Origin of the sequence: Vibrio sp. 10N.286.51.E5, assembly GCF_041469125.1 — a bacterium.
Taxonomy (GTDB): domain Bacteria; phylum Pseudomonadota; class Gammaproteobacteria; order Enterobacterales; family Vibrionaceae; genus Vibrio; species Vibrio crassostreae_C.
The window spans coordinates 1-56,998 of the sequence record NZ_JBFRJZ010000034.1 but is presented as its reverse complement, the minus strand read 5'-3'; the positions used below and the strand labels follow the sequence as shown (position 1 = coordinate 56,998).

Here is a 56,998-nt window from a genome sequence, read left to right as displayed (position 1 = left end):
AAAGTATGCTCCCGCCCTGACACCCACACTCGCTAATACTTGCTCGGAGTTATAGAAATCGATATTAGAATCTATGCTTCTTAAACCCAGTAAAGTAATGAACGCCCAATCTTTATAGCCCATCAAACCACCAAACTCATAAGCTAAGAATGCACCGAATTCATTCTCTTCACGTACTTGCCCGTAAATTGGATTCGACTCATCATATTCACGATCACTTGCATCTAGGGTGACAACAAAACCATGACGACCGATTCTCTTCGCGTAGTTTAATTCAATACCATAACTATCGAAGCTGAGTGCTCCTCCTTCTGCGTCTGAGTGGAAATACACCATTGAAGGAACAAATAGACCTGCGTGGTTTGGTAAGATAAAGCGGTATCCTGCTTTGGCGTACACATAGGTTCTTTCCCTACCCAGCAGCACAGTATCTTCCGGAGATAAGCCTTGGCTACCAGATAGCTCTTCATCAACATCTGATTGCCCAAATGCGAGATCCGTTCGAAAACCAGTTCCACCGATATTAGTGAGCTGCAGTCGTCCTACATTACCTTTCACATCCGTTTCATTTCGATTAACGCCAACAGCATACGGATCCGTCCAAGCCTTACCCGAGATAAGCGTAGGAATAACAGAAAAATCCAATATGGTGCCACCAGAAAGTTGATATCGATAACCGATCTCAAACGCAATGGTACCTGTTGCAATATCCTCTCGTGTCGTACCCGCATACACTTGGTGAGTCAGCGATTCGCCAAAAGTATATTGAACAGTACCCAAAAAGCCGAGTAGCCCTTGGTTTTCACTCTCCCCTTCCTGGGTGTTGGTGGCTTGATTCGAATCTTGTTCAGTACTCAAATTACTACTGTCAGAGTAGAAACCGGCCAATACACTGAAGTTACCGCTGAAGCCTTCACTTGGAGCAAGGCCACTGTATGCAGGCATTGAAGCCAATGCAGAAAAGACTAATGGTAAAACAAACCTCATATTCACATCCATTACTTGAATAATCACCAAATAACTATAAGCATCAAATAACTATAAGCATCAAAATGGAATTGTAACAAGCATTTAACAATATAAGTTTATTCGCTTGACGCTGTCGATATCGCTAACCATTCACTCAAAGACACAACAAATTGATCTATCACGATTGGGCTTTCGTAATACCTCTCGAAAATAACGGACAAAACTCAAAGGAAGACAATATGTTTAATAAATTAATCAAAACCATGTCAGTGCTAGTTGCGACGCTTCTTTTTACGGCTTTTGCTCACGCTGATCACCACGGAATGAAGAAAGATATCGTTGACGTGGCGGCTGAAAACGGCTCTTTCAACACCTTGGTAGCAGCGGTAAAAGCGGCAGGCTTAGTTGAAACATTGAAAGGTGGCGGTCCCTTCACAGTGTTTGCGCCAACGGATGAAGCGTTCGCTGCGCTACCAGAAGGAACGGTTGATATGCTGTTGAAGCCAGAAAACAAAGACAAGCTGATCGCAGTACTGACCTATCATGTGGTGCCAGGGAAAATAATGGCGTCTGAAGTGATGAAGCTTGATAGTGCCGTAACAGTGCAAGGCGAAGCGGTAATGGTAGGAATTGATCACGGCAACGTGATGATCAACAAAGCGCAGGTCGTGATGGCAGATGTTGAAGCAAGCAATGGTGTTATCCATGTGATTGATGCTGTATTACTGCCTAAATAATAAAGATGAACACAAGTCAAAGGTTCTTAGAGGGTGTGACAGGTTCACACCCTTTTGACGTTTAAATACCAAGTTAAGATCGGTATCAAACTAGCCAAGCCTGCCTTGATATAAGCAAGAACCCGGATTACATAAACAAGCGCCCGAATATCAGAAAGGCCGCCATCGATACCACCTTCGTGAAGACCACTACCCAGATGCAGTCACCAATACTAGAGTGCGTCGCTTTCCCGAGTAGGTACACAAACAGAATCAACCCTAACACCCAACCTACTGTTGGAATCAATGACACCAGAGCAACGATAACAGCAATAGTAAGAAGGGATTTAAAATCTGCGACCACGAAAGACATTTTAGAGGCGATGTACATACAACATGCGGTGATTAATGCGTCCATCACAAACGCTAAAGCTTCAATACCCACTTTACTTCCTTCACTGATATTAGTTGAAGTGAATATTATCTCTAAAGAGATGATTTTTCTTGAATAAGAGAACAAAAAGCAGGTGAAAACTGTGTCAAAAATGAGATTACCGTTCGTCTGAAGGCATAGGTTTATTTGTTCGAGTCTTCTAAGCCTTTGACCAGTGCTCGCGACCGAGTCTGATTTGCTTTTTGATAGGCATCAAAGCCATCTTCGCGTTTACCTCCGAACAAACAAAGAAACGAGTTGATGACAAATGAAAAGAATGAGATGACGACAACAAAGAGAGGAAATAACCCCGACACCCCAGCATCTAAGGCAAGAACGCCAACAGCGAAGGACAACATCGACACCAATGTATATAGTTTAGATCTACTCACATGACTCATGAACAACACTCCTTGTATTCATTCAATGTTTAGATTAGACAAATTATCTTGCACACAATTTGAACTCATCGACAATATCAATAGATCAGGAAAAGTTATCCTTAAAAAGGTTCATTAATATTTCAAACTCGGTTTCTGTATCCCTACGAACACTAGCCCGCCTATTCAACTGACTTTTCTATCTTCAACTACCTTTTCCATCACGTAATTGGTCAGCTTTACACCACGCATTTCGACTTCCTGTTCATTCACCACCTTAAAACCAAGATGCTCATAGAAAGGCCTTGCGGTAATACTTACTTCAGAGAAATATCTCGATATACCACGAACTCGACCCACAGTGAAAACATGTTCCATCAACGCTTTCCCTACCCCCTTCCCTTGATATTCGTGGTGACAGAAAAAGTGATCAATCAAGCCACTTGGTTGCAGGTCAGTATAGCCAACTACGCAACCATCGAGTTCAGCCACAAAGGGTTGTAACCCATTCATACGCTTTTGCCATAACGCAAAGTCAAAGCTACTGGGTGCCCAAGCTTCGACTTGCTGTTGAGAATAATCTCGAACATTCACGTTACGTACCGTATGAAAGAAGATCTCCCACAGTGCTTTGTCATCATTCGCTTGATAGTTTCGAATTCTAATCACAACATACTCCTTTTTGTCTTAAGTCCTTTCTGAGGTGAAAATAAACAGCTGAATCAGCAAGCTTTATAACCTAACAGCCTCAGCTTTAGAGCAAGATATCAACGATAAAACACAGCGAGCCAGATCGTCACCGCATCTTTATCCGTCCTCAGCACCTTGTGTTTTTCACCTGCGGAAATATTGAGATAATCCCCTTTAGACAAGGTAACAATGCGACCATCTTCAAACTCAATCACCCCTTGCCCATCGATCACCATCACCCACTCATGCTCATCTTGATCGTACCAACCCTCTTCAGGAGAACTGTGACCATATGAGAGTATTCTCTCGATTCGAATGTTGTCGTTGGCAATCAGGTCATTGAATATTTCATTGGGTATTGATGAAGGAACATCATTGTAAATGTTTGGCATCAAGCTCTCCTAGCTAGCATTGAATTGATTAACAACTTGGGCCTTAGCTGTACTGTAAACCTAAGCAGCGGCACTCTTTTTGAAGTAAAAACGGTAATAGCCCACCAAGTTACTGCAGATAAACAGCGCCTCCATAACAACCGCTGTTGGCGAACCAACTAAATAATTGTGAACCAACCAAAAGCTGGTTCCGATGATCATCAATTCTCTTAATCGACGGTCATCTTTATTGAAGGCTGCAAAGGTCTGAAATACGGAGGCAAAGCAACTCAATATGCTGGTCAGCCCTGAGTAAGTCACTGCGGTTGCGACCACCGACATCGAAGAAAACAAATATTTAAACTTAGACGAGGTAGAAAATACGCTCGTCAAATAGCGAATCGTGGCAATCGTCATTAAGCTCGCCGCTGTCCATTGTTCAAGAAGGATAAAGTGACTCGAAATAAGAACGCCAGCAAAGAACAGACAAGTGACGATTTTCTTCCTTTCCTTGAATTGGAATGACAGAAGATCAAAACAAATGGCTATCGCGACTAATACTTGGGAAAGATAAAAGGCAGACACGGTGATTCCTTCAATAATAACATTCCGCCCTAGCCGCTTCTTTCACGGTGAATAATCGAATAAAACATACTAGGCGGTTACAACAAAACAGAGCAAACAGCGCTCTAAAGCTTCTATAAAAATCTAAAGCTTCAACACACCACTAATCACGGTGGTCGCAGAGCCGATTAACTTTATTCGCCCATTAGCCAATAATTCAGTCGACATATAGCCACCACGACGAGACGCCTGATAAGCACTGAAACTGCTTTTGTTGAGCTTTTCTGCCCAGTGTTGCGTCAATGCGCAATGTGCCGAGCCAGTCACAGGATCTTCATTAACCCCAACCCAAGGTGCAAAGTAGCGAGAAACAAAATCAAGTTCCGTATTTGCTGCCAATGCTGTCACCACTACACCTCGCCCTTGAATACCTTTTAACGCATCAAAGTTTGGTGAAAGCTCCAATAACACTTGTTCGTTGGAAACTTCGATTAACTGCTTAGAGTCAAATTCTCTGAATGAAACTACTTGATGCGGATCTAAACCTAGGTGTTCAAGCAGCGTGAGGTTGGGTTCAGAACGCAATGATAGCTGTGTACTAGGAAAATCAAGCTCGATAGACGATTCACAAACGGCGGCAGATAATTCCCCAGATAAGGTGTTAAACACGACCTTATCACCTGTCTCAAGCAGTCCTTGTTCTTTCATCACATGAACCATTGCCAGTGTGCCATGTCCACACAGCTTCACTTCGACTTCGGGAGTGAACCATTTAAGCGTCATAGTGTTAAGCGCGAGAAAAGCCGTTTCAGATACCGCCATCTCTTCAGCGATTGAAAACATTAACGACTCATCCAACGGCTCTTTGGAGATACAGACCCCGGCAGGGTTCCCTTTAAACGCTTGAGTTGTAAACGAATCTACTTGATATATCTCTAAATCCACAATGGCTCCTAAATGCACAACATTTCCCAAACCGGCAATCATGGCTCGTTGGGACATAACCTAGATATTGCTGCCCACAATAAGCACAATCACCTTGTGCTACAAGTCTTTAGCAACAACTTTATCGATACTTATTGAGAAACGAAACAAATGATAAACAAAACGTTATAGAAGTGTTTTTAGGGATAAAAGAACATTGAACATAAGAGTAAATCGCGATGGCAAAACAAAGGAATAACGACGATTAATGCGAGCGAAAACCCGAAAAAGGTAATCACCGCATCATTATTTAATGCTTAATATTTGCATAATAACTTGTAAGAATGGATATTATGATGAATATTAATTTATATAATCCATTCACGGACAATAAACTGGAATACGTACTTGTGTTGAATACGATACGACGGAGTCATCCTTGCCTCACACGATAAAGGTTCGGTATCAAGTAGGAGTAGCAAGTTGCTATTTGCTATTTGCTATTTGCTATTTGCATGAAATGCATGAAGTTGAAGTTAAATTAAGTGCCTAAATTTGAATCATGTCGCAAATTTTGGGCTACGATTTAGTTATCTCGTACGAAAGGGAATCCGTCAGTGAAAGCGTTTTGCGTATCAATACTTGCGTCAACATCCTTTTTGGCTAGCCCTGTATTTGGCCAGCAGCATGATATTTATCTCTACAATTGGGATGAATTTTTATCTGACAGCGTCGTTACCCAGTTGAGTGATACCTACGGCATCTCACTAAAGCAGCAATATTTTTCTGACGAGTCCATTCGTGATGAAGTGCTATTGAGTGAACGACGAGGTGCGTTTGAATTGGTTGTCATTGAAAGTATGAAACTGAAAGCGCTGGCTAAACAGAACTTATTCCACAACCTGAGCGACTTGCAGCAATCCCTTTCAAGCAACTTTGACTCAAGATGGGTGGATGGGTGTGGCGAATATGGAATCCCCTACGCTTGGGGGACATCCGGCATCTTATACCGAAGCGGAAAAGTTGAGACTCCCAAGTCTTGGGGCGCTCTTCTAGACCCTGAAACCAAAACCAGCGGCCGAATCAGCATGTATTATGAGCCTACGGATTTGTTGAGTGCTGCGCTTCTGATGAATCAATTTGAGCCGTTTACCAACAACGAACAAGAACTTCGAGTCGCTTACAAAACGCTACAAGCACAGAAGCCTCACCTTGAAAGTAATGAATACGTTGTCGATTATATTCGTCATCCCGAACACTTAGCCAACATCGACCTCGCCTACGGATACTCAGGTGACAGCTATGTGCTTAATGATGCCGAACCTGAGGCATCTTGGGCCTACACAGTACCTCTAGAAGGAACAACCTTATGGTTAGAGTGTATGGCTGCAATTAACAACGGAGAGCGATCTCCACAGGCAACCACGATTCTCTCCTTCTTATCGCAACCCGAAATCGCCGCTCAAAACGCAATGGATTCATGGTTTGCAACGCCAAGTTCAAAAGCAAAAGCACTCACTTCTCAGGAGTATCAAAACGATCCCGAGCTTTTCCCGAATAAAGAAGTATTAGATCGCAGCTACCTTTATCAGCCGTTAGAACCGAGTAGCATTCAAATTCGCAATCGTATTGTCGACAGTTTGAGATAACTCATGCCAGTATTGAAGAAGCTATATTTTGTACTTTTACCAACGCTGACATTTGTGCTCCTGATAGCAGGAATCGTGATGTACAACTTCGCATCAAATCATGCTAAGCACATGTATTTGGACAAGGTGCAATCTGATGTGAACACCGCTTTAGTCGCGGCGGAATACGAGCAGCTCGGCTTGTCCTTACTAGTTAAAGATATCGGTTCTTCGTTGCAGTTCCTCCGCTACATTCAAAATCCTGGCGACTACACGACTCTATCGCTATTGGAAAAACGAGTACTCCGAGTATTAAGCCAGAATCACGTCAATCAATTTGGGCAACGCAATGTTTATATCGTGGACCCTAAGTTCAAATTAACGCTTTCGACTCTCAGAGCCGATCCTTTCGAGGGGCTAAAGATCCCTGACAAGATTTACGAAAGAGTCTTCGATATATACACCTCGTTAATAAGCAAAAATGAACTCTCCTACGAAGGCTTCTCTTATATCTCGATCAGTGGAGAGCTCAGATACTCGTATGTTGCAGCAATTGACCCTTACCTCCTTCCTCAAGACAAACGTGCAAGTAACAGTTTAAATCGCTACATCTTGATTGCTGACGGGCCTCTGATGCAACTCTCTAGCCTGCTAATCAAATACAATGACGATGACAATATTCAGTTCTTAATCGAGCCATCCTCAGACGCTGCCAACATTGAAAATACCCAATTCGTTATCAAATCAATTGAGCAAACCCAAGATAATATCAATGTGCAGATGACCAGCCGAAATCTCATCGCGCAAGTAAATATTCGAGAACAAAAGTTCAACCATGAGAAAGCCATCATCGCTAAACAAACCTTGTTAGGTGGCTTTGGCACTCTATTTACGATCATGTTGATCGTGCATTTAGTGGTGCGTTACCAACTTGTGCGCCCGCTTAAAGACTTACTGCAAGAGATATCGATCGGCGGGCTCAAGCTTAGGTATTTCAAGCGTTCATCGGGGCAAAGTGAAATTGATGGTTTAAAGAACGCGTACATAGACTCATTAACAGAGTTGAAGTTCGAAGCCGAATTCGACCAACTCACCAAGCTAGCTAACCGACGCTCTTTCATCAGACACCTTGATGTACGACTAAAAAGCTCGATGAGCCCACACTGCTATGTGGTTTGTTGGGACATCATCGATTTTCGTAAAATTAACGATCTCTACGGGGCAAAAGTTGGTGATAATGTACTGATAAGCTTAGCTAAAGCACTGAAAGAGACACTACAAAACCAACAAGCCTCTTTGGGCTTTAGTTGCAGTGATTACTCTTTAGCCAGACTGGGAGGGAATCAGTTTATCGCGATCTTGGAGATGGGTAAGAACCAAGTGATAAACGAAGAAATTGAGAACATCAACAATACGCTGACCGGCACCACCTTCCTTGACTACTATGGGTTTCGATTATCACTCGCAACAGGTGTTTTACCGCTCGACACGCCAAAGTTCGATGAGATTTGGCACCGATGCATCGATGAAATGTTAGCTAATGCGAAGTCTCATAGTGATGGCGAAAGTCGTATTGTTTATGGCGAAGAGTTGTTACATACCTTGGAACGCCATGACGTTGTAGAGAAAAGACTCTTAGAGTGCTGCGAAAGTGACAACTTTGAACTTCGCTTTATGCCTATTTTTAACGCCAAGACACTTCAGATAGATGGCGCGGAGTGCCTGATTCGTTGCCCAGCCTTATTCGATATCGATGCGGGACCAGAAGAATTTATCCCAGTTGCAGAAAAGAGTAACCTTATTGCCAGGCTCGACATGTGGGTCATTGGCACCGCGATCAAAAGCTATAAAGAGCTTTCAGAACTTCATAAATACAAGGGCACTCTGTCAATTAATATCTCGGCGATGGAGCTCTACAACCGTAATTTTGCCGACAACATCCGTAAAGTACTCGAACGTTATCAAGTGCCACCTGGCAACATTATTATAGAGATTACCGAGACCAGTTACGTGAAAAGTACCAAGCTTACGGTGCAGACTATCGAGAGCCTCAGAAGCTTAGGTTTAAAGGTCTCCCTTGACGATTTTGGTACGGGCTACACAGCGTTTAACCAACTTCTCCACTACCCTGTGGATGAGCTCAAAATTGATAAGAGCTTTATCGATAACATGGTAGACGACAAGGCCGACCGCAAGAGGGTCGAATCTATGGTTAACTTAGGCCACTCTTGTGACACGCTAGTCGTCGGAGAAGGTGTTGAGTCGATAGAACAGTATCATTACCTCAGAAAAGCCAACTGTGACCTAATACAAGGCTACTTCTTCAGTCAGCCACTCACTTATCTGGAATTCATCGAGTTTGTTCGAAACCATAACCCGCAAGCAATTTTAAACCCGCAGTCTGTTAGCAGTTCGAGATCTAACGAGCGAATCGTTGCACTCACTCAAAAGCAGTAACCTTAAACCTAAACCTAAACCTAAACCTCAAAGCCTCTCTTCCTATTCAAGCGCGGAAAGCCACTATAGCTATAACTAGTAGTAGAACTATCTTCATCAGAGCAGGAGCTCTCTATTGGCTGCACATTGAATGAGGAGGCAAATAAAGAATGGCAAAAGCCATGATAGTGAAGCGGGAGAATGGTGAGCGTACAGTCAACAAAACCTAATGATCTAACTTATCGCTGATGCGGGGATTAACTCTGCATCGTCGTTAGTAGCTCCATCATATCTTTAGAGCTGATGTTCTTCTTATGCCTGACTACAGCGTCAATCATCAATTCTAAATTCCCCGCAGAGATATAATCCTTAAGCACGTCATTGAATTTTTCCTGTATCTCATCACTTGTGTACAATTGCTCAGGAATGAAGAATAGAAACTGACTGCCACTACTACGAAACGAGATAGTACTTTCCGGTACCTTTGCCGTCAGGGACTTAGCAGCTGAACTCACCACCAAGTCTCCATATTCAAGTCCATACTTTTGGTTTATCTCACTAAGGTTTCTGATTCTTACAAAGTAAAGGTCGAAATTACCGTTTGTTGGATAGCTGTTCTTAACAAACTGCATGAGCGAGACTCGATTGCGAAAGCCAGTAATGAAGTCGGTAGAATGAAGTTTTCGTTTGATTGCAAAGTCGACGTAAAAAATCGCTCCTGTCACAAGCAGTAGCAACACCAGAAATACGCTGCTTATCTGATGCATCATCACCAACTTGTCGACCATTGTGGTGTTTTCTTCAATAACCGGGCTTTGAAGTCGAAACTTTTCGTTAATAAATTCGACCAGCGTGTTGTAACAAATATCAATTTTCTTCTGCAGTGATTCCTTAGGCAAAGCGCCTTGATTCACCAACTTAATTGAGGATTCTAACGACTTAAACTTTTCAAACTCTGCGGTAAAGTACGGTTTAAAGTTTGCTGAGCGAATAAAATTGGACGATTCAGTGCTGTTGATCAGAATATCAAAACGACTCCAAGTAATGTCATATGCCAACCAAAGTTCATCATAATCAATCGTCTTTGCATGGCTAACCATCAAGAAGTTTGCATACTCTTTGACGAGTTGAAAAACAAACCAAGTGGCCTCATTTTGGCGGTTAGAAAAGCTCTTGTTGATGTCATTAATTCGAGTGACACTGTAGATATTGACGGATAGAACAACCACGGCCAAAGACAAAACAACGACTTTGATTGCGGCCATAGACAACAGCTTCTTCATAATTAGCCTCTACAGGTGAATATCACGAATCTGCCAAATCATCTTGGCATGGAAATCAGGGGTATTGGTTTCAGGGTTCGCAGAGATTGGGTAAATCAACCAAAACGGGCCTTTCTCTCTCACAGACATAAACTCCCCATTCTTTTTAATCGCAATGATGGGTTCATAGGTATCAAAATCTTCTTTGGGCACCGCAATTTTATAGTCATTCAATGCTACGAAAGTGACTTGTGATGATATCGGTAGATCCATATTTTCAAGCACCGTTTGTAACGTCACACCACTATAAACGGTCAGACCCTCGACCCAAGGCAAGGTGGTAGTAATTTCTTTTTGAGGAAGTGACAGGAGTTGCTCTCTACTAAAACCATGCTTTTGCCCGGAGTGGTCGAAAACCGTTAACTCTGAGGCTGCAAAAATCGAAAACGAGCAAAGCCAAAGCATCAACAAGAATACAGTTCTCATTCTAAACTCCATTTAAAAAGGTCACTAATTTGAGTCTAGTATAAATTGACCATTTAACTTGTACCGATACCACTCAGATTGATTGGTATCGCTTTATCCCTAATGCCCTACACCTCGCTGTTTTTCAATAACTTCGCCGTTTCTCTGTCTCTTCCATCACCGCTCTCGTTCAGCACTCCCTACCCGCTTGACGTATTCCTTCTCAACCGTCTAGTAACAAAAACTCGTATTTTACTCTGCGTAAGTAAACCAATAAGCCCTATGAATACGTATGAAACAACAAAATTAACAATAAATATGAGTAAGTCAGTAGCGAAAATGCTGGTTGCTGCATAACCTTTAATCGAACGTAAGCAGCTTTAAGAGACTTAATAACGAGTTCCAGTCGTTTCTACTTCACCAGTTGATCTCGTGTATTGATCTTAGAAAGCTTACTCATTTCATAATCAAGGGAATCGAGAATGAGTTTGAATATAAAAAAATTTAACCCCATGGCGACACTTTCTACCCTAGTAATGACGCTGGTCATGTTTCCTGTTTCTGCTGAAGTTAATCAAGAGCAATTTGAGTTAGGTAAGCAAAAAGCAAAAGTATGCATGACCTGCCATGGCGTTGACGGCATATCAACACAAGATCCCTACCCGAACCTTCGCGGTCAAAAAGTGGGTTATCTCATCTCTTCATTGAAAGATTACCAGACTCGAGAAAGAACCAGTGGCTTAGCGATTCTCATGCAACAACAAGCCGACACGCTCTCAGACCAAGACATCCGTGACATTTCCTATTTCTATTCTGTGCTCGGCAACGAAGCAGGCTCGCTCAGCGATTCAAATTAAGTCAGCGATTCAAAACCTCTAGGCAAGGAGCCTTGTTATGGAACAAGTGACAACGCAATACAGCATTAAGGTCGTGAAGTACTTCATCATTGCATCCTTAGTGTGGGCGATTGTAGGTATGATCATCGGCGTGATTCTCGCCGCGCAATTATATTGGCCAGTCTTAAACTTTGATTCTCAGTATTTCCAATTTGGTCGACTGCGCCCGCTACATACCTCAGGAGTGATTTACGGCTTCGTCGTGAATATCTTGATGGGTACGTCGTTGTATATTGCCCAGCGAACAGGCCATTGTGACTTGTTCAATAAAAGTCTTTCATGGATGGTATTTTGGGGCTGGCAATTCATCCTGTTACTTGCGGTCATTTCCTTACCCGCAGGCCACACTACCTCAAAAGAGTATGCGGAGCTTGAATGGCCAATCGACTTGATGATTGTGTTGGTTTGGGTGCTGTACGCGGTGTTGTTCTTTGGCACCCTTGCTAAACGAAAAGTCAGCCATATCTTTGTGGCTAACTGGTTCTTTGCTGCATTCATTATCGTCGTTGCAATGATTTTCATCGTGAACAACCTCGCGATGCCTGTGTTGGCGATGAAGTCCTACTCTGTGTTTGCAGGCGCTCAAGATGCGATTGTTCAATGGTGGTGGGGACATAATGCCGTCGGTTTCTTGCTGACCGCTGGTGTGATTGGCATGAACTACTATTTCATACCCAAAGCGGCGGATCGACCTATCTACTCGTACCGTTTGTCTGTGATCCATTTCTGGGGCTTGGTCGGCTTTTACACGTGGGCCGGAACGCACCATTTGGTTTACTCTTCCGTTCCTATCTGGATTCAGAACATCGGCATCGTAATGTCTTTGATCCTGTGGCTCCCTTCTTGGGCCGGTGCGTTTAATAGCGCAATGACCCTCCTACAAAACAAAGAAAAGCTGAAGTCCGACTACATTCTTTTATTCTTTTTCTCAGCGATTCTTTACTACTGCTTGGCAACATTCGAAGGTCCGCTACTCGCTATCCGCTGGTTCAACATGGTGGCACACAACACCGAATGGATCATCGGTCACGTACATTCCGCAGCTCTTGGGTGGGTTGGAATGTCAGGGATAGCGGTTTTTTACTATTTCATTCCACGCTTGTGGGGCCAAACCGATCTTTGGTCACGACGACTGATTAAATGGCACTTTTGGCTCGCTCATGCTGGCGTAGCCATCTATGCGATAGCACTTTGGATCGCAGGCATCGGCGAGGGTTATATGTGGCTCGCTCAAAATGAAAATGGCGAACTGATTTACAGTTTTGTAGAAGCGATGGACTTTAAGGCACCTTGGCTATTCATGCGTTTCTTTGGTGGTGCGCTGTTTGTACTTGGATTGTTCTTAATGGCTTTCAACTTGTACAAAACGGTTCGTATGCCCGTAACAAATGATGCTAAACACACTGTTAATGAAGGAGCTTAAATGATGAGTAAAGACTTTACACATTCAATCGTCATTTTAATTTTGACCACTGTTGTCGTGGCCTCCTTCTCTTTATTGGTCTGGGTAGTGCCAAGCATTGTCCGTGGCGATGATATTGCCAAAGGCAGCTTAGCGATGCCTCTCACACCGATTGAGTTAGCAGGCCGAGACATATACATCAGTGAAGGCTGCCATGTTTGTCACACACAAATGGTTCGCCCTCTAGAGCCAGAAGTGAAGCGTAATGGTCGCCCGAACCAAGAAGCAGACGATATCTATGAGTTTCCTAACTTGTGGGGCTCTAAACGTACTGGTCCTGACCTCACTAACTTAGGTAGAAAGTATTCTGACCAATGGCATGCTATTCACTTAATTGACCCTCGAAAAGTCGTACCGACCTCGATCATGCCCTCTTACCCGTGGCTATTTGAGCAGACTCTGACTGGCGATGATATTAGCGCCAAAATGGAAGTGTTACGTACCTTAGGTGTGCCTTATACCGATCAAGAAATTGGTGATGCCCGTTTGCAAGTAAGAGGCAAAACCAAAGGTGAAGCTCTGATTCGCTATTTACAAAGCCTGGGTAAAGATACGTCACAGGAGGTATCACAATGAGCACATTCTGGAATCTATGGGCGGTACTCTTAACCTTAATATTCTTTGTTCTGATGGTGTCTGTTGTCGTTAAATACTGGCGTAGCAATCACAAGGCCGATCACGACCACACCATTGGCACCTTTGATGGTATTGAAGAGAAAGATGCGCCTCCACCTAAGCTGTTATTTATCAGTTATGCAGTGGCATTTCTTTTGTCTGCGGGTTATTTGGTGCTCTACCCCGGGCTTGGAGAATGGGAAGGCTTAGTCGATTGGGAACAAAGCGACGATAAGCTCAGTTCACCATCCACCACTCTCAATGAGCAATTTGCACAAACCAGCGAAACCACGTTAGAGGGATTAGCTGCTGTCCCAGAGATCGTGAACAGCGGTAGGATTCTATTCCAAACTCACTGTGCCGCTTGTCACCGAGATAATGCACAAGGTCAGAAACACTTCCCTAATCTTATCGACCAAGAATGGCTATACGGCGGCAGTGATGAAGCTGTGATCCATTCGATTGCCAAAGGGCGAAATGGAGCGATGCCGGGTTGGAGTGAAATCATGCGCCCAGACGAGGTGGCAAAAGTCTCCTACTATCTAGCCTCCCTCAACCAACGTCATACCGATGTGCCGGAGATTAAAGTCGAGCTCGGTAAAACCTTGTTCGTCCAATACTGTTCGTCTTGTCATGCCGATGGTGCTGTCGCCAACCCAGCGATTGGCGTACCTGATCTTTCCGATGATATCTGGCTTCACGGAGGGAGTATTGAAGAGATTCAGCACACCATCAATTACGGTTTGAACAACCTAATGCCTGCGTTTGATGAGCAGCTCAGTGAGAACGAGATACTCGCGCTTGGGGCTTATATCCGACACGCTGGTGACGTAGAGCAACAACGGCTCGCGAGTTTGAAAGCATCATCTGTTGAGCGCGGAGAATATCTCGCTTACGCCGGTGACTGTGTGGCTTGTCATAGTGCAGAAGGTGGCGAACCCTTTGCTGGCGGCCTACCGTTTGTGACCCCTTTCGGTACCGTGTATTCAACCAACATAACGCCACACACTACCGAAGGTATTGGGACTTATGACTTCGATGATTTCCGAGCGGCGTTAGTCGCAGGTAAAGGCAAGAAAGGTTACCTGTACCCTGCAATGCCTTACACCTCCTATCAATACCTCACCGACCAAGACATGGTGGATTTATGGGAATACATGCAGTCAATCACCGCCGTGCCGCGACGCAATGATGACAACAGCATGATGTTTCCATCCAATATTCGCTTAGGTTTGCTTGGCTGGAACATCGTATTCATGGATACCGACCCTATTGATTATGAAGTGCCAGAGGAACTCAAAGGAGAAATTGAGAATGTCGATAAGTGGCAACAAGGCAAATATTGGGTCGCAGGACTTGGTCACTGTTCGGAGTGCCATACACCTCGAAATATTGCCCAAGCACTGATACCAGAACGTATTTTCCAAGGTAACTTGATCGACGGTTGGAACGCGCCTGATATTACAGCCAATGAGCTCTATATCGATGGTTGGGATGAAGCAACACTCACAGACTTTTTACACACAGGACATTCAGACAAAGGCACCGCTTTTGCGGGTATGGCTGATGTAGTGAAAAACAGCCTAAGCTTGATGACGCGTGAAGATATTGAGTCGATGTCCTATTACCTACTCAGTGGGGACATCAACAACACCATTGCCAGTGATGCCGTTCAGTTACAGCCTAAAGGGTTTGATGAAGCTGCGTATGCCAGTGAAATCTACACCACGTATCGTCAAACCTGTGGGGCCTGTCATGGTGACGATGGTAAAGGTCGCGATCCAATCGCCCCTACTCTGTTGAACAACGGTATTATCATGCACAGCGACCCATTCAATACCATTGCGGTAACGGTGCGCGGCTTGCAACCCACCTATCTCGACAAAGACAGAAATTTCATGCCAATGGCAAGTTTTGAGGATGTACTGTCGGATCAACGCTTAGCTGAGTTAATCACGTTTGTGCGTTTAAACCTTGGCGACAGAAATGAACCGGTCACGGCTGAGCATGTTCGAGAGGTAAGAGAAACACTTGAAGCAGCAGGCTATGCAGGTGGATTACACACCACACCTGAAATGTACGAAAATCGAGATAAGAACATTAACATACGATAGGCGCTGTAGCTGTGCGTAGCCGATTGGCCCAACAAGCAGCGAACAGCACGTAACTTTTATGTTTGCCTAACAAGCCAAAAGGAGACCACTGTGTCTCCTTTTCTTTTGCCCAAACCCAAGTTTTCGATACTTTGCCGTACAACACAATTGTAACTAACTGATTACACAATTAAGCAAAGCTGAACATAATGCGATCAATCTCGCAGAACAAAGATGACACCAAGTGCATAATATGCAAAATTTTCTAAAGATGTACTAAGGACAGTTATGGATACAACTACACTCATCTACGATACGTTGGAAGGCCTGTCGAGCGCAAAGCCTCAGCAACACGCTCAAATCCGCCAAAATCTATATAACCAATTAGATTTATCATTTGAGAAGCAGTTGGCTTTGTATTCATCAGTTCTTGGTCCAGCAAGTGCTGGTAGATTGACCGATTTGGATAGTGCAGTGATGTCTGCACGCAAGATTGTTGGCTTAGAAAACAGCTAAGCAATCTTCAACCTATCTCAACTTTAACGCTGCCATTGTGCAGCGTTTTTTTATGGACGCTATTTACGATAAGTAAGGTTGGTTACGATAAATGCTGTTAGTTGCGATAAACGCGGTTAAGAAGATAAGTGCAGTTGGGTCTGTTTTTCAAGTTACACGCATTCTCATTTGGTTAATCTTACGTTCCATTTTTAACAGGTGTGTAACCTCAACAATGGCGCTAATGTTAGTAGCACGTTAACCACACATCGGATGGAAGAGTCATGAGAGTACTTATTGAATATACACAGACAGGCAAATACCGTGATCATGCGTGGGAAGCATTAACGATTCGTTCAAAAGGCGAAATTCAAGCTGTGACTCCCTCTTATGCGGCTCAGCTTATCGAACAAAACCGCGCCAGCTTATCGACCACTGAAAATCAAGATATCGTCATCCAACCTTAATGGCTTCAAGGGCTACCCCTCCTAGCTCCTTAAATCGAATAGTTCGATGACATAAAAAAACGCTGCACGGATGCAGCGTTTTCTTGTTTCTGGCGTATCTTATTTCTGACGTAGATAGACTCTAAAGTAGAAAGCTTCTAACGTATTTTGCTTCTAATGCAAATAGCTTGATTACTTTGGCAGATTTTCTAACGCTTCCACCATCGTCATCAATTTATCGACAATCCTTTCGCCGTCTACTCGCAAGCCATTGTGTTCATATTCATTGGTGATCCACGCTTTCGAGTTAGGAATGTTCGCCAATGTTTCACGGCTGTAATCCAACTCAACGTACATGTCATCGGCGTAAACGGCACACGCCATTGGCACAGTATTCTTGCTCAACTGCTCTGCGTTGTACAAAGTGCCCCAGTCCGACTTTTCAGCCAACATGTTCGCGGCTTCACGCAGTGGCTTCAGCGTTTCAAGTTGGTCGAACATCCATGGGTACACCATTTCACCAGTAAACCAGAACTCACTGCCCGATTGGTAGTTGAAGTGTGGGTACTGCTCACGAACACGATGTGCAGACCAGTTAGACGCTGTACCTTGACAGTAAATCGATTCATGCAAGATTGCGTAAATTGGGTTAGTTAAGTAACCCTGCTCTTGCTGCATTTGATTTAGGAAGCTGTAGCTCAGCTGTCTGTTACCGTTCACTTCAACAAACGCACTCTCCAGTGTGAAATACATTGGAAGGTTTGCTTCGCCGCCACCAAGATTAATACCTATTAGCTGGAACTGTTCAACTGTGAACACCTGACCGTTTGGCAGTCTCACATCGTTGTTTAGCAGGTAATCAGAGATCTCGCGACACATAGCTTGTGCTTGTGGGAACTGAGCAAAGAAAGCTCTGTTTTTGTCTTCTACACGCTTGTAAGTCGCACGATAAACATCGTCAGCTTCTCGTTCAATAGAAGGAATGCCGCCCGTCACATAACAACGCTGCAAGCTCTGTGGGAACAGTGACAAATAGCTCAGTGTACAGAAGCCACCAAAGCTTTGACCAATCGTCGACCATTGCTTAATACCAAACTGTTCACGAATCGCTTCAGCGTCACGAACGATGTTATCCGCTCTGAAATGCGTTAAGTATTCGACTTGTTGTTCTGGAGACAAATGCGCCAAAGTTTCATGGCTGATAACCGTGCTGTTGCCAGTACCACGTTGGTCTAGAAGCAGAACACGGTAGTTTTGTAATGCACGCTTTAGCCAACCCGATTGACCACTCACCCGTGGAGAAGGAAAACCTGGGCCGCCTTGAAAGTAGATCAACCACGGCAGCTCTTGCTCATCTTTAGCGAGATCAACCAGCTCACGTGCGAAGACTTGGATCTGTTGTCCATCTTTGGCTTGATAATCAAGTGGCAACTCGAAAGAGTGCTGACGGTACAGGGTGGTTCCATCAATAAAGTTAGCTTGCACGCTTCATTCCTTTTTATCTGATTCTAAAGTCATTGGTACGAATAAAAATGGCACCCTTTGGCACCGTAGTTAGCAAGATACGCATACTAGCTTGTAAATGAAACCGTTTGTTGAACCTGAATGTGAAGGTACTTCATTAAATCGCCAAATTAGCTTTATACGCGTAACAACTTGTGTCAAAACAGAGAGTTTAAGATGTGATCTATTGAGAAGAAGAACAAAAGTGGGACACAAATAAAAAGAGCTTAACGAGGTGAGGATACGTTAAGCTCTTTGGTTTTATCTGTTGTAAATGAGGTTTTTAGGTTGAACAAGCTCAGGCTTTATAGGTTTAGTTTCTATAAGCCAAAGATCTATAAACTGAGCTTCTGTAACTTATAGCTCTATAAAACAAAGCTAAGAAGCCTCGAGCTCACCTGCACCTTGAATTGAACGTTGGCTGTTTTCAACAAGGATAGCCGTCGCCGTTTCTTTCAACGCGCCCCACTCTCCATCGTCAACTTCAATGCCCTCGTTCCACGCCTTCTCTTGAGTTTTAAAAAGCGCTTCCGATTCAATGTGTGTTTGGTAGCCATCTGACAAACGTTCGATATCGAAATCCTGGACGGAAAGCTCGATGGTCATATTGTGGATATGATCGTCCGATGCCAGAGGCAAATCTGATAAAAACAGTTCTGGTGCAACGCAACCACGGTTAAGCACATACAAGGTGCTCTTAGGATTTGAGCCATTATCCCAACGTGCGGTACATGCGATGCCTTTCGCTGCCAGTTTTACAAGCTCACTGTATGCTAACCAACGGTTATGGCAGTTGTTTAGCTCGATTTTCAGCGTCTTTTTACCCACCATTTTTTCAATGGCGTAATCCATCACCACAGGAAGATGACACGCTAAGCTCGCCTTGTGCAGGTCCACTTCAACTGTGTTGTCGCTTGTCACTTGGATGTCTACAGGGCAATCGTCTTCTAGCCCCATAAAGTTGCTCGCATTGTTAAAATGACGAACACCATCCAAGCCAACCATTTGTAAATCTGCCACCATGTTCGCTATCACATCGGCTTCACCACATGTACGACGCATACCCAGAAAGGCTTTATTAACGGCCGCGACCAATTCATTGTGAGAAACGATCATAGCGATTTACCTCCATGTTGAGCATTGATATGTGTAGGAACGTTATGAGAGCCAGCAAGCTCCGCTTCACTTGGTAAGACTGGGAACACCCACTCGTCTTGATGAATTTCGTCAAGCAGCGGTGCGCCTTGGAAGAAGGTCACGCGAACCCAACGATCTGAGCGAGGATCAAACTTAGTCGCTCCAAACATCGCTAGCTTACAACGCAGCAAATGCATTGGTGGCGAGTCTTGGTGCAGCACGTTCATTTGAATGTCGCCCATCGCCTTGTTACCTAACGTCCACACACGGCGCGCAATGGCACGATGCTGCGGTTGTTTAACAACGAATTCAGCCAATGAAAGCTCTGGCGCGAATTGCAATAAAGCATGGTACAGACGGTAAGCTTGACGGCCGATATCCAACGGCAGTTCGCGCTCTTCGCCGAGTTCCTCGCCTCGAACACCGAGCCTTGGCTCTTCTTTGTCCTGAGAGCGATACCAGAACCAGTAGTTATTTTCTGCTTTCGTAAAGTCAGTCGTGATCGCCCAACGGTACTTTTCTTCTAACACAACCAATAGGTCTTGGATCTTTTTGCCACTAGGAAGCGAGAGTGTTTCGCTACAATTCATTTGCTCTTGATGGGCGTCCACTAATTCTGGGTACAATTCCATCAAGCATGAGATAAGGATTTCTTGGGCTTCCATACTCATGTGCTTAGATTGTTCAACTAACTGCGCCCATGTATCGCAATGGTTTACAGAAGCTTCTAGTGACTGTTCTGCGTGTTTCAACTCATCAACAGCGGTTTTGTTCAACTCTTGCTGATTTTCATTGATGGTAACAACTTGTTCTAAATGACAAATCGCTTTTTTAACTAATGTACGTAGGGGCTCAATCAATGCCGTATCCGTGTGATTAGCTAACACGTCAGCTAATGCATGCTCACGGGTTGTCATCCATTGATCGACAATACTTGGGTGGTTAATCAGATATGGCGCCATACCTAAACCTGTGGCATTACCCACACCTAGGTAGCGTTGTAAGCCTCTGTGCAAGGTAATCGCTTGTTCACCGCCATGTTGCTCCGCTAGGTAATGAACCCAATCTAGGCTGAACTCACGCAGCATATAAACAGCACACATTTGAGCACTGAACGATTGATTAAAATCTGGATTCTTTTCCAAGATTTTAAAGTCAGCAATACCAAACTTACCATTACCATAAACCGCTGTCGTTCGTAGGATGTAGCCAACTTCCGCTAGCTCTTTTGGCGTTGGTTGAACACCTTTAGCCAAGTGACTAACAATATGTTCAAACACTCGTACACTTTTGTTGGCACGCGCTAAAACAAGCACATTGTTAGGGTTACGGCCTGCTTCTTGTAGCGGTACATTCGCACGAAGTCTCTCAAGTAGGGTGACATCAACATCACCAAGAACCAGAGCAAACGTTACGTCCCACTTTTCAGCAATTACACGGTCATTTCGTTCGTCGTCTGCAATCTCATCGCAGAAAACAACCAAATGATAAACATGATTTGGCGTCTCTAGCTTATAGATAACATGACCAAAACCTCGAGCGTCTAGTTGCCACTCATGCTTAGTCACTTTCCATTGCTGTTGCGCCATTTTACGAATCAGAGTTCTTACGAAGCTGATGCGTGTTTGGTGCATAGCACCCAGTCTTTCCGGTGCCATGACGACCGTTGCGTCACGTAGTGCTGATTCAGTGTAGGTAGAACGATGTGCATCCATTTTGCTCACCACCTTATAGTTATAGGATTTTGCTAGCCATTCAGAACCGATCGTTGCTGTCTTTTGAAGCATATATAGCGACAGTATGTTGGTTAGCTTTCACGTTTTTAATCGTTATTGATATTATCGAGGCAAGCGAACTCGCCACTTATTATTTGTCCTGACTAGATCGATTGACCTAAATACGTGCCGCCCGGTGTATCTTCACCAGTACGGTTTTTATCTTCCTTCCGGAATCTTGTATCAGCCTTCTTTCAAAGGCTCACACCTTGTTTATCTTCAGTTTTTAGAGAGCTTTATCTCTACATTTTCTTCTTTATACCGGCATTGATGTTTTATAAGCCTTGATCTTTCGCCATCTTGATTGCGATTTGAGGCGCATTCCAAAGTGATGGCAACAAGATTAAGGACACCGGTACCGCGGTGATAACAATGAAGGATTGCAGCGCTGAAATACCGCCAGAGCCTAGGGAAATCAGAATTAACGCTGTTACCCCCATCATCACACCCCAGAAGGTACGAATAATTGCATTCGGTTCTGTCTCACCACTGATCACCACACTGATGGTGTAAGTCATTGAGTCACCGGTCGTTACGATGAAGATCGTGGTTAAGATCAAGAACAGAATTGAGATAAGCATTGGCATTGGTAGCTGCTGAGTTACCGCCAGTAGCGCACCTGGTAAGTTAAAACCTTCAAACGCCTTACTTACGCTGCCTGGATCTGCGATTTCGAACGCAAGGCCAGAGCCACCAACAATTGTGAACCAGAAGCAAGTAACAAACGGTGCAATCAAGCTAATGGTTGATACCAATTGGCGAATACTACGACCGCGTGAAATACGTGCGATGAAGATTGCCATCATTGGGCCGTAACCTAAGAACCAACCCCAGAAGAATACTGTCCACCAGCTCAACCACCCCTCGTCACCACGGTATGTCGCCATTGGGATGAAGTTATCGATCATGCTGCCTACACCTTGAATGTAGCCGTTAAAGATAAAGTTTGTAGGGCCAAAGATCAGGATGTAGACCATCAATGCCATTGCCAGAATCACGTTGTAACGGCTTAGCATTTGCATTCCACGGTTAAGGCCACTTAATGCCGACAATGTGTATAGAACGATAGCGAACAGGATGATGATAAGCTGCGTCGTGAAGCCATCAGGAATATCAAACAGTGCGTTCAGTGCGTAGCTCACTTGCAAGCCTAAGAAGCCGATAGGACCAATGGTGCCCGCCGCTACTGCGACAATACAACATGCATCAATCAATGCGCCGGTGTGACCTTTCAATGCTCGCTCGCCTAAAACTGGGTAAAGCAAAATACGAGGTTTAAGCGGTAAGCCTTTGTCGTAGTGAAGGTGCATCACCACAATAGACGTTAAGCTACCGACAATGGCCCATGCTAGAAAACCCCAGTGCATGAAGGATTGCGATAAAGCATTCACCGCGCCTTGCTGTGCGTTTTCTTGTGCGCCGTACAATGGTGGTGGGCTAACGTAGTGAGCGATAGGCTCTGCTGCTGCCCAAAATACACCGCCACCTGCCAGTAGCGTACAGAAGATGATCGCCATCCAACGGAAGCCGTCCATTTCAGGTTTAGCGATGCCGCCTAGGATAACCTTGCCTGTTCGCCCTGCCGCCAGGCCAAGACCAATAAGAAAAGTCAGAAGAAGAAGCATTTGCCAGTAAGGACCGAATACTTTTACAGACCATGCAAAGCCCGTATTTACTAGGCTTGATAACAGCTCGCCATCAAATAGAGCAAGTGCCACGAACAGAGCGATAAAACCGCCGCTGTACCAAAGTGCTGGGTTGGATAGGCCTAATTTGTCTGACGTAGACTCAGACTCGTTTGTGTTGCTTTTTGCATTAATTGTTGTGTGTGCTTGACCCGCATTTAAGCTTGAAGATTTCACGCTATTGGTTAAATCAGACATACTCTGACTCCAGAGGTTTCTTTGCAGCTGTCATTTGAATGATGACTACAAGGGTGTATTTAACACCTGCCCTATTGTTTTTTGTGTTGGGCAGGCTAATCCATGTTTGGGTTACCGCGTTGCGAAATAGACCGTTGTTCCTTTTGAATAGTGAAATTGGTTTAAGCAGCACTTGCTTATTGAACGTTTGTTAGAAGGCTGCTAATTCGATGATGGCTCGCGAGAAACCGTTAACCCTTGCTTTGAGGCTCTAAGCCATCTTTCAAGAAGTTAAACCAGTTTTCTCCCAAGACTTGCCCAGCTTCAGACTCGCTGAAACCATGACGCATCAATCCGTTATATATGTTTTCCATACCCGCACTACCACAGAACCAAGGCAACGCATCTGGCCAACCTGAGTTGTTCGCAGAGCCTTCGCCGTAGTCCATTGCTTTAGACCAACGACCATTTCTCATCCATTCAAGAACGGCTTGAGGTTGGTTTAAGCATAGGTCACTGCCAATACCGAGGTGCTCTACGCCGACCATGTCAGCCGTAGTCGCAACCATCTGGCAGAAATCTTCCAAGGTACATTGGCTGCCGTTTGGTAGGTGGAATGGGTACAAGCTGAATCCGATTAAGCCGCCGCGTGCGGTTAGAGCTTTAATTACATCGTTTGATTTATTTCGTAGTGCATCATGAGCAAACGTCGGGTTCGCATGGCTGATACAAATAGGACGAGAAGACAAGTCGATAGCTTCAAGTGTTGAGCGCTCTGCACTGTGAGACATATCTATGATCATGCCCACTCGGTTCATCTCTTCGATGGCTTGTTTACCAAAGCGAGTAATACCTGTGTCGTTCTTCTCGTAGCAACCCGTCGCCAATAAGCTCTGGTTGTTGTACGTCAGTTGCATGATCAAAAGGCCTTGCTTACGCATCACTTCGATAAGACCGATCTCATCGTCGATTGGCGAACAGTTTTGAGCACCTAGAAAAATGCCGACTTTTCCCGTCGCTTTTGCAGTTTCAACGTCAGCCATTGAATGAATCGGCATAATAATGTCTGCATTTTGCTCGAATCTTAGGTTCCACTCAGCAAAGCGAGATAAGGTTTCACGAGCTGTCTCGTGGTAAACCGCGGTAGCGTGAACTGCTGTAATGCCGCTCGCCTTTAGTGTTTGGAAATATTCTCTGTTCCAATTGCAGTATTGCAATCCATCTATAACAATCCGTTGCTGGTACATAACCACTCCTATTGAAAGCTCAGTGTTCTAGCTCGGTTTTGAAAACACGCTCAAATAACATGTTTTCAAAAATGGGTTAAATCACTTACTGGGTGCTCAGTCTTTGAAATCTACATTGATTGAGCGTAATTGGGTTTGGATGTTGGCCTGACTCTGTGAATCAGGCCAATTCGATAGCTGTATAGTTAGTGTCTGTTTAGCTAATGACTCCAACTATCTCGTTCTAGTTAATAGAAATCTAATTAACAGAAAGCTGCTTAGTAAGGACGCTGGTAAGCTGTCTTCACGACTGTGTAGAACTCTTTCGCGTATTGACCTTGCTCACGAGGACCGAAGCTCGACTCTTTACGACCACCAAACGGTACGTGGTAATCGGTGCCTGCTGTTGGTAGGTTCACCATCACACAACCTGTTTGCGCTTGTTGTTTGAACATTGCGCTAGTACGTAGGCTTTGAGTAATGATGCCGCCCGTTAGACCAAAGCGAGTATCGTTTGTTGTCGCGATAGCTTCTTCTAGGTCAGCCACACGAATTACGCTTGCCATTGGTGCAAATACTTCTTCTTGGTTCACTTCCCAATCGTTCTTAGTGTTTAAGAACAGCGTTGGAGACATGTAAAAGCCTTCGTGTTTCATGCTTAGGCGTTCGCCACCGAATGCTAGCTCACCGCCGCTTTGACGTGCTTTCTCAACCCAACCTAGGTTCGCTTCAAGTTGGTTGCCGTCAACAACAGGGCCCATGAACACGCCGTCTTCTAGTGCGTGACCCACTTTCAGCTCGCTCATACGCTTGATCAGTACTTCAACGTATTGGTCGTGAATGCCATCCATAACCACTAGACGAGAAGATGCTGTACATTTTTGACCTGCGCCAGAGAATGAACCTGCAATCGTTGCATCAACGGCTGTTTGGATATCAGCATCATCAGCAACCACAAGTGCGTTCTTGCTGCCCATTTCTAGTTGGCAACGAACGAAGTTTGGCGCTGTAGCCGCCGCAACCTTACGACCCGTATCAACAGAACCAGTAAAGCTCACACCGTTCACTTCTTTAGAGTTGATCAGTGCATCACCTACTTTCGAACCACTACCCAGTACAAGGTTAAACGTACCTGCAGGCATACCTTGACGGTGGATGATTTCCGTTAATGCAACCGCACTTGCTGGCGTTAGGTTTGCTGGTTTCCAGATAACGCTGTTACCGAAAGCAAGCGCTGGAGCGATTTTCCAAGCTGCTGTTGCCGTTGGGAAGTTCCAAGGAGAGATGATGCCGATAACACCCACCGCTTCACGAGTCACTTCTACAGAAACGCCTGGGCGTACTGATTCTGCGTTGTCGCCAATTTGACGAAGTACTTCTGCTGCGAAGTATTGGAAGAACTGACCTGCACGGTAAATTTCGCCACGACCTTCAGCAAAAGGCTTACCTTCTTCACGAGAAAGCAACGTACCTAGCTCATCACAACGTGCAATCAGCTCATCACCGATTGCTTGAAGTACTGCTTGCTTACGTTCAATCGGCGTTTTTTCCCACTCTGGTTGAGCGTGCTTTGCCGCTGAAATCGCCTGTTGAACTTGGTCAGCACTTGCTTGTGCGAAGTTACCGATGTTTTCAGAAATATCTGATGGGTTAATGTTCGCTACGGTGCTTACACCCGCTTGCCATTCGCCGCCAATGTAAAGTGCGTTTTCTGCTTGAACATTCTGTAAGTGAGTCATCATTCTGTCCTTGTAACGTTAGGTTGCGGTTGAGTCTGGCAACCATCGGATTAATTAATAAATTGTTAATTCATATAGAGAATAAGTATTAATTTTGTATCTAGACGTAAAACTATTCGCTTGTATTAGTAAAGATCTGCGTAGACAAACAGCTTTGATTGGCAAATTGCCTCAATTCACAGTCCATTTATTCAGGTTGAGACGCCGATGCATAAACCACGAACTCAATCAACATCTCTTCTCTAGCTAGCCCTGCAACAACGACTGCTGCACGATTTGGATAAGGTGCGTTGAAGTATTCTCCGTATACGCTGTTTACCGTTTTCAGGTATTCACGGTCAGTCACGTAAATCAGAACCTGCAGCACAGAATCCATCGATTCGCCTGCACACTCCAAGGTATGAACAAGGTTGTTAAAAGTCTGACGCGTTTGCGCTTCAATACCGCCTTCTACTACTGCGCCCGTTTCATCGATTGGAATCTGCGCAGTGTATAGAGTGCCGTTATTAACGATTGCCCACTCTAGTGGTGCTTTTGAAGCAAAAAGAGAGGTTTTTACTGGGTGTTTTTTAGTTTGTGCGTTCACGATTTCATCCAACTTTGTAACAACTATGTTTCAAGATGGTTAAATACTGCACCTTGACGCCTGATAAATCTAACGGTAAATTTTGTGCATTTGATAAATAAAATCTATCACATTGCGAAAAGTAAGGTATAGCAAGGGCTAGAGAAGGATCGGAGTCATGAGTATTAAGCTACAACAGTTAAAACATTTCGTTTTGGTGGTCGAAGAAGGTGGATTTAGAGCGGCATCTCACCGTGCAAATCGATCGCAAGCGGCACTTTCGACTTCGATAAAAGAGTTGGAAAAAATACTCGGCCAACCTCTGTTTGAAACAGGCAACAAATCGACACTGACGCCTTTTGGAGAAATATGTTTGCCCAAGATCATTCAATTTCTGAACGTTTACAAAGCATTAGACAATGACTTACGCGCAGCGGCAGCAGGACAACAAGGAAGAGTTCGAATAGCGAGCGTGCCTTCGGTGGCCGCAAAACTCATCCCTAGTGTTTTAGGGGCATTTTGTGAGCAGTACCCGAATGTAGAAGTGAGTTTGATTGATGATAATGCGGCAGGGGTAGAAGCAAGATTACTCTCTGGCGAGGTGGATGTTGCCCTCGGTAATAGCTCCCATTTAGAAGAAGAGAGCATCGACTTCACGCCTTTGCTTTCTGATCCTATCGGTGTGGTGTGCCTCAAAGATAACCCTATCGCCTCTCAACGGGAAGGAATCGAATGGCAAACCTTGTTAAAGCAGCCCTTCATTCGTAACGGGACTTGCACCCTACTGGACCCAACACCTGCACGCATGCTCAGCGAACAAGCCCTGTACTCTGTCGAGAACATTACCTCGCTTTTTTCGGTGTTAGAGCTCGGGATAGGCGTGACCACGCTACCTAAGCTGGCTTTCCCAACCAATGAAACCCGCTTGGTGTGGATTCCGCTAATTGACCCACCCTTGCAACGACAAATCGGCATTTTCAGACTGTCTGATCGTACGATCTCGCCACAAGCACAGGCTTTCCATGACTTATGTATTCAATACCTCAGTTATGAAGAGTCATAAGAGAGCCTAGATTAAGTAAATTAGGCAGCGCTCTGCTGCCATTTACTTCCTCAAAACTCGGTGTTTCTTCTCCGCACCATGCTTCTCGCACACCCAGTCCTCCATTTCACTCCTATATCATCAACATTTAGGCGCTGAATTTTCACTCTCGCGCACGCAAATAGTGACAAGCTGACGACAATATAAAAAATATTCGCTTATTGATAAGAAGCGACGTACGTTTAATTTACCAGAAAAACCAGATCTTCCATCATTGCCTCAAACAAGCTTAACCCCTACCAAAATCACACTTCACAACTCAGCTTGTAAATGAACCTAAGTGTTTGAATAGTCTTAATTGATAAGATCATAAGTTGAAAATTTAGCTCGCTACTCCCTTCTAAAAAGACCCTCTTTTTCACAAGGATAAAGCATCTTAAATATTCATGAATAAAGTGATAGAACTATTACTTTCATAAATGAAAAACATTCATTTCAAAAATGGAATTATTGATATCAATATTTGTCGTTTTGATCACATAATTTTAGGCGTAGTTTATATTTTGTCGAAACGAGAGCGAACTAGTTTATATCGTTCTATTTCGTCAGGAGATATAAAACCAGCAAGATTATCTCTTTGTTAACAAGCAAAGTTTTATTAACAAGTAAATGCGAGTAGCAAGACATATTCAAACTGTGTTTTATATGAGCTTACACTGTTAAATATAAGGTTTTATTATGAGGCTTAATGGGATAAGTGGTGACATTCTTGTTGCTGCTAAAAGAGTTGTTCTCTGCCAAGTAGTATTAGCCGTCGGTGTAGTTTTATATGAAGTGTTTTTTGGTAATAAAGTAGATATGGAATCGTCGGCTTTGGGTATCGGAATTGCGATGCTACCTCCGCTGTTTGGTTTTATATATGCAAGCCTAAAGGTGCGCAAGAATCCTAATTATAGTTTACGTGACTTAATGCAAATGAGTCGTGTCGTGAAAATAACTTATACGTTCTTAATGTTTATCTTGGCGTTCCAGTTTTTCAAATTGGATAACCCAGTAATATTGTACGCATATATTCTCACTATGGTTGGGTACTTCTTAACACCATTTATTACTGCCTCTACAAGATCGGAGTACGTGTAGTATGGATCAAGTAACTACCGCTCACGAATACATAGAGCATCACTTAACCTTCTTAACTACAGGTGATGGTTTCTGGGCGTTCAACATCGACTCGATGTTGGTATCTTGGATTACGGGTTTACTGTTTATTGGAGCTTTTCGATACGTAGTGACTAAGGGCACCAGCGGTGTTCCAGGTCGATTTCAATGTTTTATCGAACTGATATTTGATTTTGTAAACAACCTAGTAAAAGAGATTTTTCAAGCGGAGGATAAATTAATAGGGCCACTGGCATTAACCACTTTTGTTTGGGTGTTGTTAATGAACGCGGTCGATTTATTACCAATAGATTTCATACCAGCATTAAGTCGTGCAATGGGTCTAGAACACTTTAGAGATCTACCAACGGCGGACGTAAATATTCCAATGTCGATGGCACTCGGTGTATTTATCTTACTGTTGACTTATACATTTAAAAATAAAGGATTGAAAGGCTTTATCAAAGAGCTTACTACGCAGCCATTTGATAACCCTCTTTTATACCCTGTTAACTTAGTTCTTGAATTAATAACATTAATTTCAAAACCTATATCACTAGGCTTACGATTATTTGGAAACATGTATGCAGGTGAGATGATATTTATTCTGATCGCATTAATGCCATGGTGGATGCAATGGGCACTGAGTGTTCCTTGGGCACTATTCCACATATTAATCGTATTCTTGCAAGCATTTATATTTATGGTACTGACCGTTGTTTATTTAGGTATGGCAACAGAAGAACACCACTAATTAATAACTAAAAAATTTAACTAAAAAATTATTTATCGGAGATACAAATGGATATCGTAAGCGCAGTTTTATATGTAGCAGGTGCATTACTGATCGGTTTAGGTGCAGCAGGTGCAGCATCTGGTATTGGTAACTTAGCAGGTAAATACCTTGAAGGTGTTGCGCGTCAACCAGACCTTACTCCAATGCTTCGTACTCAATTCTTCATCATGATGGGTCTTGTGGATGCAGTACCGATGATCGGTGTTGGTATCGGTCTATACATCATCTTCGCCGTGGCTTAATCAAACCGCTTTGAAAGATCGATTTATACATAATCAAGATTTAGTGAGGAAGGTATGAACTTAAATGCAAGCATGTTTGGACAAGCAATCTCATTCGTGATTTTTGTTTGGCTCTGCATGAAATATGTATGGCCCCCTCTCACCGCGATGTTAGACGAGCGCCAAAAAGAAATCGCTGATGGTTTACGCCACTCAGAGAACGCTGCGAAAGAGCTAGAACTAGCAAAATCAAATGGCGCGCAACTCATCGAAGATGCCAGAAAAGATGTGACTGAACTGGTTGAACAGGGCCGAAAACGCCGCAATGAAATCATCAGCTTAGCGCAACAAGAAGCCGAGCAAGAAAAGGCACGCATCTTAGAACAAGGTAGAGCTGAGCTAGAAGGCGAACGCCAAAAGATACGCCGTGAACTTCAGGCAGATATGGCAGACGCAGTAATTCAAAGTGCACAGAAACTGATTAGCAAAAACCTAGATTCCGCAACGAACCGAGCGCTAGTTGACCAAATGATTAGCGAACTCTAAGGAGAGGCAATATGTCAGATTACACCAATATTGCTCATCCCTACGCCAAAGCATCGTTTGAATTTGCTTTAGGTGAAAACCAGTTACAAGAGTGGCACTCAATGCTGTCCATTCTTGTGGCTGTCGCGGAAGAAGAAACGATCGCTAGTCAGATTTCTTCAGCAGAAGGTGCTTCTACACACCAAACAGAAGAGCTGGCAAACCTCATCATTCATATTTGCCAAGGACTCGTTGATGACCACGTCATTAATCTTATTCGAGTCTTGGCCGAGAACGGCCGCCTTTCTGTTGTAAGAGACCTGTTTGAATTGTACTGCGAGCTAAAGGACGAACATGAACGTGTAGTGCCTGTCACTGTCACCAGTTCAGAAATGCTGACACAAGATCAAGTTACGTCACTAACAGCTGCACTTGAGAAGAAATTAGAGCGTCAGGTTGAAATGAAGCAGGTTATTGATGACACGTTAGTAGGTGGAATGGTCATCAAGGCGGGTGAAACCGTTATCGATGGTTCTTTAAACACATCAATTGACCGATTGGCTCATCAACTTCACGCGAGATAGGTAACAATTATGCAATTAAATTCAAATGAAATCAGCGATCTAATCAAAGAACGCATCTCGAAATTTAATGTGAGCACCGAGGCTCGCAATGAAGGCACTATCGTATCGGTTCGTGATGGCATCATCACAATCAATGGCCTTGCTGATGTTATGCAAGGCGAGATGATTGAGCTACCAGGTGGCAAATACGCACTCGCACTTAACCTCGATACGCACTCAGTAGGTGCGGTGGTTATGGGCCCCTACACTGACCTATCTGAAGGTATGAAAGTGAAAGGTACAGGTCGTATCTTGGAAGTCCCCGTCGGTAACGGTCTTCTTGGCCGTGTTGTGAACACATTAGGCGAGCCAATCGATGGCAAAGGCCCAGTAAGTTGTGACCGACTCGACCCTGTAGAAGTGATTGCACCCGGTGTAATCGAACGTAAGTCTGTTGATCAGCCAATTCAAACTGGCTATAAAGCGGTTGATACCATGGTGCCAATCGGTCGTGGTCAACGTGAACTTATCATCGGTGACCGTCAGACGGGTAAAACAGCGTTAGCTATCGATGCGATCATCAATCAGAAAGATTCTGGCATCAAATGTGTGTATGTGGCGATTGGCCAAAAAGCCTCCACTATCGCTAACGTGGTTCGTAAACTCGAAGACCACGATGCGCTTAAAAACACCATCGTCGTTGTGGCGTCAGCATCAGAGTCTGCAGCGCTTCAATACCTAGCCCCTTATGCGGGTTGCACCATGGGTGAATACTTCCGTGACCGCGGTGAAGATGCGCTGATCATCTATGATGACCTATCAAAACAAGCCGTTGCTTACCGTCAAATCTCATTGCTATTGAAACGCCCACCGGGTCGTGAAGCCTTCCCTGGCGACGTATTCTACCTTCACTCACGCCTACTAGAACGTGCAGCACGAGTGAATGCAGAGTATGTAGAGAAGTTCACTAACGGTGAAGTGAAAGGCCAAACAGGCTCATTAACGGCGCTTCCTATTATTGAAACTCAGGCGGGTGATGTATCAGCGTTTGTACCAACCAACGTAATCTCAATCACTGATGGTCAGGTTTTCCTTCAAACCCAACTGTTTAACTCAGGCTTACGTCCTGCAGTAGACCCAGGTATCTCGGTATCTCGTGTGGGTGGTGCGGCGCAATGCAAGATCATCAAGAAACTGTCTGGTGGTATCCGTACTTCATTAGCTCAATATCGCGAGCTGGCGGCCTTTGCTCAGTTCTCTTCTGACTTAGATGAGATGACGCGCAAACAGCTAGACCATGGTGAGCGTGTTACCGAATTAATGAAGCAAAAACAATACTCTCCAATGTCAGTCGCTGAGCAAGCAACGGTTATCTACGCAGCAGAGAAAGGCTACTTGGTCGGTGTTGAGCTAAACAACATTGCCCGTTTTGAAGAAGAGCTGATTGCTTATGCCAAAGGTCAGAACCCTGCGTTGTTCGAAAAAATCAACGCGACAGGCGATTACAATGACGAAATCGACGGTGCTCTTAAAGAGATCCTAGAAGGTTTTGTTGGGATGAAAGCTTGGTAAGTGCTCCGGTTTGTTAGCTGGAAATCAAAACAAATAGGAGCAGATTATGGCAAGTACTAAAGAAATTCGCACCAAGATAGCCAGTGTTAGTAACACTCAGAAAATCACTAGCGCAATGGAAATGGTTGCAGCAAGTAAGATGCGCAAGGTTCAAGACAACATGACGCTAACTCGCCCCTACGCCGAGAACATGCGAAAAGTTATCTCTCATGTTGCATCGGGTTCCCTGGAGTACCAGCACCCTTACCTGCAACAGCGTGAACCTAAGCGTGTCGCTTACATCATTATCTCGTCCGATCGCGGCTTGTGTGGTGGCTTGAACTCAAACTTGTTCAAGAAAGTGTTAGAAGAAATGGAGCAATGGCGCACCAAGGGAGTCGAGGTAGAAACAACCTTAGTGGGATCTAAGGCTATCTCGTTCTTCCAACGCGGCGGCAACGTTATTGCACAAACGTCAGGTCTTGGCGATACACCTAAGTTAGAAGACATCTTAGGTACGGTGAATGCGATGCTCGGGCATTACGACGAAGGTAAAATCGATAGCTTGTATCTCGTTTACAACCAGTTCGTCAACACCATGGTTCAAGCGCCAACGACCTTGCAGTTGCTCCCCCACCCTTCGGATTCTGAGGAAGGTGGTGAGCCTAAAAAAGCGCGTCGTTGGGACTACATCTATGAGCAAGCACCCAAAGACATACTCTCAGAACTGTTACATCGATACATCGAATCGCAAGTGTATCAAGGCATTGTTGAGAGCATTGCCTGTGAGCAAGCAGCCCGAATGGTCGCTATGAAAGCGGCGACTGATAACGCAGGCCAACTCATTGATGACTTGCAGTTGGTCTACAACAAGGCGCGTCAGGCTGCCATTACCCAAGAGCTGAGTGAAATAGTCTCAGGTGCCCAAGCTGTCTAGGGCTAGAAAAGACTGGGTCAAGAACAGAATTTGAGGATTTAAGAATGAGTGTTGGAAAAATAGTTAAAGTAATCGGCGCGGTGGTTGACGTCGAGTTCAGCGGCGGCAACAGCCCACGCGTTTATGATGCATTGAAAGTGACTAGCGACGAAGCAAGCTCGTTAGTATTGGAAGTACAACAACAACTGGGTAGCAATATCGTTCGTTGTATTGCAATGGGTACGTCAGATGGCTTACGTCGTGGCCTAACGGTTGAAAACACAGGCTCTCCAATCACGGTTCCTGTCGGCGAAGAAACGCTAGGCCGTATCATGAACGTGCTTGGTCAACCTATCGATGAGTGTGGTGAAATCGGTCAGAAAGAAAACTACGAGATTCACCGTGAAGCCCCTTCTTATGAAGAACAAGCAAACAGCACTGAGCTTCTAGAAACAGGCGTTAAGGTTATCGACCTTATCTGTCCATTCGCTAAGGGTGGTAAAATTGGTCTGTTCGGTGGTGCTGGTGTAGGTAAAACCGTCAACATGATGGAGCTTATCAACAACATCGCCAAAGCCCACTCAGGTCTTTCTGTGTTTACCGGTGTAGGTGAGCGTACTCGTGAAGGTAACGACTTCTACTACGAGATGAAAGAAGCAGGTGTACTAGACAAAGTAGCCATGGTTTACGGTCAAATGAACGAGCCACCGGGAAACCGTCTACGTGTAGCACTTACAGGCCTAACTATGGCTGAGCGCTTCCGTGATGAAGGTCGTGACGTACTGTTGTTCATTGATAACATTTACCGTTACACGCTTGCGGGAACAGAAGTATCAGCTCTGCTAGGTCGTATGCCTTCAGCAGTAGGTTACCAACCAACACTGGCTGAAGAGATGGGCGTACTTCAAGAGCGTATCACGTCAACAAAACAAGGCTCTATCACCTCTATCCAAGCAGTATACGTACCTGCGGATGACTTGACTGACCCATCGCCAGCAACAACCTTTGCTCACTTAGATGCGACCGTTGTACTGTCTCGTAACATCGCGGCACTGGGTCTATACCCTGCGATTGACCCGTTAGATTCAACGTCACGTCAGTTAGATCCGCTGATCGTAGGCCAAGAGCACTACGACATTGCACAAAAAGTACAAACAACGCTGCAACGCTACAAAGAGCTAAAAGACATCATCGCGATTCTTGGTATGGATGAGCTGTCTACTGAAGACAAACAGACCGTATCTCGCGCTCGTAAGATTGAACGTTTCTTAACGCAGCCTTACCACGTAGCCGAAGTGTTTACCGGTCAGAAAGGTGTCTTTGTACCGCTAAGCGAAACACTAAGAGGCTTTAAAGGTCTATTGAGCGGTGAATATGACGATATCCCAGAGCAAGCGTTCTTGTACTGTGGCTCTATCGACGAAGTGCTTAACAAAGCAAAATCACTCTAAGAGGCAGGTGCACCATGGCTATCGGAATTACAGATAATACATTTCAACTTAATATTGTAAGTGCGGAAGGTACGCTGTTTTCAGGTCCAGCGTATGCCCTAGCCGTTTCTGGCGCTGACGGTGAACTGGGGATCCGCCCCGGTCACTCCCCGCTTCTCAGTAAGATCAAACCGGGCGTAACCGTGTTTGTTACAGACCCTAAATCAGAAGGCCAAGTGCTGTATGTCTCTGGTGGGATGCTGGAAGTTCAGCCGGATGTGGTTACGTTATTAGCCGACACGGCCTTGCATGGTAAAGACATTGACCGCGCTCGCGCAGAAGAAGCGAAATATGCCGCTCTAGAGAACATCAACAAGGGCAACATAGACATTAACTTTGCACAAGCTCAGCTAGAACTAGCGAAAGCCGTTGCTCAGCTTCGTGCATCAGAATTAACGTCTTCTCGCACACGTCACTGAGAATAGAGCTTAGATTTTTGTTGATTCTAAATGCAGAAAGGCTCACTAAATAGTGAGCCTTTTGATATCTGCTTAACGCAAACCGAGTTCTAACGTTGATTAACGTCTTAAAAGAATAATGTTAGAAGAATTCAATCGAATTACGGCCGCTTTTATCGTCACGTGTTGGCTTAGGCGTATCCGCTTTCTTTTTCGGTTTCTTCTCTTTTTTCTCTTTCTTTGGTTCAGCCTTTGCGCTTAGCATTTCAGCTTTGCTTTTCTTAGACTCTTTCTTCTTAGAATCCTTTTTAGACTGACCTTTCTTCGCCTTGTTATCTTTTTTAGGCGCTTCTTTCTTTTTCGGCTTGTCTGATTCTTCTTGTACTGGCTGATCACACACCACTACATAGTACTCTTGGTTGAACTCGAAGAAGTCACCATCGTACATTTTGCGACGCTTACGCGTTTCTAGCTCACCATTTACCGCTACGTAGCCTTCAGAGATGATGTGTTTAGCTTCACCGCCACCACTCACTAGGTTAGCAATTTTAAACACCTTGTAGAGTTCGATTGGCTGTGATGAAACATCAATACCAATGGCTTCAATTTCAATCTCTTCGCCTTCTTCGCCCAGCTCTTGGCCTTCGTAATCAGCGTCTTCGTAATGTTCTTGGTCCATGGTGACCTCTACCTAAATATGTACTTCTGGAATATTGGGCGCAGTGTAATCTTAAAACAACTAAATGACCATGTTGAATTGATCAGGGCATCATTTGCTTTAGTGCTAATACCTACGCTATAGAGCACCACCAACGTTCGAGAGATTCACCAACTGCTTAGTATATTCATGCTGAGGATTACCAAACAAAGTCTCAGTGTCGCCCTTCTCTATCACCTCACCCGCTTTCATCACGATGGTGTAATGACAGAGGGATTTCACGACATTCAAATCATGGCTAATGAACAGGTACGTCAGGTCGTATTTTTCTTGAAGTGATTTCAATAGATCCAGTACTTGAGCTTGAACGGTTCTGTCTAATGAAGAGGTCGGCTCATCGAGTAAGATAAACTCTGGCTTAAGGATCAGAGCACGTGCAATCGCAATACGTTGCCTTTGACCGCCAGAAAACTCGTTCGGATAACGATGGCGAGTCTCAGGATCGAGGTCGACCTCTTTCATTACTTCACAGATGCGTTGGTCGAGTTCATGCTCATCCAATTGTTGATGCACTAACAAGCCCTCACCAATCACCTGAGCGACTGACATTCTTGGGTTCAACGCAGAAAACGGATCTTGAAATACAACTTGCATACGGCTTCGAAACGGCAACATTTGTTGTCGATTTAAACCTTGAATTTGTTCATTCGCGTAGGTAATCGACCCTTCGCTATCCACCAGCTTCAGTATCGCCATGCCAGTTGTCGATTTACCAGAACCACTCTCACCTACTAGACCGATTGAGTGCCCCTTTTTCAAGGTAAACTCCATATCGGTAACGGCTTTGACGTGTGAAATCGTACGCTTGAACAAGCCGCCCGTGATCGGGAACCAAACACGAAGTTGGTCAACATTGAGTAGAGGCTTGCTATCTGGTGATACAGGAACAGGTAAGCCTTTAGGATCAGAGTTAATAAGTTTTTGAGTGTAAGGGTGAGTTGGTGCGTTGAACAATGTTTGGCAATCGTTACTTTCAACTAAACGACCATCTTTCATTACCGCTACTCTGTCTGCAATCTTACGAACGATACTCAAGTCATGGGTGATAAAGAGCATCGCCATACCAAGCTCTTGCTGTAGGTCTTTTAGAAGGTCGAGTATCTGCGCTTGTACCGATACATCCAATGCGGTTGTCGGCTCATCAGCAATAAGCAGCTCGGGTTCATTAATTAGAGCCATCGCAATCATCACACGCTGGCGTTCACCACCAGACAACTCGTGCGGATACGCCGAAATCTTTTGCTCTGGGTAACGAATACCCACCTTGGAAAGCCACTCTACCGCCAAGGCTTGCGCTTTATTGGTTCGCATACCTCGGTGAATGGCTAAGGTTTCAACCAATTGTTTACCGACTCGATGAAGCGGATTAAGCGAAACCATGGGTTCTTGGAAGATCATGCCGATGCGACCACCACGAATCCCCCGCAGTTGCCTTTCTGAACAACTCAGAATATCGGTGCCAGAGAAGTTAATCTTACCGTTTAAGTAGTGTGACGAGCCTTTAGGTAGCAGCTTTAAAATAGAGTTAGCCGTAACCGATTTACCGGAACCACTCTCGCCCACCAACGCTAATGTCTCACCTTTGTATATTTCTAAAGAGACATCTTGCGTCACTTGTTCTATCGAGTTTTTCCGTCCGAAACCGACAGACAGTTTGTCTATCGTCAAAACTGGAGAAGCAGGAACTGTATTTGAAGTCATAACCTATCCTTACTTCTGTTGATGTGGGTCGAAGGCATCACGTACTGCTTCACCAACGAAGACAAGTAACGTCAACATCAGTGAAAGCACGACGAAAGCTGAAATGCCAAGCCAAGGCGCTTGCAAGTTAGCTTTACCTTGCGCCAATAGCTCACCTAATGAAGGCGAACCCGCAGGAAGACCAAAGCCCAAGAAATCTAACGAAGTTAACGTGGTCACCGATCCAGAGAGAATGAATGGCATCATGGTTAACGAAGCAACCATCGCATTGGGCAACATGTGACGAAGCATAATACGTTTATCATCAACACCCATGGCTTGCGCGGCTCGTACGTAATCAAAGTTTCTACAGCGTAAGAATTCAGCTCGAACAATCCCAACCAAACTCATCCAACTGAATAGCACCATAATTCCAAGCAGCCACCAGAAGTTCGGCTCTATAAAACTCGACAGAATGATCAACAAGAATAAGGTCGGCATACCAGACCACACCTCAATGAAGCGCTGCCCGAATAGATCAACCCAGCCACCGTAGTACCCTTGTGTTGCACCGACAACCACACCTATCACGCTCGACACAATCGTCAGAATAAAGCCAAACAAAACAGAGATACGGAACCCATAAATGATGCGAGCTAATACATCTCGCCCTTTATCATCGGTTCCTAACCAGTTGACTGAATCAGGTTCCGAAGGCACAGCGCCTGAAATATCGAAATTTATCGTGTCGTAGCTAAAGGGAATGATTGGCCACACGATATAACCACTGTCTTCAATGAGTTCGATAACATACGGGTCTTTGTAGTCGGCTTCGGTTTCAAACTCACCACCAAATTCCGTCTCGGCGTATTCATTGATGACGGGCACAAACCACTGATTATCATACGAAACCAATAATGGTTTATCGTTGGCAATGATCTCAGCGAACAAGCTCAATCCAAACAATATGGTAAATATCCAAAGGGAGATAAAACCACGCTTGTTTGCTTTAAAACGTAACCAACGAGCTTCAGCTAAAGGGTTGTTAAACATTTATTATCAATACCTTGTTATTCATTCGCCATTAACGCGCTTCAAAATCAATTCGAGGATCAACCCAGGTATACGTCAGGTCGGAGATAATGCTCAGCACCAAGCCAAGTAAGGTCATAATATACAGAGAGCTAAATACCACGGGGTAATCTCGCTGAATGGTAGACTCAAAGCCAAGTAGACCAATGCCTTCGAGTGAAAACATCACTTCAATCAACATAGAACCCGTGAAGAAAATACTAATAAATGCGCTTGGGAAACCGGCAATAATGATCAACATCGCGTTACGGAAAACGTGCTTGTAGAGAATGCTGCTCTCGTCCAAACCTTTCGCTCTCGCGGTCACCACATATTGCTTATTGATTTCATCAAGGAAGGAGTTTTTGGTCAGCATGCTGAGCGTGGCGAAGCCGCCGATGACCATGGCGAAAATAGGCAACGCTAAGTGCCAGAAGTAGTCGCCAATTTGCTGATACCAGTTAAGCTGGTCGAAGTTACTCGAGACTAACCCGCGCAATGGGAACCAACTGAAGTAGTTACCACTCGCGAATAAGATAATCAGAATAATCGCAAACAAGAATCCCGGCACCGCATAACCAACAATCACCACCGCACTCGACCAAATATCAAAGCGCGAGCCGTGATGTATCGCCTTCATGATGCCTAAGGGTATCGAAATCACATAGATGATTAACGTACTCCACAACCCTAAGGAAATGGAGACAGGTAAACGCTCAATGATCAAATCAATCACGTTTCCGCCCTTAAACAGGCTTTCACCAAAGTTAAAGGTCGCGTAGTTTTTCAACATATCAAAGTAGCGAACGTGAATCGGCTTATCAAAACCAAACTGCTTTTTGATCTCTTCAACCACTTCCGGATCAAGCCCTCGAGAGCCTTTATAACCACTGGCAGACGCTTGGTCACTTTCGCTTAAATCAACTTCTTGTCCACCACCAGAAAAGCGCTCCATGATACCGGAGTTGTGCCCTTCTAACTGAGCCACGGCTTGCTCTACCGGACCACCTGGCGCGATCTGAATAATAAAAAAGTTGATGGTGATGATCGCCCACAGCGTGGGGATCACCAACAGTAAACGCCGAAATATATACGCGGCCATGCTAACTAACTCCTAGCGACGTTTTTCAGGAAGCAAAGCCGCCTTCTCTTCTGAAATCCACCATGTATCGATACCTAAATCGTATTTAGGCAATACATCTGGACGCTCAAACTTGTCCCACATTGCTACGCGATACTCGCCAACGTGCCATTGCGGGATGTTGTAGAAATTCCACTGCAATACTCGGTCTAGTGAACGACCTAGTGTAAGAAGCTTTTCAGGGTGCTGTTGGTTACGCGCAATTTCTTCTGTTAACGCGTCAACCACTGGATCGATAACACCTGCAGTATTGTAAGTAGAATCAATGTAGTTAGAGTTCCAAACGATCATTAAGTTCGGGCTAGGATAAGGGTTTGCGGAAAATGACGACGAAACCATGTCGAAATCACGATCACGCAAGCGCTTGATGTATTGAGTGGTATCGATGGTACGGATCTTCATCTCAATACCCATGCGCTTAAGGTTCTTTTGAACCGGCGTTGCGATACGTTCCGTGGTCGGGCTGTAAATCAACAACTCAAATGACATCGGCTTGCCAGTCTTTTCGTTGGTCATGACTTTGTCTTTCAGCACCCAACCCGCTTCTTTCAACAATTTGAAAGCGGTACGCATTTGGCTACGAATACGACCGCTACCATCGGTGACGGGTGGTTGGAATTCTTCGGTGAAAACTCGCGGTGGAATCTGATCTTTGTATTGAGACAACAACTCGACTTCAGCTTCGCTTGGTAAGCCTTTCGCTTCGTAGTCGGTATTTTGGAAGTAGCTACGAGTACGCTTGTACTGACCATAGAACATGTTCTTGTTCATCCACTCAAAGTCCATCGCGTAGGTTAACGCTTCACGCACTTTAGGATCAGAGAACACAGGAGATTGGATATTAAAGACGAAACCTTGAGTCGTTTCAGGCTTCTCGTGGTTAATCTCTTCTTTAATGATGTAGCCTTTATCGAAGTTCGCGCCCGTATAAGAGTTGGCCCAGAACTTAGCCGAGTTCTCGGTTCGAAGATCGAACTCCCCAGCTTTAAAGGCTTCCAACATTACCGTGTCGTCACGGTAGTAATCGTATTGCACTTGCTTGAAGTTATTACGACCAACGTTAACCGGTAGGTCAGCTGCCCAGTAGTTTTCATCTAGACCATAGGTAACACTTTGGCCTGATTTATAACTGATGATCTTATAAGGACCACTACCGACTGGTGGCTCGCTTAGAGGTTCAGACAGCTTTCTGTCTTTCCAGAAATGTTTCGGTAATACACGAGTGCTTTGCGCAAAGCTGAACAGTTTTTCGCGGTTTGGAATGTTCATTTCAATACGAACAACCAAATCAGAGACCGCTTTTACTGACTTAATATCTTTGTAATACACACGATACTGAGGCACGCCCTCGGTTGAGAACTTGTCAAAAGTAAAGGCAACATCATGCGCAGTGATAGGCTCGCCATCTTGGAATTTAGCATTTGGGTTGATGTCGATTTCCATCCAAGTGAAATCACTGGAGTAGCGAACCTTTGAAGCGATCAATGGATAGTACGCATCAATCTCGTCACTCGGAGAAAACATCAAGGTATCGTAAATCTCTCCGGTATAACTTGCAGCAACGCCGCGGGAACCGAATCGATTAAAGCTATCGTACGTACCTATGCTGCCATAGGTCACTTTGCCCTGCTTTGGCGCATCAGGATTAACGTAATCGAAGTGAGTGAAATCGGCTGGATATTTTGCTTCACCAAAACCAACCAGTTGTGTGGTTTCAATAACGGTGACAGCAGGAGTTGATTGGGTTTCAGAAGCATAAGTAACGGAGGGTTGTAAAGCAATAAGCGGCAACATGATTGCACATGACTTCAAATTAAACCTGAAAAACTGAGTGCGTTGCGAGGCTTTGCGTCGAAAAACTGTTCCCATTTGACTCTCCCTTCAAATGTCATGAATTCTATATTCAAGTTGATTTATCGGCTTTGAATGCATGCCGTTAAATCAAGTATAGGTTCAAATCTAACATCATGTAATAACTAATAAAACCATCAGCACTCTATCTCTGACGGTTTATTTACAAATTACTCGTCACCGCTCGAAGTTATTGGATGCAGTGAGCTTTGATTGCTTAGCCTGAATGACACAAGCCTCAACGGCTAAGATTCCTTTGGTTGGCTTCTAAAGTGAAATTTAGGCTCTAAATAATCAACAAACTATACTTTTACTGGAGTATCCTTGCAGCCTAGGTCTAAATGGAATGACACTTTGAACAAACCAAACCAAATAACATTCGCAACGTTCAACCTTCTGAACTATCTCGAGCCACCGAATGCTTATTATGATTTTGAGAACATCTACAGCTTCGAAGAATGGCAGAAGAAGCAACATTGGATGGCTGAAGCGATTCGCTCATTAGATTGCGATGTGATTGGCTTCCAAGAGATATTTAGCCCGCAATCTTTAGAGCTATTGATGAACGAGCTAGGTTATCCATACTTTGCAGTGGTCGATAGCGCCAACGTTGAAGATGATTACCTATACACCTCACCAGTCGTTGGGATCGCTTCCCGTTACCCGATTGAAAACGTGCAGCCTGTTACGCCAGATTCGAAGTTACTGAAAGCATTCAACCTTGACGACAAATTCTCATTCAACAGAACGCCTGTTCACGCGACGATTACGTTACCCCATTTAGGTTCAACCGACTGTTATGTGGTGCACTTCAAATCACAACGTCCGACAGAGCCAAAAGCAGAATCTGTCGATGCGGACAACACTCAGCAAGGTGAAAAACCACAAAGTGACACGCTCACCCGCTTCCACCAAGAACAGCTTGGTTCTTGGCTATCGAGTGTCCAACGCGGTCTAGAAGCTCAGATGTTGCATCAATACATCACCCATCAACGCTACCAGACCGACCAGCCTGTTGTGTTAATGGGTGACTTTAATAAGCCTCTGTTTAATGATGAGTTTAAAGGGCTATTAAGTTACTCAATCAACCGAGACGAAAACAGCAAGCATTGGCTGTCCCACTTTCGCTTGAAAGACAGCTGGGATCTTTACCATCAGCTACATGAAGAAGACTTGCTTGAACAGCGTAAACCAACCCATTACTACGGCGCTTCAGGATCTGTACTGGACTACATTTTGATGTCGAACGAGTTCGATTGTCAGAACTCGTCTAGCTTAATGGAGATCTCTAGCTACACAGTGTTAGACCATCACCTGATTAATCCTAGTTTTGAACACGACCAATTCAGTACCGACCATGCCATCGTGTCTGTCACCGCTCATATTCGTGAAGCCTAGAGTTAAACATAAAAAAGCCGCAGTCAAAAACTGCGGCCTTCCACTTTAGCTAAACGGGTTGAGCTAACCGACGCCCCATTTAGAAACCGATTTACCGTTTAGCAAAGTATGAAACTTAGAATGTGTACATTGCGCCTAAGTAGAAAGAATCCAGAACAACAGTATCTTCTGTCTTGTGTCCGTTTTCGTAATCTTCGATATCAAAAGCATCGGCTTCGTACGCTAAGCGAAAGCTCAACGAAGACATTGTAGGTGGCGTATATCCAACACCAACACCCATACGGATGCCATCTCCCGAATCATCAAAACCATCTCCTGAAGGGCGAGAGCCATCAGCAAGCTTCATGTCTAGATCAATAGTCGACAGACCGATAGTGCCAAATGGACGAATGCCATTATCAAACGTGTAACCGAGGTTCGCCGTTACCGAAAAGATTTGAGGTGTCCAAGTGAAAACCTTATTACCAGATTTCGTTTTCAGGGCGATATCACCAAAATCTGTGTATTGAGCTTCAACCGAAACAATGCGGTTAAATTTGTAACCAGCAATTAATCGGTAAGTATTGTCTTCGGCTTTAAAAGTAATAGGCTCACTGATCGTGTCAGTTAACCCGCCCACTTCGACCATTAGTACACTTAAATAATTACCCGCTCCAACAGCAGGCCAATTTGCTCAATCTCCACAATTTAGAATAAGACGAACAGAAAACACGATGAACCACACAATAGACTTCAACGGCTTAATCATTGATATCGACGCTCGAACGATTACCAACCAGCAAGGAAACAAAATCACTTTGCGCCCTCGCCTATTAGCAGTGCTCTGCTTGTTATTGGAAAATGTGGGAAGACCGATTTCAAGAGAGCATATTGTTGATGTGTGTTGGGACGGACAACTCTCGTCACCACATGTTCTTGCAAACGTAGTCTATAACCTACGCAATGTGTTCGCGCGATTAAGAGCATCCAACGTCCAGATCATTACCATTAGTAAGTTCGGATATGCGCTATCGATTGAACCCACGTAAAAGGATTTATGCAATCAATGGCGGTGACTAAGATCACCAAAAAACGCCCCATCGAAACGTTTCGATGATCATTATCACACTCTAAAACAATCAAACGTGCAAATGATAAATCAGACACTATTATCACTATCGAAACGTTTCGATGGCTTTTCTTGAGTTGTTCTCAACCCATCAAGCGTTATTTTTCGATAGGTCGTGATATGAAAAAAAGTACTTTAATAAACTCTGAACTCTCTTACCTAGTGGCGACTCTTGGCCACACAGATGAAATCACGATTTGTGACGCGGGCCTGCCGATTCCAGACCACGTAACTCGTATTGATCTTGCTTTGACTCACGGTGTCCCAAGCTTTCAGCAAACGGTAAAAACCATGCTGGATGAATCTCAAATCGAAGGCGTTGTGATTGCAGAAGAGTTTGCGAAAGTAAGCCCAGAGCACCACGCAGCGCTGATTGATTTAATCAAGACAGAAGAAGCACGTTGTGGCAAATCGCTTTCTATTACTTACATCACTCATGAAGAATTCAAACAGCGAACGCATGAAAGCCGTGCAGTGATTCGCACCGGTGAATGCACACCATACGCAAATGTTATTTTCCAAGCTGGCGTAACCTTTTAGCTCAAGCAAAACGCAACGACAGCTCAGTGTCATCACTGAACCAAAAACAATACATAGACAGAATAATCAAATACAACTGGCCCCGAGTAAAGGAACCGACATGACTCAAGCCATTTTAGAACTTAGCTCAATTGAGAAAGCCTTCCCTGGTGTGAAAGCACTGGATAAGGCAAGCCTCAACGTTTATCCAGGACGCGTAATGGCGTTAATGGGTGAAAACGGTGCAGGTAAATCAACGCTCATGAAAGTGCTGACAGGCATCTACCACTTGGACGGCGGCACTATTGCCTACCAAGGAAAACCTGCTGCATTTAAAGGGCCACGTGATTCTCAACAAGCAGGCATTAGCATCATTCACCAAGAGCTGAATCTAATCCCTGAATTGACCATCGCCGAGAACATCTTCTTAGGTCGTGAAATCACGGGCACCATGGGTCGTATCTTGTGGAACGAGATGTACCAAGAAGCAGACAAGCTACTTAAACGCCTTAACGTGAAACACAGCTCGAAAACGCCTCTAGGTCAGTTGAGCCTTGGTGAGCAGCAAATGGTAGAGATTGCGAAAGCCCTATCGTTTGAATCTAAAGTCATCATCATGGATGAACCAACCGATGCGCTAACCGATACCGAAACTGAATCTCTGTTTAAGGTGATTAACGAATTGCGCGATGAAGGCTGTGGCATTGTTTACATCTCTCACCGTTTGAAAGAGATCTTCGAGATTTGTGATGACATCACAGTGCTGCGTGACGGTAAGTTCATTGGTCAGTGTGAAGTAAAAGACACCGACGAAGATGGCCTAATCGAAATGATGGTTGGTCGTAAGTTAGACGAACAATATCCACGTATCGGCCAGAGCCATGGTGAAACTTGTCTTGAAGTGATTGGCCTGACGGGTTCTGGTGTTCACGATGTGAGCTTTACGCTAAAACGCGGTGAAATCCTGGGTGTATCTGGCCTAATGGGTGCTGGCCGAACTGAACTGATGAAAGTGATTTACGGTGCCCTTCCAAGTGAACGCGGCGTCATCAACCTAGAAAATAAAACCATCAACCCTGTAAGCCCGAAAGACGGCTTGGCCAATGGCATTGCTTACATTTCTGAAGACCGTAAAGGCGATGGCTTAGTTCTAGGGCTTTCTGTTAAAGAAAACATGTCGTTATGTTCACTTGACCTACTAACAAAGAGCGGTCAAATCCAACATAAAGACGAAGTGATTGCAGTAGATGACTTCATCAAGCTATTCAACATCAAAACCCCGACGCGCGAACAGATTATTGGCAACCTTTCTGGTGGTAACCAACAGAAAGTGGCTATCGCTAAGGGCTTGATGACCAAACCAAAAGTACTGATTCTCGACGAGCCAACGCGCGGTGTCGATGTCGGTGCTAAGAAAGAGATTTACCAACTCATTAATAAATTTAAAGCCGACGGCATGAGCATCATTTTAGTCTCATCTGAAATGCCAGAAGTGTTAGGAATGAGTGACCGCATCATGGTGATGCATGAAGGCCGTGTAAGCGGTGAATTTGATGCTAAAGAAGCAAACCAAGAATTATTACTGGCGTGTGCGGTCGGTAAAAAGATCAACGAGGACGCAGCATGAGTACTAAAACCATGAGCAAAACAACTGAAGCTCCAAAGAAAAAACCGTTAATCAGCAAAGAGTGGCTGATTGATCAAAAGTCATTGATTGCTTTGCTCTTCCTGATTGTTGTCGTTTCTTTCTTAAACCCGAACTTCTTTACTGTCGACAACATCCTAAACATTCTGCGCCAAACCTCGGTTAACGCAATTATCGCTGTAGGTATGACGCTGGTTATCTTAACCGCGGGTATCGACTTGAGTGTTGGTTCTGTACTGGCGCTTTGTGGTGCGTTCGCAGCCAGCATGATTGGCATGGAAATCCCTGTGATGATCGCAGTACCAACCGCTCTTGTAGCAGGTGCAGCATTAGGTGCGATTAGTGGTGTGATTATCGCTAAGGGTAAGGTTCAAGCCTTCATCGCAACGCTTGTCACCATGACACTACTTCGCGGCGTAACCATGGTTTACACAGATGGTCGTCCTATTTCAACAGGCTTCACAGACACAGCAGACGCATTCGCTTGGTTCGGTACTGGCTACGCAATGGGTGTACCGGTTCCAGTATGGATCATGGTCGTGGTATTCGCAGCAGTATGGTACCTACTTAACCACACACGCTTTGGTCGCTACGTTTACGCACTGGGTGGCAACGAATCAGCAACTCGCCTATCAGGCATCGACGTAGACAAAGTAAAAATCGGTGTTTACGCAATCTGTGGTCTGCTAGCTGCAGTGGCAGGCATCATCGTGGCATCGCGTTTGTCATCTGCTCAACCAACCGCAGGTATGGGTTATGAGCTAGACGCTATCGCAGCCGTAGTTCTTGGCGGGACAAGCTTAGCTGGCGGTCGTGGCCGTATCATGGGCACATTGATTGGTGCTCTGATTATCGGCTTCCTAAACAACGCCCTAAACCTACTAGACGTATCTTCTTACTACCAGATGATTGCAAAAGCAGTGGTTATTCTTCTGGCAGTATTGGTCGACAACAAAAACAAATAAAACCTATTCACACTCTAGGTTAATACAAGTAACACCCTGTTTTACCTTAAAATATTAGAATCTATAAATAATGTAACAACGAGCTAGGACTCACCTCTTAGCTCCCCCTACACAAAGGACTTACACCATGAAAAAATTAGCGACTCTTATTTCTGCTGCTCTTCTTTCTACAACAGTATCTGTGTCTGCACAGGCGCAAGATACAATGGCAATCGTTCTGTCTACATTGAACAACCCATTCTTTGTAACCATGAAAGATGGCGCAGAAGCGAAAGCTGAAGAGCTAGGCTACAAGCTTATCGTTCTGGATTCTCAAAACGACCCAAGCAAAGAGCTGTCGAACATTGAAGATCTAACCATTCGTGGTGTTAAGGCAATCCTGATCAACCCAACAGATTCAGACGCCGTGTCTAACGCAATTCGCATGGCTAACCGTTCAAACATCCCAGTACTAACACTAGACCGTGGTGCAAGCCGTGGTGACGTAGTAAGCCACATCGCTTCTGATAACGTAATCGGTGGTGAAATGGCAGGTCACTTCATCATGGAAAAAGTGGGCGAAAAAGCGAAAGTAATCCAACTTGAAGGTATTGCTGGTACTTCTGCAGCTCGTGAACGTGGTGAAGGCTTCATGAATGCAGTAAACGGCAGCGACCTTGAGCTTCTTGCAAGCCAACCTGCTGATTTCGACCGTACTAAAGGTCTGAACGTAATGGAAAACTTGCTTGCTGCTAACCCAGATGTACAAGCAGTATTTGCTCAAAACGATGAAATGGCACTAGGTGCACTTCGCGCAGTTCAAGCGTCAGGTAAAGAAGTGATGATCGTTGGCTTTGATGGCACAGACGACGGCATCGCTGCTGTTAACCGCGGCCTACTAGGCGCTACAGTTGCACAACAACCTGACCTAATCGGTTCTCTAGGTATCGAAATGGCAGACAAAGTACTGAAAGGCGAAACAGTAGACGAGTACGTACCAGTACCTCTAAAAATCATCGCTAAGTAATCGTTACTAGGTAACGCGATATAAAGCAGGGAGTTCCCTATCTCCCTGCTTTGATTGGCTCGCTGACTCAAACAAAAGCAAACCCCGACAGTGCATCGCTGTTTCTCATTCCGCTCACAAAAGAGAGCGCACTTAACACCATGAGAAAGACCCATGCATTTTCAAATACGATATATCATAAGGCTCGTATCATGACTCAACTGATTGTTTTAGGTAGCGTTAACGCTGACCACGTACTGCAAGTTCCTTCGTTCCCTCGTCCGGGTGAAACCTTGATTGGCGGTAACTATCAGGTCATCCCTGGCGGTAAAGGCGCAAACCAAGCAGTCGCTGCTGCGCGATTAAACGCAGATATCGGTTTCATCGCCTGTGTCGGTGACGACCCATTCGGCATCAACATTCGTCAAGACTTCGCTAAAGACGGCATCAACATCGACGGTGTTATCGTGGCAGACAACACGCCAACTGGCATCGCGATGATCCAAGTATCCGCAACGGGTGAAAACAGCATCTGTCTTTCTGCAGAAGCTAATGACAAGCTGACTTGCGACCAAATCGAACCACATCTAGAGAAGATTCGCGGCGCTAAATACTTGCTGACTCAGCTTGAAACGCCAATTGAAGGCATTGAATACGCTGCGAAAGTAGCAAAAGAGAGTGGCACGCAAGTCATTCTAAACCCGGCTCCTGCTCGTCCATTATCGGATTCACTGCTTGCTTGTGTTGACGTGATTACACCGAACGAAACTGAAGCAGAAGTGCTGACAGGCATTACCGTGACGGACAACGCGTCTGCTCATCAGGCTGCGTTGGCTCTGCATGCTAAAGGCATAGAAACGGTAATGATCACGCTAGGCGCGAAAGGCGTGTGGGTGAGTCATCGCGGTCAAGGCAATGAAGCCAGCGAAGGTGAATTAATCGCAGGTTTCCGTGTTGAAGCAACAGATACAACTGCCGCAGGTGACACCTTTAACGGCGCGTTGGTGACAGGCTTGCTTGAAGATATGCCACTTGAGCGTGCGATTAAATTTGCTCATGCTGCAGCTGCTATCTCTGTGACACGCTTTGGTGCTCAAACGTCGATTCCAAGCCGTGCTGAAACCGATGCGTTTTTGGCAGAGCAACTGTCTGCTTAGTTTGATACCTATTTGAAGGCCTAACTTCTGAGCTAAACCGTGGTTAACGGATGTTAGCCTTCAAATTCGGTAACAACAAATAACAAGAATAAGCCCCTGTTTTCAGGCAGAATATCGCCCAACGTGGAAGGTTATTCCCACAAGGATTTTTTATGGCAACAATGAAAGACATCGCACGGCTCGCAAAGGTTTCGACTTCTACCGTGAGCCACGTGATCAACAAATCACGCTTTGTCAGTGAAGAGATTGCTGAGCGTGTTAACAGTGCGGCTAAAGAACTCAACTATGCGCCTTCTGCATTGGCTCGCAGCTTGAAAATGAAGCAAACCAAAACCTTGGGAATGCTAGTGACCACCTCTACCAACCCATTCTTTGGTGAAGTAGTGAAGGGTGTTGAACGTCGTTGTTATGAGAAAGGCTACAACCTTATCTTGTGTAATACAGAAGGCGATAGCGAACGCATGAAATCCTCTATCGATACCTTGCTACAAAAGCGTGTCGATGGCTTGATGCTGATGTGTTCAACGCTTGAAGGTCAACATATCGATGTATTCGAGCGCTACCCAGAACTGCCTGTTGTAGTCATGGACTGGGGCCCAATGCTGTTCGCAAGTGATAAGATCCAAGACAATTCGCATCAAGGTGGCTACATGGCAACCAAACACCTGATCGATAATGGTCACTCGGATATTGGCTGTATTACTGGCCCACTGCATCGCAACCAAGCTTCTTCTCGTTATCAAGGCTATAAACAAGCAATGGAAGAAGCGAATTTAGAGATCAACCCTAAGTGGATTGTTGAATCAAACTTCGAATGCGATGGTGGCTTTGATTCTTACCAAACATTGAAAGCTCGTGGTCAAATGCCTTCGGCCTTGTTCGTTAGTAACGACATGATGGCGATGGGTGTGATTCATGCGGCAGCTCAAGATGGCACATTGATTCCAAATGACCTGTCTATCATTGGCTACGATGACATCCACTTATCTAAGTACATGACACCCGCTTTAACCACAATCCACCAGCCAAAGCACCGTTTAGGTAAAGCGGCGGTCGATACCCTGTTAAGCCGACTACAAACGCCAGACGCCTACCCGCAAGTCGTTGAACTAGAACCGACTCTTGTAGAGCGAAGCAGCGTAAAAGCGATTTAGGGCTCAACCCGCCCATGATACAGTTGAAAGCTAGCTTATTCGGGCTAGCTTTTTTGTCTTTGAAACATAATAACGCCGCTTAATCGCCCCTAAAATGCCGTTAATATACGAAACTTACACGCTAAAATATGTATTTACGCACTCAGCAACTATTTGCGCACTTAACGACTGATTATCATCTACACTAACAGTGAATAACAACGACATGGAGAGCGCTGTTTTATGATCGCGGGTTGGTTTGACAATATATCCCTACAGAAAAAGCTATTAGTCAGCTTTTTGATTCCTATCGCTTTGATGCTTATCGTGGCTTTTTCTGTCCATGAAAACACCCGAACGGTTGTAAAAGACAATAATTGGGTTGTACACACACATAAAGCCATCGCTCGGGCTCAAAACTTCTCAGCTTAACAGTCGACATAGAAACGGCTGAACGTGGTTACTTGATCACGGGTGATCCTGTTTTTTTAGAACCCTACCATTTAGCTCTTGATGTATGGCCTCAAAAACTCCAAACCCTTGCGAATCAAGTGAGTGATAACCCACCTCAAGTAGAACGCCTATATAGAATCGATGATATTCATAAAACATGGCTGAAACAGTCTGGAGAGAAAGAGATCCATAAACGCAGCCTTGTCAATAAAGGCGAAGCTGAAATACAAAGTGTCATCGACCTCACTCAGCAGCAAACCGGAAAAAAATTGATTGATGAGATTCGCCAAGAGATTGCTCAATTCATTGAAATTGAACAACAACTTATTATTACCAGGGTCGAAAAATCGGAGAACTCAGCCAATCAAACCAGCTACATATTAATCCTCGGAACACTGTTTTCCGTGTTCATATCACTCCTTGTTGCTGCGTGGGCGTCAAAGCGTATTAATCGAAGATTACACACCCTACTTGAGGCCACTAACCAAGTTGCCGCTGGCCATTTGGATCAAGGTGCTGCAACTCTGGAATTGAGTTCGAATATAAACACCCAAGACGAAATCGCTCATCTCAAACAAAGCTTTCAAAAAATGACAGACAATTTGATCAGTAATGACAGTGAAATGAGAGCGAAAACTCGGGAGCTAATCGCCGAACGAACCAAAGCTGAAGCCGCAGTAAAAGCTAAGGGCGATTTTCTGTCTACCATGAGCCACGAGATCAGAACGCCAATGAACGGCGTTCTTGGAATATCTCAAATCATTGCAAGCCAGACCCAAGAACCCGAAACAAAAGAGAACATCAACATCATTCTCGATTCTGGTCACCACTTGATGACAATACTCAACGACGTTCTCGACTTCTCAAAAGTCGAAGAAAACAAGCTTGAGCTAGATGTGGCACCCTTTAATTTTGTTCAAGTCATGCAGCCTGTATGCAGCGCTCTAAAACCCTTAGCCGATGAAAAAGGCATTCGCCTGTTGATCGAAAATAACATACCGAAAAACATCCAACTCGTCGGAGACTGTGCAAGGCTACGTCAAATCATGTTCAACTTGGGCGGCAATGCGACCAAATTCACCAAAGAGGGTCATGTGTCCATTCAAGCTGACCTCAATCGCCCCAACAATCAACTGATTCTGACCGTGACAGACACCGGAGTTGGTATCCCGAAAGATAAGCACGAACAGGTATTCAATTCGTTCGAACAAGCAGACACTTCCACAACAAGGAAGTTTGGCGGAACAGGGCTTGGCCTCGCAATCGTCAAGAACCTAGTCAACCTCATGAATGGAGAAATCACATTAACCAGTGCTGTTGGGCTTGGCACAAAATTCCAAGTCTCTCTGGCTATCACATGGCAAGAAAGCAAAGCGAAAGACATCGCGACCCATACAGTCGATTCAGAAACTCTCAGCTTTGACTCGTTAAGCATCCTGTTGGTGGAAGATAACCGTATTAATGCCATTGTTGCACAAGGCTTCTGTGAAAAACTCGGCCATCATGTTGAGCATGCGGAGAACGGGAAATTGGCGATTGAACGCCTCAAAACCACTCAATATGACCTTATCTTGATGGACAATCATATGCCAGAAATGAACGGGGTCGAGACAACAAATTACATTCGTGAAAAACTGAAACTCGATACCTTGATATTCGCTTTCAAGTGCGCTAAAAAACCAGCACCTTCATGTTCACATGCAGCCTATCGTTAACCAAAACACTAACGAGATTGTCGGTTGTGAGTCACTATTACGATGGAACGACCCTATTGAAGGTAACGTCTCCCCGGCTATTTTCATTCCGCTTGCTGAAAGCTTAGGCTTGATTGAGGAGCTCACCTACTTCGTGCTACGCAAAGTATTAATGACGTTGAAAAGCAATCAAGACGTGTTCGACTCGAAGTACATCAGCGTCAACATCAGCCGCAACGTTGTGTCCAACAGTAACTTCTCTAACAAGGTGATCAGCATCTTTAAAAGACACCCTGAGATTCTCAAACAGGTAGTTTTTGAAGTAACCGAAGATGGTGAATGTTCTGATGCCGACATGGTCAAAATTAGAGACAACCTAACCAAACTATCGAACATGGGCGTAAGAGTTGCGATTGATGATTTTGGTACAGGCTACGCAGGGTTAGATTTCGTAAGACAGTTCCCGTTCAGCATTCTCAAGATTGATCGCGTGTTCGTGAAAAACATATCCGACGAATCCAGCTTTGGTCTCCCTTTGCTAGAGTCCATGCTTCAACTATCACGCTCCTTAGGCATGCAAGTCATCGTCGAAGGTGTCGAGTATGAATCCCAAGTGAAAATCTTATCTAAGCTCGGTGTCGACTATATCCAAGGCTTCTATTTTTATAAGCCGATGCCGATAAACCTGACTGTCAGCTTACTCAGGCAGCAGCATTTTGAGTCCGATAACGTTGAGGAACAAACCAACCAGACATTCCTTGTTACATAAGGCACTAAAAAACTGCGAAAGAAAACGCGAAGGCTATGGGTCTCCTTTGATGAACATTTAAATCATCGCATCATTGAATGCATCACAAGGGATATCATGGAAAAGACACTTCAAACCAAACTGGCGACTAGCCTACTACTGCTGAGAATCGGCATTTTTATCGTCTTCTTATTCTGGGGCTTGGATAAGATCCTTGTCCCTGAGCACGCGACAAAAGTACTGTCTGGCTTTTACGGCATCGACATCTCGAACAATGCGATGATGGCTCTGGGTGTCGCGCAGCTCGGATTTTTAGGCGCATTCGTTGTAGGCATGTGGAAAAAGTACACCTACGGAGCCATTTTAGTCCTTCATGCAGGCTCAACCTTTTCCTCTTTTGGAAAATACATGGACCCGTTCAACAACCTACTGTTCTTCGCCTCTTGGCCAATGCTCGCAGCCTGTATCGCAATCTTCTTACTTCGCGACTACGACACTTATAGCGTTTCCAACTAACACAAAGGGCGCCGTTATTGGCGCCCTTTGTGGTTTGCTTGGTTCTTATCAACCTAAGATACTCTGTTAGCTGTATGACCCTATTTTACATCTCTATAAGTTACTAGAAACCCTGTCAAACCTATTGAGAGAGCAGCAATACATACTCCCCTCAGTATTGCATCATTGAGATAAGCTGAGTAGAAAAGCATTGCAATAAATGCACTACATGACACCAAAAAAGGTGCAATTGAACGATGGGTAAAACGTGAAGTATCAACCACACTATAACGATCTAGAACCAAATCCAAGAGCAAGAGCATGTGCATAACAAACAAAACATTTAGTACTGGAAGTACCCAGTAAAACCAACTATCTACAGGAAAGCTAAATAGTTGAACAAAGGTAAGGTGAGCCAATATAGAAAACAAAATACTTTTCCAACCATTCGAACTACTTTGTACTCTAATGCGGTATGTTCGTCGGGCGACAGAAGCAAGTGGTTTGGCTGAAGAAACCCAAATAGCCAACCAAACTATAAGTAATACCATGGTTCAAGAGCCTCTAAATTAAGGTTTACGCAGCTATTTTGAATTAGATATCTAGAACTATTATCCCAAGATATCGACACTTTACGCCTTGCTAAGGTGTGAGCAAACCAATACCTTAGCCTCCGTATAATACCTTAAACACATAAACCAACGCATAGTAAAAATGCCACGCGTTGCGAATTATTCTTAAGCAACTTGTTATACCTCTTGGTTGAGGCTAAAATGACCAAAACAAAGACCACTTAAGAGACCTATTAAATGACCACTAGAATTTTAGCCGATGTTGCTGCAAGCATTACTGAGTTGAAAGCTAACCCTATGAAAGTTGCAACTAGTGCTTACGGTGAACCTGTTGCTGTACTGAACCGAAATGAGCCAGCATTTTATTGCGTACCAGCCGAAGCGTACGAAATGATGATGGACAGACTCGAAGATCTTGAACTACTAACTATTGCGAAAGAGCGTGAATCTGAAGAGAGTATTTCGGTAAATATTGATGACCTGTAAACTCGACTTTAAAAAGAGTGCACTCAAAGAGTGGAAAAAGCTTGGCTCAACGCTTCAACAACAATTTAAGAAAAAGCTAATCGAGCGTTTAGATAACCCGCATGTTCCGGCTTCAAAACTCTCTGGAGCTGACAACATGTACAAGATTAAGCTGCGCCAATCGGGCTACCGTCTCGTCTACAAAGTTGAAGACGATGTCATCATTGTAACCGTCTTAGCAGTCGGAAAACGGAAAACGCGAACGTAGCGATGTTTACCGTAAAGCTATGAAAAGGTTAGATGATTGATTGCGGTATCAACGCCGCATTAAGCGGACTAAAATGGTGGGTTATAATGTGTAGCGAAGCGAAACGTAACCCACTGTTTTTTGTTCCGTTTAAACGCCTTGTTAGTTTTATTTGATCGTGAATAAAGTAAAATTCAGTTGGTTATAATTTTTTGTAGCCAAGGCCCAATTTTTCCAGATTTCAACTCATATATGGCGATAAAGAGGCCAATGATTAGAGAGCAGAGTAACAGTGCATTTTCAATATCTAGCTTACCGTCATAGTCAAATAGCATATCGCGAGTAACTAACTCAAATCCCGCAATTATACAAAAACCGATAAACGCAAATACGCTTAGCTTCCAAAGAAAAGAAGCAAACACTCGAACGGACTTTTTAACACTAGAAACTTTAATATCACCTACAGACTGAACAGCTTCTTTTAGTGTTTTATCTTCATTTTGATTGGTCATAGTTACCTCTATATACTCACTTTAAAACTAACGAATGACATGGATTCCCCCTACCGAGGATCTGCCACACTTATGTGGTACTTAAATGCATCGGAGGCACCATGTCTGATTATTCTTATTTCTGCGGTATCGACCTAGCTAAAAACCACTTTAGTCTTCATGCCGTAGACCAAAATGGTAAGGTCATACTTCATAAGTCAGTAACCCGCTCTAAACTACTGACTACAATAGCAAATATGCCACTCATGCGTATAGGCGTTGAAGCGTGTGGTGGTGCACATTATTGAGCAAGAACACTCAATACACTCGATCACGAAGCCCGTATTATGGCTGTTAAATACGTAATTCCTTATCGAACTAAGGGAAAGAACGACCTTAATGATGCAGTAGCTATCTGCGAAGCTGTTCAGCGTCCATCAACTCGCTTTGTACCCGTAAAATCCCCCGAGCAACAAGCCATCCTATCGGTACATAGAATGAGAGAGCATTGGGTTCGTGAACGCACCGCGCTTATGAATCGCATGCGCGCCCTACTTTCTGAGTTCGGGTTGATCATTCCCGTTGGTCGCTCTTCATTGATGAAACACGTTCCCTTAATGCTTGAAGATGCAGAAAATAAACTGCCACATCTCGCAAGAACGGGGATTGCCGATGCTTATCACCACCTTGGAGAGTTGAATCAACGTATCGCCGATACTGAACAAGTCTTCGACTCTTTTGCTAAGGTCAGCGCTAATGTTCAACGAGTGATGAAAGTTCGAGGTATTGGGCCGCAAACCGCTACTGCGATACTTGCTTCGATAGGCAATGGTTCTCAATTTGATAAAAGCCGTGATTTCTCTGCTTGGCTAGGACTCGTACCAAAGCAATATTCCACAGGAGGAAAACCTCGCTTAGGTCGGATAACCAAACACGGTGATAAATACTTACGAACACTATTAGTTCATGGCGCAAGGACCGTGATTGCCAACCTTGGCGACAAGCAAGATAAGTTAAGTCAGTGGTGTCGCGGCGTTCTAGAACGAAGAGGAATGAACCGAGCAATAGTGGCACTGGCCGCGAAGAACGCACGAATTATATGGTCGCTTTTACACAATCAAACCGAATATGAATCGAGTAGGAGGAGGCC

At 44.5% G+C, this 56,998-nt stretch carries 52 protein-coding genes and 4 pseudogenes; 33 read left to right on the top strand and 23 right to left on the bottom strand.

What is annotated here, in order from left to right:
- Nucleotides 1–987: DUF2860 family protein (locus AB4161_RS13385; protein WP_372083457.1), on the bottom strand; the 987-nt coding region annotated here is incomplete at its 3' end.
- A 221-nt stretch (nt 988–1,208) separates the two neighbouring features.
- Between AB4161_RS13385 and AB4161_RS13380 the strand changes: the two genes are divergently transcribed.
- Nucleotides 1,209–1,706 (top strand): fasciclin domain-containing protein, encoded by a 498-nt coding sequence (locus AB4161_RS13380; RefSeq protein ID WP_102393768.1) that lies wholly within the window; start codon nt 1,209–1,211, stop codon nt 1,704–1,706.
- 127 nt (nt 1,707–1,833) lie between these two features.
- Here AB4161_RS13380 and AB4161_RS13375 read toward each other — a convergent pair whose 3' ends face one another.
- The 6 genes from AB4161_RS13375 to AB4161_RS13350 all read right to left on the bottom strand — a co-directional run bounded on the left by AB4161_RS13375 (nt 1,834) and on the right by AB4161_RS13350 (nt 5,068).
- Nucleotides 1,834–2,130 carry a hypothetical protein gene (locus AB4161_RS13375; protein ID WP_102393767.1) on the bottom strand — a complete coding sequence of 99 codons (297 nt, stop codon included), beginning with the start codon at nt 2,128–2,130 and terminating at the stop codon, nt 1,834–1,836.
- 131 nt (nt 2,131–2,261) lie between these two features.
- Nucleotides 2,262–2,519 carry a hypothetical protein gene (locus AB4161_RS13370; protein WP_017060020.1) on the bottom strand — a complete coding sequence of 86 codons (258 nt, stop codon included), beginning with the start codon at nt 2,517–2,519 and terminating at the stop codon, nt 2,262–2,264.
- A 165-nt stretch (nt 2,520–2,684) separates the two neighbouring features.
- Nucleotides 2,685–3,167 (bottom strand): GNAT family N-acetyltransferase, encoded by a 483-nt coding sequence (locus tag AB4161_RS13365; RefSeq protein ID WP_017069854.1) that lies wholly within the window; start codon nt 3,165–3,167, stop codon nt 2,685–2,687.
- A gap of 98 nt (nt 3,168–3,265) precedes the next feature.
- Entirely contained in the window at nt 3,266–3,580 is a 315-nt protein-coding gene (locus AB4161_RS13360; RefSeq protein WP_102393766.1) for a cupin domain-containing protein, read from the bottom strand.
- Between the two features lie 60 nt (nt 3,581–3,640).
- Nucleotides 3,641–4,144 (bottom strand): YgjV family protein, encoded by a 504-nt coding sequence (locus AB4161_RS13355; RefSeq protein WP_017060023.1) that lies wholly within the window; start codon nt 4,142–4,144, stop codon nt 3,641–3,643.
- 123 nt (nt 4,145–4,267) lie between these two features.
- Nucleotides 4,268–5,068, bottom strand: coding sequence for a PhzF family phenazine biosynthesis protein (locus tag AB4161_RS13350; protein ID WP_372083456.1), 801 nt, complete (start codon nt 5,066–5,068; stop codon nt 4,268–4,270).
- Between the two features lie 596 nt (nt 5,069–5,664).
- Here AB4161_RS13350 and AB4161_RS13345 point away from each other — a divergent pair.
- A complete protein-coding gene (locus tag AB4161_RS13345; protein ID WP_372083455.1) occupies nt 5,665–6,696 on the top strand; it encodes a PotD/PotF family extracellular solute-binding protein in 1,032 nt (343 codons plus the stop codon).
- A gap of 3 nt (nt 6,697–6,699) precedes the next feature.
- The gene (locus tag AB4161_RS13340) at nt 6,700–9,132 is read left to right on the top strand and encodes a putative bifunctional diguanylate cyclase/phosphodiesterase (protein WP_372083454.1); all 2,433 of its coding nucleotides are present in this window, start codon (nt 6,700–6,702) and stop codon (nt 9,130–9,132) included.
- A 236-nt stretch (nt 9,133–9,368) separates the two neighbouring features.
- Here the strand turns inward: AB4161_RS13340 and AB4161_RS13335 are convergent, their stop codons facing one another.
- Complete coding sequence (locus AB4161_RS13335) at nt 9,369–10,394, bottom strand: GGDEF domain-containing protein (RefSeq protein ID WP_017069848.1); 1,026 nt, start codon at nt 10,392–10,394, stop codon at nt 9,369–9,371.
- Between the two features lie 9 nt (nt 10,395–10,403).
- Nucleotides 10,404–10,859, bottom strand: a complete 456-nt coding sequence (locus AB4161_RS13330) for a hypothetical protein (RefSeq protein ID WP_017069847.1) — start codon at nt 10,857–10,859, stop codon at nt 10,404–10,406.
- 461 nt (nt 10,860–11,320) lie between these two features.
- Here AB4161_RS13330 and AB4161_RS13325 point away from each other — a divergent pair, with 461 nt between their 5' ends.
- The 6 genes from AB4161_RS13325 (at nt 11,321) to AB4161_RS13300 (ending at nt 16,866) form a co-directional block, all read left to right on the top strand.
- On the top strand, nt 11,321–11,695 hold the full coding sequence (locus AB4161_RS13325; protein ID WP_372083453.1) for a cytochrome c: 375 nt from the start codon (nt 11,321–11,323) through the stop codon (nt 11,693–11,695).
- 37 nt (nt 11,696–11,732) lie between these two features.
- The gene (gene ccoN, locus AB4161_RS13320) at nt 11,733–13,157 is read left to right on the top strand and encodes a cytochrome-c oxidase, cbb3-type subunit I (RefSeq protein ID WP_017069846.1); all 1,425 of its coding nucleotides are present in this window, start codon (nt 11,733–11,735) and stop codon (nt 13,155–13,157) included.
- A complete protein-coding gene (locus AB4161_RS13315; protein WP_017064719.1) occupies nt 13,158–13,772 on the top strand; it encodes a cbb3-type cytochrome c oxidase subunit II in 615 nt (204 codons plus the stop codon).
- Nucleotides 13,769–15,925, top strand: a complete 2,157-nt coding sequence (locus AB4161_RS13310; protein WP_372083452.1) for a c-type cytochrome — start codon at nt 13,769–13,771, stop codon at nt 15,923–15,925. The genes AB4161_RS13315 and AB4161_RS13310 overlap by 4 nt, the downstream gene beginning before the upstream one ends.
- A gap of 267 nt (nt 15,926–16,192) precedes the next feature.
- Nucleotides 16,193–16,420, top strand: coding sequence for a PAS factor family protein (locus AB4161_RS13305; RefSeq protein ID WP_004730426.1), 228 nt, complete (start codon nt 16,193–16,195; stop codon nt 16,418–16,420).
- A 263-nt stretch (nt 16,421–16,683) separates the two neighbouring features.
- Nucleotides 16,684–16,866, top strand: a complete 183-nt coding sequence (locus AB4161_RS13300) for a hypothetical protein (RefSeq protein WP_004730424.1) — start codon at nt 16,684–16,686, stop codon at nt 16,864–16,866.
- 171 nt (nt 16,867–17,037) lie between these two features.
- Here the strand turns inward: AB4161_RS13300 and AB4161_RS13295 are convergent, their stop codons facing one another.
- The 7 genes from AB4161_RS13295 to AB4161_RS13265 form a co-directional block, all read right to left on the bottom strand.
- Complete coding sequence (locus tag AB4161_RS13295) at nt 17,038–18,330, bottom strand: alpha/beta fold hydrolase (RefSeq protein ID WP_017064721.1); 1,293 nt, start codon at nt 18,328–18,330, stop codon at nt 17,038–17,040.
- 396 nt (nt 18,331–18,726) lie between these two features.
- Nucleotides 18,727–19,464, bottom strand: coding sequence for a DUF3726 domain-containing protein (locus AB4161_RS13290; RefSeq protein WP_017064722.1), 738 nt, complete (start codon nt 19,462–19,464; stop codon nt 18,727–18,729).
- Nucleotides 19,461–21,272: a hypothetical protein gene (locus tag AB4161_RS13285; RefSeq protein WP_372083451.1), complete on the bottom strand. Its 1,812-nt coding sequence runs from the start codon at nt 21,270–21,272 to the stop codon at nt 19,461–19,463. The genes AB4161_RS13290 and AB4161_RS13285 overlap by 4 nt, the downstream gene beginning before the upstream one ends.
- A 263-nt stretch (nt 21,273–21,535) precedes the next feature.
- Nucleotides 21,536–23,143 (bottom strand): BCCT family transporter, encoded by a 1,608-nt coding sequence (locus AB4161_RS13280; protein ID WP_372051101.1) that lies wholly within the window; start codon nt 23,141–23,143, stop codon nt 21,536–21,538.
- Nucleotides 23,144–23,373: 230 nt separating this feature from the next.
- Entirely contained in the window at nt 23,374–24,369 is a 996-nt protein-coding gene (locus AB4161_RS13275; RefSeq protein ID WP_061023074.1) for a membrane dipeptidase, read from the bottom strand.
- 257 nt (nt 24,370–24,626) lie between these two features.
- On the bottom strand, nt 24,627–26,087 hold the full coding sequence (locus AB4161_RS13270; RefSeq protein ID WP_372083450.1) for an aldehyde dehydrogenase family protein: 1,461 nt from the start codon (nt 26,085–26,087) through the stop codon (nt 24,627–24,629).
- 187 nt (nt 26,088–26,274) lie between these two features.
- Complete coding sequence (locus tag AB4161_RS13265; RefSeq protein WP_372083449.1) at nt 26,275–26,673, bottom strand: RidA family protein; 399 nt, start codon at nt 26,671–26,673, stop codon at nt 26,275–26,277.
- A 157-nt stretch (nt 26,674–26,830) separates the two neighbouring features.
- Here AB4161_RS13265 and AB4161_RS13260 point away from each other — a divergent pair, with 157 nt between their 5' ends.
- From AB4161_RS13260 to AB4161_RS13215, 10 genes are all read left to right on the top strand, one after another.
- On the top strand, nt 26,831–27,715 hold the full coding sequence (locus AB4161_RS13260; RefSeq protein WP_017060836.1) for a LysR family transcriptional regulator: 885 nt from the start codon (nt 26,831–26,833) through the stop codon (nt 27,713–27,715).
- 717 nt (nt 27,716–28,432) lie between these two features.
- On the top strand, nt 28,433–28,834 hold the full coding sequence (locus AB4161_RS13255; protein WP_017060837.1) for a hypothetical protein: 402 nt from the start codon (nt 28,433–28,435) through the stop codon (nt 28,832–28,834).
- 1 nt (nt 28,835) lies between these two features.
- Entirely contained in the window at nt 28,836–29,606 is a 771-nt protein-coding gene (gene atpB, locus AB4161_RS13250) for a F0F1 ATP synthase subunit A (RefSeq protein ID WP_017060838.1), read from the top strand.
- A 47-nt stretch (nt 29,607–29,653) separates the two neighbouring features.
- Complete coding sequence (gene atpE, locus AB4161_RS13245) at nt 29,654–29,890, top strand: F0F1 ATP synthase subunit C (protein ID WP_004730405.1); 237 nt, start codon at nt 29,654–29,656, stop codon at nt 29,888–29,890.
- 54 nt (nt 29,891–29,944) lie between these two features.
- On the top strand, nt 29,945–30,415 hold the full coding sequence (locus AB4161_RS13240) for a F0F1 ATP synthase subunit B (protein ID WP_017060839.1): 471 nt from the start codon (nt 29,945–29,947) through the stop codon (nt 30,413–30,415).
- Nucleotides 30,416–30,426: 11 nt separating this feature from the next.
- Entirely contained in the window at nt 30,427–30,978 is a 552-nt protein-coding gene (locus AB4161_RS13235) for a F0F1 ATP synthase subunit delta (RefSeq protein ID WP_017060840.1), read from the top strand.
- A gap of 9 nt (nt 30,979–30,987) precedes the next feature.
- Nucleotides 30,988–32,529 (top strand): F0F1 ATP synthase subunit alpha, encoded by a 1,542-nt coding sequence (gene atpA, locus AB4161_RS13230; protein WP_017060841.1) that lies wholly within the window; start codon nt 30,988–30,990, stop codon nt 32,527–32,529.
- A 46-nt stretch (nt 32,530–32,575) separates the two neighbouring features.
- Entirely contained in the window at nt 32,576–33,445 is an 870-nt protein-coding gene (gene atpG, locus AB4161_RS13225) for a F0F1 ATP synthase subunit gamma (protein WP_017064727.1), read from the top strand.
- Between the two features lie 44 nt (nt 33,446–33,489).
- The gene (gene atpD / locus AB4161_RS13220; RefSeq protein WP_017060843.1) at nt 33,490–34,875 is read left to right on the top strand and encodes a F0F1 ATP synthase subunit beta; all 1,386 of its coding nucleotides are present in this window, start codon (nt 33,490–33,492) and stop codon (nt 34,873–34,875) included.
- A gap of 14 nt (nt 34,876–34,889) precedes the next feature.
- Nucleotides 34,890–35,333, top strand: coding sequence for a F0F1 ATP synthase subunit epsilon (locus tag AB4161_RS13215; protein WP_019820614.1), 444 nt, complete (start codon nt 34,890–34,892; stop codon nt 35,331–35,333).
- Between the two features lie 121 nt (nt 35,334–35,454).
- Here AB4161_RS13215 and AB4161_RS13210 read toward each other — a convergent pair whose 3' ends face one another.
- From AB4161_RS13210 to AB4161_RS13190, 5 genes are all read right to left on the bottom strand, one after another.
- Nucleotides 35,455–35,991: an RNA-binding S4 domain-containing protein gene (locus AB4161_RS13210; protein ID WP_102431246.1), complete on the bottom strand. Its 537-nt coding sequence runs from the start codon at nt 35,989–35,991 to the stop codon at nt 35,455–35,457.
- A 117-nt stretch (nt 35,992–36,108) separates the two neighbouring features.
- Nucleotides 36,109–37,731, bottom strand: a complete 1,623-nt coding sequence (gene yejF / locus AB4161_RS13205; RefSeq protein ID WP_372083448.1) for a microcin C ABC transporter ATP-binding protein YejF — start codon at nt 37,729–37,731, stop codon at nt 36,109–36,111.
- A gap of 9 nt (nt 37,732–37,740) precedes the next feature.
- Complete coding sequence (locus tag AB4161_RS13200; protein ID WP_048608646.1) at nt 37,741–38,763, bottom strand: ABC transporter permease; 1,023 nt, start codon at nt 38,761–38,763, stop codon at nt 37,741–37,743.
- Nucleotides 38,764–38,794: 31 nt separating this feature from the next.
- Entirely contained in the window at nt 38,795–39,883 is a 1,089-nt protein-coding gene (locus AB4161_RS13195) for a microcin C ABC transporter permease YejB (protein WP_004730359.1), read from the bottom strand.
- Nucleotides 39,884–39,895: 12 nt separating this feature from the next.
- Nucleotides 39,896–41,791, bottom strand: coding sequence for an extracellular solute-binding protein (locus AB4161_RS13190; protein WP_102332890.1), 1,896 nt, complete (start codon nt 41,789–41,791; stop codon nt 39,896–39,898).
- Nucleotides 41,792–42,127: 336 nt separating this feature from the next.
- Here AB4161_RS13190 and AB4161_RS13185 point away from each other — a divergent pair, with 336 nt between their 5' ends.
- Nucleotides 42,128–43,171, top strand: coding sequence for an endonuclease/exonuclease/phosphatase family protein (locus AB4161_RS13185; protein WP_372083447.1), 1,044 nt, complete (start codon nt 42,128–42,130; stop codon nt 43,169–43,171).
- 115 nt (nt 43,172–43,286) lie between these two features.
- Here AB4161_RS13185 and AB4161_RS13180 read toward each other — a convergent pair whose 3' ends face one another.
- Nucleotides 43,287–43,799: an outer membrane beta-barrel protein gene (locus tag AB4161_RS13180; protein WP_240698121.1), complete on the bottom strand. Its 513-nt coding sequence runs from the start codon at nt 43,797–43,799 to the stop codon at nt 43,287–43,289.
- 85 nt (nt 43,800–43,884) lie between these two features.
- On the opposite strand from AB4161_RS13180, the gene AB4161_RS13175 reads away from it, so the two are divergent.
- The 12 genes and pseudogenes from AB4161_RS13175 to AB4161_RS13120 all read left to right on the top strand — a co-directional run bounded on the left by AB4161_RS13175 (nt 43,885) and on the right by AB4161_RS13120 (nt 55,418).
- The gene (locus AB4161_RS13175; RefSeq protein ID WP_017060852.1) at nt 43,885–44,199 is read left to right on the top strand and encodes a winged helix-turn-helix domain-containing protein; all 315 of its coding nucleotides are present in this window, start codon (nt 43,885–43,887) and stop codon (nt 44,197–44,199) included.
- A gap of 200 nt (nt 44,200–44,399) precedes the next feature.
- Nucleotides 44,400–44,819, top strand: coding sequence for a D-ribose pyranase (gene rbsD / locus AB4161_RS13170; RefSeq protein ID WP_017060853.1), 420 nt, complete (start codon nt 44,400–44,402; stop codon nt 44,817–44,819).
- Between the two features lie 100 nt (nt 44,820–44,919).
- Nucleotides 44,920–46,425, top strand: coding sequence for a ribose ABC transporter ATP-binding protein RbsA (rbsA, locus tag AB4161_RS13165; protein ID WP_009844906.1), 1,506 nt, complete (start codon nt 44,920–44,922; stop codon nt 46,423–46,425).
- The gene (rbsC, locus tag AB4161_RS13160) at nt 46,422–47,408 is read left to right on the top strand and encodes a ribose ABC transporter permease (protein WP_017060855.1); all 987 of its coding nucleotides are present in this window, start codon (nt 46,422–46,424) and stop codon (nt 47,406–47,408) included. Before rbsA ends, rbsC begins: the two co-directional genes overlap by 4 nt.
- A 127-nt stretch (nt 47,409–47,535) precedes the next feature.
- The gene (rbsB, locus tag AB4161_RS13155; protein WP_017060856.1) at nt 47,536–48,414 is read left to right on the top strand and encodes a ribose ABC transporter substrate-binding protein RbsB; all 879 of its coding nucleotides are present in this window, start codon (nt 47,536–47,538) and stop codon (nt 48,412–48,414) included.
- A gap of 191 nt (nt 48,415–48,605) precedes the next feature.
- Nucleotides 48,606–49,550: a ribokinase gene (rbsK, locus tag AB4161_RS13150; protein WP_017064747.1), complete on the top strand. Its 945-nt coding sequence runs from the start codon at nt 48,606–48,608 to the stop codon at nt 49,548–49,550.
- A 152-nt stretch (nt 49,551–49,702) separates the two neighbouring features.
- The gene (locus tag AB4161_RS13145) at nt 49,703–50,704 is read left to right on the top strand and encodes a substrate-binding domain-containing protein (RefSeq protein ID WP_136975001.1); all 1,002 of its coding nucleotides are present in this window, start codon (nt 49,703–49,705) and stop codon (nt 50,702–50,704) included.
- A gap of 222 nt (nt 50,705–50,926) precedes the next feature.
- Nucleotides 50,927–52,800, top strand: a pseudogene (locus tag AB4161_RS13140) (CHASE3 domain-containing protein); the annotation flags it as partial.
- A pseudogene (locus AB4161_RS13135) lies at nt 52,790–53,599 on the top strand (EAL domain-containing protein); the annotation flags it as partial. The pseudogenes AB4161_RS13140 and AB4161_RS13135, both read left to right, overlap by 11 nt.
- Before the next feature lie 96 nt (nt 53,600–53,695).
- Nucleotides 53,696–54,094, top strand: a complete 399-nt coding sequence (locus tag AB4161_RS13130; RefSeq protein WP_017067715.1) for a hypothetical protein — start codon at nt 53,696–53,698, stop codon at nt 54,092–54,094.
- Nucleotides 54,095–54,882: 788 nt separating this feature from the next.
- Nucleotides 54,883–55,131, top strand: a complete 249-nt coding sequence (locus AB4161_RS13125; RefSeq protein WP_004730320.1) for a type II toxin-antitoxin system Phd/YefM family antitoxin — start codon at nt 54,883–54,885, stop codon at nt 55,129–55,131.
- Nucleotides 55,121–55,418 (top strand): annotated as a pseudogene (locus AB4161_RS13120) (type II toxin-antitoxin system RelE family toxin). The gene AB4161_RS13125 and the pseudogene AB4161_RS13120 overlap by 11 nt, the downstream one beginning before the upstream one ends.
- A gap of 133 nt (nt 55,419–55,551) precedes the next feature.
- Here the strand turns inward: AB4161_RS13120 and AB4161_RS13115 are convergent.
- Nucleotides 55,552–55,869: a hypothetical protein gene (locus AB4161_RS13115; RefSeq protein WP_372083446.1), complete on the bottom strand. Its 318-nt coding sequence runs from the start codon at nt 55,867–55,869 to the stop codon at nt 55,552–55,554.
- A 101-nt stretch (nt 55,870–55,970) separates the two neighbouring features.
- Between AB4161_RS13115 and AB4161_RS13110 the strand changes: the two are divergent.
- A pseudogene (locus AB4161_RS13110) lies at nt 55,971–56,998 on the top strand (IS110 family transposase); the annotation flags it as partial.

Coding starts and splice junctions, on each gene's coding strand:
- AB4161_RS13380 (WP_102393768.1), top strand. CDS start 1,209: ATGTTTAATAAATTAATCAAAACCATGTCAGTGCTAGTTGCGACGCTT.
- AB4161_RS13370 (WP_017060020.1), bottom strand. CDS start 2,519: ATGAGTCATGTGAGTAGATCTAAACTATATACATTGGTGTCGATGTTG.
- AB4161_RS13360 (WP_102393766.1), bottom strand. CDS start 3,580: ATGCCAAACATTTACAATGATGTTCCTTCATCAATACCCAATGAAATA.
- AB4161_RS13340 (WP_372083454.1), top strand. CDS start 6,700: ATGCCAGTATTGAAGAAGCTATATTTTGTACTTTTACCAACGCTGACA.
- AB4161_RS13335 (WP_017069848.1), bottom strand. CDS start 10,394: ATGAAGAAGCTGTTGTCTATGGCCGCAATCAAAGTCGTTGTTTTGTCT.
- AB4161_RS13330 (WP_017069847.1), bottom strand. CDS start 10,859: ATGAGAACTGTATTCTTGTTGATGCTTTGGCTTTGCTCGTTTTCGATT.
- AB4161_RS13325 (WP_372083453.1), top strand. CDS start 11,321: ATGAGTTTGAATATAAAAAAATTTAACCCCATGGCGACACTTTCTACC.
- ccoN (WP_017069846.1), top strand. CDS start 11,733: ATGGAACAAGTGACAACGCAATACAGCATTAAGGTCGTGAAGTACTTC.
- AB4161_RS13315 (WP_017064719.1), top strand. CDS start 13,158: ATGATGAGTAAAGACTTTACACATTCAATCGTCATTTTAATTTTGACC.
- AB4161_RS13310 (WP_372083452.1), top strand. CDS start 13,769: ATGAGCACATTCTGGAATCTATGGGCGGTACTCTTAACCTTAATATTC.
- AB4161_RS13305 (WP_004730426.1), top strand. CDS start 16,193: ATGGATACAACTACACTCATCTACGATACGTTGGAAGGCCTGTCGAGC.
- AB4161_RS13300 (WP_004730424.1), top strand. CDS start 16,684: ATGAGAGTACTTATTGAATATACACAGACAGGCAAATACCGTGATCAT.
- AB4161_RS13290 (WP_017064722.1), bottom strand. CDS start 19,464: ATGATCGTTTCTCACAATGAATTGGTCGCGGCCGTTAATAAAGCCTTT.
- AB4161_RS13285 (WP_372083451.1), bottom strand. CDS start 21,272: ATGCTTCAAAAGACAGCAACGATCGGTTCTGAATGGCTAGCAAAATCC.
- AB4161_RS13280 (WP_372051101.1), bottom strand. CDS start 23,143: ATGTCTGATTTAACCAATAGCGTGAAATCTTCAAGCTTAAATGCGGGT.
- AB4161_RS13275 (WP_061023074.1), bottom strand. CDS start 24,369: ATGTACCAGCAACGGATTGTTATAGATGGATTGCAATACTGCAATTGG.
- AB4161_RS13270 (WP_372083450.1), bottom strand. CDS start 26,087: ATGACTCACTTACAGAATGTTCAAGCAGAAAACGCACTTTACATTGGC.
- AB4161_RS13260 (WP_017060836.1), top strand. CDS start 26,831: ATGAGTATTAAGCTACAACAGTTAAAACATTTCGTTTTGGTGGTCGAA.
- AB4161_RS13255 (WP_017060837.1), top strand. CDS start 28,433: ATGAGGCTTAATGGGATAAGTGGTGACATTCTTGTTGCTGCTAAAAGA.
- atpB (WP_017060838.1), top strand. CDS start 28,836: ATGGATCAAGTAACTACCGCTCACGAATACATAGAGCATCACTTAACC.
- atpE (WP_004730405.1), top strand. CDS start 29,654: ATGGATATCGTAAGCGCAGTTTTATATGTAGCAGGTGCATTACTGATC.
- AB4161_RS13240 (WP_017060839.1), top strand. CDS start 29,945: ATGAACTTAAATGCAAGCATGTTTGGACAAGCAATCTCATTCGTGATT.
- AB4161_RS13235 (WP_017060840.1), top strand. CDS start 30,427: ATGTCAGATTACACCAATATTGCTCATCCCTACGCCAAAGCATCGTTT.
- atpA (WP_017060841.1), top strand. CDS start 30,988: ATGCAATTAAATTCAAATGAAATCAGCGATCTAATCAAAGAACGCATC.
- atpG (WP_017064727.1), top strand. CDS start 32,576: ATGGCAAGTACTAAAGAAATTCGCACCAAGATAGCCAGTGTTAGTAAC.
- atpD (WP_017060843.1), top strand. CDS start 33,490: ATGAGTGTTGGAAAAATAGTTAAAGTAATCGGCGCGGTGGTTGACGTC.
- AB4161_RS13215 (WP_019820614.1), top strand. CDS start 34,890: ATGGCTATCGGAATTACAGATAATACATTTCAACTTAATATTGTAAGT.
- AB4161_RS13210 (WP_102431246.1), bottom strand. CDS start 35,991: ATGGACCAAGAACATTACGAAGACGCTGATTACGAAGGCCAAGAGCTG.
- yejF (WP_372083448.1), bottom strand. CDS start 37,731: ATGACTTCAAATACAGTTCCTGCTTCTCCAGTTTTGACGATAGACAAA.
- AB4161_RS13200 (WP_048608646.1), bottom strand. CDS start 38,763: ATGTTTAACAACCCTTTAGCTGAAGCTCGTTGGTTACGTTTTAAAGCA.
- AB4161_RS13195 (WP_004730359.1), bottom strand. CDS start 39,883: ATGGCCGCGTATATATTTCGGCGTTTACTGTTGGTGATCCCCACGCTG.
- AB4161_RS13190 (WP_102332890.1), bottom strand. CDS start 41,791: ATGGGAACAGTTTTTCGACGCAAAGCCTCGCAACGCACTCAGTTTTTC.
- AB4161_RS13180 (WP_240698121.1), bottom strand. CDS start 43,799: ATGGTCGAAGTGGGCGGGTTAACTGACACGATCAGTGAGCCTATTACT.
- AB4161_RS13175 (WP_017060852.1), top strand. CDS start 43,885: ATGAACCACACAATAGACTTCAACGGCTTAATCATTGATATCGACGCT.
- rbsD (WP_017060853.1), top strand. CDS start 44,400: ATGAAAAAAAGTACTTTAATAAACTCTGAACTCTCTTACCTAGTGGCG.
- rbsA (WP_009844906.1), top strand. CDS start 44,920: ATGACTCAAGCCATTTTAGAACTTAGCTCAATTGAGAAAGCCTTCCCT.
- rbsC (WP_017060855.1), top strand. CDS start 46,422: ATGAGTACTAAAACCATGAGCAAAACAACTGAAGCTCCAAAGAAAAAA.
- rbsB (WP_017060856.1), top strand. CDS start 47,536: ATGAAAAAATTAGCGACTCTTATTTCTGCTGCTCTTCTTTCTACAACA.
- rbsK (WP_017064747.1), top strand. CDS start 48,606: ATGACTCAACTGATTGTTTTAGGTAGCGTTAACGCTGACCACGTACTG.
- AB4161_RS13145 (WP_136975001.1), top strand. CDS start 49,703: ATGGCAACAATGAAAGACATCGCACGGCTCGCAAAGGTTTCGACTTCT.
- AB4161_RS13130 (WP_017067715.1), top strand. CDS start 53,696: ATGGAAAAGACACTTCAAACCAAACTGGCGACTAGCCTACTACTGCTG.
- AB4161_RS13125 (WP_004730320.1), top strand. CDS start 54,883: ATGACCACTAGAATTTTAGCCGATGTTGCTGCAAGCATTACTGAGTTG.
- AB4161_RS13115 (WP_372083446.1), bottom strand. CDS start 55,869: ATGACCAATCAAAATGAAGATAAAACACTAAAAGAAGCTGTTCAGTCT.